Genomic DNA, 57,671 nt, shown 5'->3' on the forward strand with positions numbered 1-57,671 from the left:
TGTAAAATAGACATGGACATGAATACTCCTTTGTAATTGGTTTCGACGCCTTAATTATAATGATATGAGTAAGCTCATGTCTATTTTTATACAATAAAATCCCGGTATGCCGGGGTTATTTTGTTATATTCATCTTTCAACCTTTAGTAAAGTAATAAAAGCTAACTGCTGAACAATTTATTAAATCAAAAATGTAGTTAGTTTTTTTATTCAACGTTGACCTTGGGTCAATTTTGAATTAATATATTCGTAAATTAACCGACGGTCAATATTGAAATGGGGAATTATTAAATGGTAAATATTTATTCACAAAACCAAAAGGATGCTAAGCGGCAATCAATTATGGATGCTGCAATTCAACTTTTTAAAAATCAAAGTTTTTCTAACATAACTATGAAAAAAATTGCCGATACAGCTGGCATTTCAAAAGGAACCATCTTTCACTATTTTCAAACTAAGGAAGACCTTTTTATGAGCGTTCTGCTGGAAAACTACTACCAGTTCTTTTCGAATATGATGCTCGAATTAAATGAATATCATCGGATCACCAAAGATGAGTACATAAAAATAATGGTAAATCAAACTTCCACCTTGATCACAAAACATGATGTACTAGTTCGTCTTAACACTATCCGGGGACCTATTTTAGAGGGAAAAGCTAATATGGACGAAACGGTTAAAAAACGTAACCAGCTATATTCTATTAGTAAGAAACTAGGACAATTATTATCTGATAAAACTAGCGGTTTATTAACTCAACAACAATTTAGTCACATTTTAATTATTCAAAGCGGTATTATCAGTGGCTTAATGAACATGGCTTCACTTACTAGATTCAATCACACTGATTTAGGCATCGATTACCCCGACTTTGAAATCAATTTGGAATCTGAAGCTAAACAACAAATGCGTTTTTATTTAACAAAATATTTAGAGGAAATTAAAGATAATGGATAATAAATACATTCGAAACTTTGCAATAATTGCTCACATTGATCACGGCAAGTCTACATTAGCGTATAGAATTATGGAATTGACCGAGACAGTTAGCAAACGAAATTCCCAAGCACAATTATTGGATGACATGACAGTCGAAAAAGATCACGATGTAACTGTAAAAGCGAAGACAGTTCAAAATTATTTTATTTCTAACGACGGTTCAAAGTATGAATACAATTTAATAGATACACCTGGACATGTAGATTTTAACTATGAAGTCTCCAAAAGCCTTGCAGCGTGTGAAGGTGCAATCTTACTAGTCGATGCCACCCAAGGGGTCCAGGCACAAACGGTAGCCAACTATCGAATTGCTAAAAAAAATAATTTGAAAATCATACCAGTAATTAACAAAATAGATATCGCCTCAGCTGATATCGAAAGCACCCAATCACAATTAAATCATTTGGATAAATCATTCAATACTAACAACACTTATTTGATTTCAGCAAAATCCGGGGAAGGCGTAGCCGAATTATTAGAAGCCATCAAAACAGACATCCCTGCTCCACAAGGAAGCAATAATAAACCACTGAAGGCACTCATATTTGATTCTATATATGATAGTTATCAAGGAATAATTGCTTATGTTCGATTAATCGATGGTCATTTACAAAAAGACCAAGATTTGCTTTTAATGCAATCCAACAAATCATTCAAATCAAAAAACATTGGAATTTTTGACCCAAATATGGACGATAAAGACAATCTAAATGCCGGTGAGGTTGGCTTTATAGTCACTGGTCTTAAGGATCCTAAAGCTATCAGAGTTGGCGACACAGTGACCTCTAAACAATCTCCGACTAAAAAAACCGTTAGTGGTTATAGTCTGGCACATCAAATGGTATTTGCTGGTATTTTCCCCAAGAACGACGACTATTCCGTATTAAAGGATGCAATCTTAAAACTCAGTCTGAACGATACTTCTTTTACATTTGTTGAAGAAAATTCTGATGCCTTAGGAATGGGTTATCGTTGTGGCTTTTTAGGCGCCTTCCATCTTCAAATCATTCGTGAACGGCTTAAAGATGAATTTGGTTTGGATGTATTAACTACAGCGCCAAATGTACACTATCAAGTTCACCTAAAAAACGGATCATGGATCAATGTTGATAATCCCATACAATTTCCAGATTTTGGATTAATACAAGAAGTAAAAGAACCATTTATGAAAGGCGAAATCACTGTCCCAAATGATAATCTAAACGACGTCCTAAAATTGATCAATGAACACAAAGGACAGCTGATCGACCTAGGAAATAATGAAGATCTGATTACTATCAATATCAAAATTCCTCTGTCAGAAATCATTTATAATTTTTTCTCAGAATTAAAATCAGTTTCACATGGCTATGCAAACTTGAATGTTACATTTTTAGATTTCGAAGTCAGCGACATTGTCAAAGTTGAAGTAGACATGAACTATAGTCCGGTGGATGCCCTGTCATTCATCGTCCATCGAAGCGATATCAGTGAGATGACACAAAACTTAGTCCACAAATTAAAGTACGTAGTTCCCCGGGAGCTATATCCAATACCCGTCCAAGCTATCGTAGAGGGAAAGTCAGTAGCAAGAGTCGATGTTCCACCACTCAGGAAAAACGTAGCCGTGAACGGAGAAAATCGTAGTACTTCAAAAAAAGCTGCTTTACTTAGACGACAAAGTTTGAATAAGAGAAGATCAGCTAAAAATCAAATAAAACTACCACAAAATGTTTTTAATGCGATTCTAGAGTTGTAATCTACAGACGAATCTATAACTTCATAGTACAAAAAAATCGTTTTGTTGGATGAATATTAAACGAGGTTATTTAAAAGTTATTGTTTCGATAGGTAATGAATCGAACATTAATCGCATAGTCCCTTTATCTTATTTCAATGATGACCATTGATTAGTTGCGACAAAAATTATGAACGCGATAATTGCACTAATTCAAAAAGATTTAGGGTCAAGCTTACTGTTTGAAAGTACCGTTTTTTTTAAGAACGCTTCGAATGTTATAGTTAGATGTATATAACATCAAGTATTCCGAACGCTTGGAATTGTAAACTCTAAGAAGAATTAATTATCTCCAGTAGCAAAAAATTTTTATAAAATATGCTTTAAATTTTAAAAATCAATTAATCAGGAGAAAAAAACAATGAAATTAACACGTAATGAAATTATTCCTAAAAACATTCAATTAGCAGTGACTAAAATAAGCTTTAAAAATAGTGCTAAAAATCAAGCCATGTGGGACAAACTGCTCGACCCACTGAATGAACAAATCAGTACTAACGATACTTTGGAAGACATCCGTAATTCTGAACAGATCAAGGCAACTAAAGCTAGCTATAAAGAATTGGGCAAAGACCCTTCCCGTTTCCGTCCTTCTTCGGATGCGCTTTGGAGACGCGTTGTGAAAGGTAAAGGCTTGTATCAGATCAATGCTTTAGTGGATTTGAACAATTACTTGTCGTTGAAGTATAAGATGCCTTTTGGGAGTTATGATTTAAACAAAGTCAGTGGCGATATTAATTTGACTAAAGGTGAAAGTGGTGCTTCTTATGCTGGGATCGGTAAGTCGGATATTAATATTGAGAATTTGTTGGTGTTGGCTGATGATGATGGGCCTTTTGGCAGTCCTACTTCTGATTCGACTCGCGCTATGATTTCTGATGATACTGTTTCGGGTTTGGTTGTTGGTTATTTGTTTGGGGTTTCTTTGGATGATGCTGCTGAGCTGCAGAAGGGTGTTGTTGATGTTGTTGGGCGGTTTTTGGATGATGCGGTTGTTTTGGAGCAGGATTTGATTTAGGAGGTTTTGGTGTTTGATGTTTGTTGCGGAAGGATGATGGTCGGAGGTTGGTTCCCGGTTCTGGTGAGGTTCCGGGAATTGCGCTGTGGCTTCCTTAGTCGTTCGGTGGCGTAGCCACCACCAAGAACCAGTTGCGCAAGTGCGTTAGCACTTACGTTCCTTTATTTCACACCTGACAGCGAATTCCCTCCACCCCACCAGAACCTAAGTTGGAGCAAAATCCACTTTTTTGTGTGGGTACGGTACTTAGTTTTATAGTGGAAAAATGTTTTAATTAGTTTGGATTTTTCCCCATTCTTATGATTCTTCCTTCGGGTTCTATCTTGTTGATCCCTTTTTGAGGTTATCATCGGTTGCTATTTAAATATATTAAAAAACAGTCACTTGCCTTGTGTTGCACACTTTGGCAAGTGACTGTTTTTTGTTGTTTTTTATTGAAGATTGGAACGTTCTTACTTTAGAATCCAAGCGTTTTTATTTTTTGTACCAAACGGGTTTTGTTTTGTTGCCAAACGTTGCCCGTTTTATAGTGGAAACGAGTTCCGAGACGCAGCGGCCTCCGGTTAACACAGGTGGTCGCGGCACGGCTTTGCCGCGCCTCTGTGCGACCACCTGCGTTAATCCTCAGCAGCTGACCGCGTCTCTCCACTCTCTTTTTTTTATTGATCCATGGACTGTAGTTGATACAACTCATAATACATGCCTTTGTTCTTTATTAGTTCTTCGTGGTTTCCACGTTCTACTATTTTTCCTTTGTTTAAGACTAGGATTTGGTCGGCGTCTTGTATTGTTGATAGTCTGTGGGCTATTGCTATTGTTGTTCGGTCGCTTCTCATTTTGGTTAGGCCTTTTGTTATGGTTTGTTCTGTTTGTGGGTCTATGTTGGCTGTGGCTTCGTCTAGTATTAGTACTTTGGGGTCTTTTACTATGGTTCTGGCGAAGGAGATTAGTTGTCTTTGGCCGGTTGAGAAGCTGCTTCCTCTTTCTACTACTTTGGCGTGGTATTTGCCTGGTAGTTGTTGGAGGAAGTTGTCGGCGTCTACGAATTTGGCTGCTTGTTCTACTCTTTCGTCACTGATCGAGTCGTCGTACATTCTGATGTTTTTGGCGATGTCTCCGTAGAATAAGTATGGTTCTTGCACTACTAGGCCTAATTTTTGCCTTAATTCTTTCATTGAGAAGTCGCGAATGTCTTGGTCGTCGATCAAAATTCTTCCTTCTCCGAATTCGTAAAAACGTAGTAAGACGTTGATGATCGAGCTTTTTCCGCTTCCGGTGTGTCCTACTAAAGCTACTGTTTCGCCTGGTTGGACTACAAAGGAGATGTCTTTTAGGATCGGTTGTCCGGGGACGTAGCTGAAGGTTACGTGTTGAAACTCGATTTTTCCGGCGGTCACTTGGGCCTGAGCACCCGGATGTTGTCTTGGTGCCAAGGTTTGGTCGTCGAACAACTTCATGATCCGATGTCCGGCAACTAGGCCGTCTTGGAAGTAAGACATGTAGTTCATCACATCAGACAAGGGGTTAAAAAAGTTTTGTTGGTAGGAAATGAAAGCATAGATGACACCGGCAGCGACGACGGTGTTCATGCTTTGGATCCCAAAACCGCTCAAGGATACTAGTTCAGCTAAGGTGAACATTAATGAGATCGTTGGATAAAGTAAAAACGAATTCACGTTGATCATCTTGTTGCGCATCCCAAAGTAAGCGCGATTTTTTTCTTCGAACTCGTTGATCATCCGCTTTTGTTGACCAAATTGTTGAATGATACTAATGCCCATCAAGGATTCGTTCAACTTGGTGTTGATCTGACTCAGGTATTCACGCAATCTTTGGTAGATCTTGGAGCTCAAGTGTTGATACAGCCAAACGACGAAATACAGTGCAAATATGAAGGCTGCTGTTGCTAAAGCAAGGACCTTGCTGACGGAGAACATGGCGATAAATGCCGATACCATGGCAAAGGCTGCTACTAAAATGGTCAGGAATAAATTCCAAAAATCGTACAAAGTTTTCGTATCATTAGTCACTCGTGACACGATCGAACCTGCTGGAGTCTTGTCGAAGTAGTCCATCCCCAGCGTGTGCAACTTGTGGAACAAGCTACTGCGGATTTTTTCCAACGTCCGTTCTGCTCCCATCGAGAAGGCAAAATTTTGGACGAAATTGGACGATAGCCTTAATGATCGTTCCGATGAAGTAAACTGTCGCAAAAATCAGCACAATCCTGACACCAGTACTTTGGTGGACGAGAAAATGGTCCATGTAGTATTGCAGCATCCGGGGTAACAATACGTTAATGATACTCAATAAAATCGCGAAAACGATGGCTGTAAAAAATTGCACCTTAAAAAATTTTGCATAGTGGAATAATCTTTTTAAAATCGTCACTTGTTGTTTACGAGTCAGCGACTGAACTTCGGTTTCTTTAGATTTTTCTTTAGCCACGGTCATTCAGCCTCCCCTCGATCTCAGCACTCTTAGCTTGCAAGTTGAAAGTATCTGCATACCAGCCGTGTTGAGCTAATAATTGTTGATGAGTCCCGTGCTCAATGATCGTCCCATTATCAACGACAATGATCTGATCAGCATGTTCCACCGAACTCAAACGACTAGCAGCGATAATAGTCGTCCCATTGCAGCGCTTTTGGGCAATCCGCTGTTCAATATTTCGTTCCGTCTTCGCATCAACGGCCGACAATGAATCGTCCAAGATCAAAAGTTTCGGATCACTCAAAATAGCCCGAGCGATCGCCACCCGTTGCTTTTGACCACCAGAAAGCGAGACACCTAATTCGCCAACTTCAGTGTCATATTTTTCCGGCATATTTTGAATATCAGAAGCTAGATCAGCAATCTCACTAGCTTCCTCCACTTGCGTTTGTGAAGCATCGATATTAGCGAAGCGGATATTGTCACGAATATTAGTCGAGAATAAAAAGTTAGTCTGTTGGACATAGCCAATCTTATCCAAATAAGCATGCAAGTCATATTTACGAACATCGTTATTCCCGACCATAATTTGACCACTATAATGATCAAAATCACGCATCAGCAAACTAATGATCGTCGACTTACCGCCACCAGTAGGACCAACGATCCCCAAAGTCTGCCCTTCCAAAAGCTTAAAATGCACACCGACCAAGGCTTTCGATTCATCATCGGGATAGTGGAAGCCAGAAATATTAAAATCGATATTCCCATCCGGAATTTTTTTCAAAGCATTCGGAGTTTGCACCAAAGAAGATTTTTCATCCAAAAGCTCCATGATCCGATCATAACTAGCAGCACCACGCTCCAAAATATTAAAGAGACTACAAATAGCAAACATCGGCCAAGTAAGCTCTGCCAAGTAAGTAATAAACGAAACTAACTGCCCAATAGTCATCGACTGCCGAACAACCGCGAGACCACCAAAAATAATCGTAACCACATAAGAAAGCCCCATGATCAAAGTAGTCAAAGGATTAAACAAAGCATCAAGGCGATAAGACCGCTTATTAGCAGCAATATTATCATCAACATAAGAATCAAAATCAGCCTCATCCTCATCTTCTTGCCCCAAAGCCTTCAAAACCTTAATACCAACAACACTCTCCTGAGTCTTGTTATTGATATTAGAAAACTCCCCTTGCGACCGCAAAAAAGCATCATGAATCTTATTCCCCAAAACATTAGCCATAACAGCCAACAAAAGCAAAGGAATAACCGCAATCAAAGTAAGCTTCCAACTAACAAACATCCCCATAGCAACAATCATTGACAACCCAGTAATCAAAGAATCAGCCAAAGTCAAAACACCTTGACCAGCAACTTCTCGCACAGCATCAATATCATTAGTAGCATGAGCCATCAAATCCCCAGTCCGCCACTTCTTATAAAAAGTAGTATCCATCTTCATAAAACGAACAAACAACCGACTACGAAGCTCGCGCTCCAAAACAAAAGAACTACCAAAAATCATCTTCTGCCAAGCAAAGCGCAACAAATAACCAGCAATAGCCACAAACAGCAAAACCAGCATATTAGAAAGCAAAAAAGCACCGGAAACCGACTTCTGATTAACAGCATCAACCACATTACCAACAATCTTAGGTGGCACAATATTGCAAATAGCAACCAAAAGCAACGCAAAAACACCCGACAAATACTGGCGCCAGCGTCTCCGGAAAAACCAACTCAAACGCGTAAAAATACCAATAAGCATTCACCCATATAAAAAATTTCATACAGAATAATCTACACCTTCCAGTAGAGTCTAAGTCAAGTAAGGAAGCCCAATAAAAGCACAAAATAAGACAAAAAAACAAAAATCCCCCGCGAAAATGCGAGGGAACCGAGCAAATAAGCAAAAAAAATCAAGGCGAGAGTGCGAGGAACAAGCACGCGAGCCAAGAAAGAGCTTGAAGAAAGAAACCAAAGAAGAGTCTTAAAGAAAGTACATAGCGAAGGGGTTCAAAGAAAGGGATTAAAGGAAGGGATTAAAGGAGAGGGTTTAAAGGGAGGGTTTAAAGGGAGGGTTTAAAGGGAGGGTTTAAAGGGAGGGTTTAAAGGGAGGGTTTAAAGGGAGGGTTTAAAGGGAGGGTTTGAACTTGCTTTTAATCTTACAAACCAAGGTAGAAACTGAGATAGACCGCAAAAACTAGGACGCACAAAAAGTGCCAACTTGATCAAAAAAAATCGGTCCTAATAAAAAAAAGGGGGTGTGTTGCACTATCTAGACGGAGGGGCCCGGGGATACAGATCTCAGCACCTAAATTATTCTTAGCGATTTATCGCTTAGAATAAGACCGAGTTTTGAGATGCCCGAGTGGTCTCCTCGGGTAGCTCAAAATCGTGTCAGGTGCGTTCCAGCGTCTGTATCCCCGGGCCCCGGAGTCGGCAGTGAACCACCAACCAAACTACCACCCCCATCCCCCACAAACCAAACAACCATCAACACACCTAAAATCACAAACACCACCACAAACAAAACGCTTCTCGTCCGCCAAAAACTCTCTCACCTCAAGAAAAAAAGCCTTGCCGCAAACAAGCAGCAAAGCCATCAAACAAACTATAATAAACGCTTCTCGCCTTCCAAATCTCGAATATGCTGCACATCCTGAGTAACCTCAAGACAGCCAAGATACTCACCATCATCATCACGCAAAGCATAATACCGAATATAAACATACTTCTCACCATGCAAATTAATCCAAAACTCGTTCGAATCCGAAGTCCCATCATGAAACTCCTTCAAAATCTCAAGAACCTTATCAACACTCTTAGGAGGATGACAGTTAACCACAGCCCGGCCAATCACAGCCTTAGTCCGCGGAAAAACCCGATCCGGCGAGTTAGAAAACCACTTAACATGGTCAGTAGCATCAACAAAAGTAAGATCAACCGGCAAAACCTTAAAAATAGCCGTCAACTCATCCAAGTTCAATCTCCCAGAATCGAAACGGACATTGATCTCGTCAGTAGGCATCTCCAAGCCAGTCTTCTCATGTTGTGAACGACGTCTGATCCGTTCATGAGCCGACATCTTCTTCTCCGAAGAATCAGCCGCATCAGAATCAGCGACTGGTTCATCATCTTCATGCAAGGAAGGCGTAACGTCAACGATCGGAATATGTTTCTTTGAACTCTTCTTCTTCGTATCCTTAGCCTTCAATCCTTCAGAATCAGCCAATCCTTGAGCCATCTTGTTCAACTCATTAGCGATCTCAGGATTTTTCTTCTTCTTGCCTTCGGCAATCTCTTTATTGGTCGGTTTCCAAGGAAGTGGATCTGGGATCAAAGTGTATCCCATATCTTTTTCATCTTGTTCGACCATGTACCAGTCTTCTGGTGTAGCCACTTCATCAAGCATTGGGATCATGATCTCTTCTTCTTTAAAGATCATTTCCATCGTTTCTTTACAAGCTTTTTCAATGGCTGCTTCGACTTCATACTTATCAGGAACAGGATCAGCCATGACCATATCATAGGCATCCTTGATCCAGCCTCTGATCTCGTCATCAACGCCCCACATCACCTTCGGTGGAGCAGTGATGCCATACTTGTCCATCAATGGGAAGATGCTGTTTTCCTTACGAGTGTAATGCTTGTCGATCGTCATTAGATCTTTCAAAGCTTTTTGCATTCGTGCTAAATATTGGTCGTTGTCACCATCTTGTTGCCATTTTTTCAGGCAAGGTAGTAATTCATCGTTTATCAATGAAGAAAGGACGACATTTTCCAATTTCATCGTCGCTACTGGATGTCCGGGCTTTTCAAAAGCTGGCGTACTTTCGTTTCCAGTGATCGAGCCCTTAAAAACGGCAGCGTGGACATTACATAAGTTTTGAATCTCCATTGGGTTCAACCCGCTGGCGATCAGTTCACGTTCAGCTGAAGTGATCTCCGAAACGTCGACGCTTGAAAATGAGTCATCAAACATCTTCTTAGCTTCGTCGAAGTCTCCACCCTCGTGTAAAAAATTTAAAATCTCAACGATCTTCTTTTGTCGTTGGACACTACTCAAAGTTTTATTTGTCATAATTTTTCAGCTCATAGCCCCTTTCTTCAAAGGCCTGGGCAATCTTATCTAGTGGTATTCCCATGGCTTTTGATCCTTTTTTCAAATTAATGATCTTCCCGACTGTATTGATCATTCCGGGAACTTTGATTTTTGTAAAGCCAATCGAATACATAATATCTACAAAATCTGGATATTGACTTGCCAATGTGTGAATTGGCACTTCAAAATCAATCACTTTTTCACTCATAAGCAAATCTCCTCGTTAAAAATTATCCATGGATGCCTAAGGCAATCTTGGCAAAACGACTCATTTTAGTCATGTCCCAAATTGGATACCAAACTAAGTTGATGTCGCAGCTTTCAACACCGTCGACTGACTCAACAGCTTGATGAATATCGTTGTTGATCATGTCACTTAGTGGACAACCCATTGTAGTTAGAGTCATCGTGACCGTACACTTAGTTCCCTCGATGTCGATACCATAGATCAAGCCTAAATTAACGATGTCGATCCCTAGTTCAGGGTCGATCACGGCTTCAAGAGCATTAGTGATTTCGTCAACTTTTTGTTTCTTTGTTTCTTCATCCATAGTTTTCCCTCTTTCTACTTCACGATCTTGTGTTCGCCAGAAATGTATTCTTTTTGAAGAAGAACTAAACAGATCAAGGCAACAACAGCGATCAAGTAAATTCCGATTTCATAACCACCGGTTGATTGTTTAATGATGCCCAAAACGATTGGTGGGAAGTAACCACCTAAACCACCCATAGCACCAACAAATCCGGTAACGGCACCGGTATTTCCTGATGAAACGAATGGAACCATTTTGAAAATAATACCATTTCCCATACCGACGAGAATAGCAATCAGCACAACGATAGTTGAGAAAATTCCTTGTGTCTTCAAGAAAATTCCTAAGACGATGGCAATTACGATCAAGGCAATAAAGTCATATTTCAATAATGTCATTGGACGGATCTTATCTGATAAGTATCCACCAACAGGACGCAATAACGTACCGATAACAGCGAAGATAGCGGCCCAAATACCGGCATCAACTAATGATTGTGAGAATAACTTCGTCATAAATGTAGGCAACAAGTTACTCATTGACATGAACATACCGAAAGTTAAGAAATAGAACAAGGCCAAGAACCAAGTATCTTTTTCCTTAGCAACTGACAAGGATTTGCCGATCGTAGCTTCCTTGTTCGTCTTTGATTCGGGACAGAACAACATCAAGACGGTAAAAATAATTAATAATGCTACTAACAAGTAGAAAATACCATTCAAATTCATAGTTTTAACTAATCTTGGTAAGAAAAAGGCTGAAAAAGCCGTACCAATGTTACCGACACCAACAATACCTAATACTAGACCTTGTTTTTCGGGTGCGAAAAATCCGGTAACGTAAGAAACACCAATGGCAAATGAAGTACCTGCCATTCCTAATAGTAATGCTGTGAAGATCAACATTCCGTATGAATGCACTCTAGGCATCATTAAGACAGGAATGATCAAGAAAATCATTAAGACGATGTAAGACTTTTTACCGCCCCATCTATCTGTCAAGATACCCATTGGGATTCTCATGATCGATCCTAATAAAATTGGTGTAGCTAATAAGAATGAACGTTGAAACTCGGAAACTTGGACTCCTGCGTTATTCAAAATAACATCAACTAATGGTGCTAAACATAGCCATACCATGAAACAAACCATCATTGACAATGTTCCCATTGTCAAAGCAAGATACGATTTACCTTTGCTTTGCATACTTACATACCCCCATTATTTATTAACACGAAAATAAAATTCTAGCCCCCACTGACAGGTGGGATAATTGCGATTTCGTCGACCGATTCCAGCTTGATGCTTTCATCGTTGGTATATTCTTCGTTGACCGCAACTAATGATTGGTCCAAAACATTGGCATAATCCGGATGTAGCTCTTTGATCTGATCCAATACGTCTTGAGCAACAAATTGATCAGGCAAGTTCAAATCGATCGTCGGACCGATTTTTTCAGCGAGTACCGAAAATAATTTAACTTTCATTCTCCTAGACCTCCCCAGCGAATTTTATCTTTATCGTATTCCTTTTTCCAAATTGGCACAGTCTTCTTCAAGGTGTCAATCAACATTTGACAATTTTCAAATGCTTCGGCACGGTGAGGTGCGGCTACACCAATAAAGACGGCAACTTCTCCAAGTGCTAGCTCACCAACGCGATGGACCATGACTACGTCCATCCCTTTGGCTAATACAATGTCGGCTAACTTGTGCATTTCTTTTTCAGCCATTTTCTTATAAGTCGTGTACTCGATCTTCTCAGTTTCGACTTCATCAGTGAATTGACGGATTGTTCCGATAAAAGTATCGATCCCTCCGTATTCATCGTGCATCAAACTTTCGGTCAGGCCCGCAACGTCAATTGGCTCTTCAACGATCTTGACTATGCTCATTTAATGACCTCCCCATTTAAGATCTTGTGGACCTCTTTCGTTGAAAACTTATGATTGAAAAATCCTTGATAGAAATTCTTGACCTTATTAGTCATGTTAACGTCTTTCATTTCTTCGGGATGGATCTTGCTAGCAGCCCACCACAATTGAAGTGATTCCTCGGCTGAATAGCGATCCCATTGGAAAATCCCGGTCGGATTACCATAAACTTTCTTGTTCTTAACAGCTTTGAGTGATTTAAAACGAGAATCCTTCTTCAAGGCTTTCAAAGCTTTTTTGCTAGTAGTATTACCAACGATGATAATATCGGGATTAGCCTTGATGATCTCTTCAGCAGAAACGTCGATCATATTACCCTTAGCTTTGATGGCATTCTTTCCACCGGCTGTGGTGATCCATTCATTAACGATCGTCTTGCGACCGTCGACTTTCGTGAGATCAGTCTTATTGACGATGTGCAAGACACTCGGTGTTCCGGCTTTGGCAGTTCTGCGTTTTACTTCACGAATGTCGTCGTTGAGCTTTTCATTGTAGGCAGCAGCATTCTTTTTAGCTTTGCCACCTAATATTTTACCAGTTAATGTAACCGTTTTCTTCATTCCTTTAAAATCTTGAAACATTGAGTTGACAGCAGGAATGCCGGCCTTACGGATCGTCTCGATCTGAGCCTTGTCAGCACTGATGACGACATCAGGCTTTTGGGCGATCAATTCTTCCGTATTAACACTTTGGCCATTGAAAGGAACGGCCTGCTTCTTGACCTCAGGATACAAGCGGGTCAAGAGCTTATTATCACGAGTCAATTGCGTCGTGGCAACTAAGTCATCTTCGCCACCAAGCATCAGTAAGATCGGATTGTTGGCGTGCCACAAGTCCGCAACTCGCTTGACTTTCTTCGGTATCTTCACTTTTTTGCCACTGTTATCTTTGACAACGCGCGTGTCCGAAGCAGCTTGTGAACTGCCGAATGAACCTCCAAAAGCTACCAGCAATAATATCGCCAAAAAAGCGACTATTAGAGTCTTTTTCTTTTTCATATTAATCCATCCTCGTCCCAAAAATATTTCGTTGTAGCTCCGTATTAAACGTTGAAACTATTGGTGTTTTGTACAAGTCCGACAAGTAGTCTTCCGTCAAGATCTCCTCGGTTTGACCTTGAATGTAAGTTTGATTGTCGATCAATAATCCCACCATGTCTCCGACCATCATTGCTTGGTTCGGGTCATGTGTACTTATTATAATAGAAATATTTTTATCTGAAAGGGCTTTTATTAATTTTAAAACTAAAATTTGATTTTTATAATCGAGTGCTGAAGTCGGTTCATCCATGATCAACAAGTGTGGCTCTTGGACTAAAGCCCGACCGATCTGGGCTAATTGTTTCTGTCCTCCGGATAGATCTTGAACACTAGCCTCGGCGAAATCTTTGAGTCCAATCAAGTCTAAAACCTCTACGACTTTTTGTTGGTCACTTGCATCTGGTTGAGCAAATAGTCCGTGAAAGGCACTGCGTCCGAGCAATAAGTAGTCGTACAAACTCAAACTACTCTTAATATTGACTCCTTGACTGACTAACGCTAAGCGATGCGACAGTTCCCGACTAGAAATATTTTTTAATTCGCGGTCTTCTAATTTGATAGCTCCACGATAAGTCTTGTGTAGCCCACTCAGACAAGACAGCAAAGTACTTTTGCCGATACCGTTAGGTCCTAAGATGACCAAAACTTGACCGTCATCGAGCGACAAGTCGACGTTTCCAATGATCTCTTGACTGTCATAGGCGAAACTTAATTTTTCAGTATAAATTTCAGACAACGGTAGTTTTTCTCCTTATTAAAATAAATACAAAGATCGGTACCCCGATAAAGCCGGTCACGATACTCAAAGGAATATCGTTGACCGAAATGCTCCGAGCTAAGGTATCAGCAACTAGTAGCAAGATCGATCCGACGACACCGGTCAATGGCAATGAGATCCGGTTGTCGCTCCCAACGATGCTACGACTAATGTGGGGTACGACTAGACCGACCCAGCCGATTACTCCACAAAGACAAACTGCAGCTGACGTTAATAATGTCGCCACGACTATCATTAAATTACGATTTAAAACCGGATTTATCCCGATCGTTTTGACAGATGCTTCATCGAGCGACAAAACATTCAAGCGCCAACGGGCAAAAAACAAAAAGAGGATACCGACTAATAAGACTGGTCCAACTGACGCCAGCGAACTGAGATCGACTTTCATGAAGCTCCCTAGTTCCCAATAGACGATACTTTGGAGTTGGTCTTCTGGATCGGCGATGTATTTGATCGAACCTAAGATCGACTGCATCAAACCAGCGATGATGATCCCGGCTAGGATCAAGGTCATCCCCGAATTGTTGCGTAGAAAATGGTTGATGATCAAAGTTAAAAACATCGTTAAAATACCCATAACAAAGGCACTTAATTCGACCATATAGATCGGCATCCCTGACAAAATAGCAAAGGCGGCACCGACACTCGATCCCGTCGCTACACCTAAAATATTGGGTGAAGCCAATCCATTATTGAAGATAGATTGAAAAGTGGCGCCGGCCATGGATAGACCCGCGCCAACTAATATAACCGCCAATATTCTAGTAAATCTCAATTTGAGTATTAACTTCGTTGAACTCGTGGCTCGATTGAAGAAATAGCTCATCACATCATTAAAAGACAAGTTGTACCGGCCGATCATCATCGACATGACGATCAAAACGACCAGTAAGATAACTGCCAAAATCATTACGATTTTATTCTTGTGATTTTTAGCCACGATATTGTTCCCCTCTTAAATTCTTGGTTTACGACGATATACTTCAGGACTTCTGAAGAGATATTGCCATGGTAACGTTAAAGCGTGTACCAATCTAGTGTAAGGGAAGAATCCAAAGATTAAAAGCCCACAAACAACATGGAACTTAAAGGTCAATGGAACTTGTTGCATCAAATGGAAGTCTGGTCTGAAGTAGAACAACTGTCTAGCCCAAACTGAAAGGTTCAACCGATAGTTGAATTCGGGATGGAAGAAAATTCCATCTCCCAGTGATGCTGCCAAACCTAAAACAATTACAATCAAAAATGAAAGGTCTACGACTAAGTCACTGAATGAACTAGTCTTGAAGACACGATCATCATTGAAACGTCTGAAACTCAAGATCAACATTCCGGCTAAAGCTAGGAAACCAGCAAGGCCTCCCATTACTAAAGCGCCGATGTGGTAGATCTCGTTAGGGATCCCTAGCCAGTCAGTAAACGACTTAGGTATCAAGACACCAACGACATGTCCGAAGAATACTAAGATAATTCCCACGTGGAAGAGAATACTTCCGATCATCAAATTTTTCTTTTCAAGTAACTCACTTGATTTGGCTGTGATCGTTGATCTAAACCAAGTGAAGCGAATGATGGTCCCGAAGATAAACGAACCGAGTGCGACGTATGGGAACACGCACCATAATAAGAAATCACCGATATCTTTCATCTCTATTCTCCCCCTGTTTTCGTCATGTCTGGCTGTTTGATATCTGGCTGTTCAACACATGATCTGAGCTCTGATCTAACAATACCGATAGTTCTGAAATATAAATCGTCCGATTGTTCTTGTGACTTTTCAAGCAGATTGAAAGTTCCATCTTCGATCACAGAGAACAAAAGTTTTAAATCTTGTTGACGATAATCGTCTTTCCAGTCGCTGTATGTTAAAAATTCTAACATTAGTGGCAAGTAGTCAGACAATTCCGTTCCTTCGATCTGGACGCCAAACATCTCATAAAGCATCTTGAGTTTGGCTAAAACTTGTCCACGTTCTCGAGAATCCGTCATTTTATAATACGTCATGTATAAAGTGTAACGGTTGTTCAATTCAAAAAGTGAAACATAGTGAGTTTTAATATCTTCAAGTGAATAGACTTGCATCGCAGAAATGATCTCGATCAATTCTTCTTTATGCGGAGTTTCTGGATAGTCCCGTTTAAACTCGTCTAAAAACTTTGGCTCTAATACTTCTTGAGTTGGGTAGTCGATCATTCTTGATAAGTAAATGAAACCACCTTTTAAGCTATTGAGCTTCTCAATATTAATCACGCCAAATTCCTCCATAGAAACTTTCTGCATAAATATCTTTGGATGACATTCCAGCTTTAGCTTTACGTAACATGCTGCCGTGAGCAGGTGCTAAGGCACAGCCGTTACATTCTTCATAACCTAAGCCACCTTGATCATCTTCAACGTGTTCGATTTTTTCTTTCTTAGCCTTAGGAATCACGAATCTGTCGTCATATTTAGCAATTGCCAGTAGACGGTAGAGTGATGTAGCTGATTCTTCAGTCAAATCAACACGGTCAAGTTTTTCAGTATCAAAGTCTTTTCCACTTGTTTTTGCACGCATATACAATCTCATCATTGCTAATTTGTAGAGAGCATTCTTGATTACTTCAGTGTTACCACCGGCAAGAAGATTTGCTAAGTATTCAACCGGAATACGCATTTCTTCGATAGCTGGGAAGATGAGTTCAGGATACTTGATCGAGTTCTTACCTTCGAAGTAATTCATGATTGGTGATAGAGGTGGTACGTACCAAACCATTGGCATTGTACGGTATTCAGGGTGCAATGGGAAGGCGATCTTTTGTTCAACAGCCATCTTGTAAATAGGTGAACGTTGAGCACATTTGATTGTTTCCATGTCAACGCCGTCTGCCAATGCTTGTTCGATAACTTCTGGATCATTAGGGTCTAAGAACAATCCTAATTGTGCTTCATAAAGCTTTGTGTCATCAGGTTCTTCACAAGCTTCTTGAACACGGTCAGCATCGTAAAGGATAACTCCGATGTAACGGATACGACCAACACAAGTTTCTGAACAAACTGTTGGTAATCCTTCTTCGATTCTTGGGTAACAGAAAGTACATTTTTCAGCTTTGTTAGTCTTCCAGTTGAAGTAAACCTTCTTGTATGGGCATCCTGTCATACAGAATCTCCATCCACGGCAACGTTCTTGGTCAACTAAGACGATTCCGTCTTCGTCACGTTTGTACATGGCACCACTAGGACATGAGGCAACACAAGCTGCGTTCAAGCAGTGTTCACATAAACGAGGCAAGTACATCATGAAAGTTTTTTCAAAGTTACCTTTGATGTCGGCTTCGATGTTTTGCATGTTAGGATCTTCGCCGAAACTACGATCTGAACCAGCCAAATCGTCATCCCAGTTAGGACCGTTGTTTAATTTCATATATTTACCAGTGATCTGTGACTTAGCACGAGCAACTGGTTGGTGTTTTGATTCCTTGCCAAACAATGTTTGGTAATCGTAAGTCCATGGTTCGTAGTAGTCGTCCATGTTAGGCATGTCAGGATTGTAAAAAATCTTAGCTAGAGAAACTTTGTTAAGTTTGCTTCCGGCACGTAGTTCCAACTTGCCTTTACGATTTAATTTCCAGCCACCTTTGTAGTGACTTTCGTCTTCCCATTTCTTGGGATAGCCGACACCGGGTCTAGTTTCAACGTTGTTAAACCACATGTATTCTGCACCGGGACGGTTAGTCCAAGTTTGCTTACATGTTACGGAACAAGTGTGACATCCGATACATTTATCTAGGTTTAAAACCATAGAAATTTGCGCTTTAACCTTCATTATTCCACTTGACCTCCTTTAATTTTCTAACGTTTACGTATAAGTCTCTTTGGTTACCGATTGGTCCATAGTAGTTGAAGCCGTAACTTAGTTGTCCATAGCCTCCGACCATTTGGGTTGGTTTGACGTGGATCTGAGTTGGGGCGTTGTGTGAACCACCACGGTTACCCGTAATCGTTGATAATGGTTCTTCAATTTCCATATCTTGAGCGTGGTACATGTACATTGTGCCATCAGGCATTCTTTGACTGACAACGGCTCTGGCTGTTACTACACCGTTCTTATTGTATAGTTCAACCCAGTCGTTATCTTCAACGTCGATCTTCTTAGCATCATCCAAACTCAACCAAACTGTTGGGCCACCTCTAAAGAGTGTCAACATGTAAAGGTTGTCTTGGTAAGTAGTATGGATGTTCCACTTCCCGTGAGGTGTTAAGTAACGTAATGTGACCTCTTTGTCGGCTTTTTCAACCTTGGTATCAGTTGGTGCCATGACAAATGGTGGAAGTGTTGGTTTGTATGTAGCTAATTCTTCACCGTATTCTTGGAAAATTTCGTGATCCAAGTAATATGATTGTCTACCAGTGATAGTTCTGAATGGAACGTTTCTTTCGATGTTGACAGAGAATGGTGAATATCTGTCGCCGTCGTGTTTAGCACTGGAGAAGATCGGTGTTGGGATACCTTCGCGAGGTTGCACGGTAATGTTTTGGAAGGTCATTTGTTTCTCTTCTTGACCGGCTGAGATATCTGTTAGCTTTTTACCAGTGATCTCTTCGGCATCTTCCCAAGCTTTCTTAGCAACGTGGCCGTTTGAGGCACTTGATAGATGCAAGATAGCTTCGGCAACATTACGGTCTTGATCGAGTTTAGGACATCCCTTCTCGATTCCTTCGTTGTAAGTTCCTAAAATATCTTTCAATTCATCGTATTCAGTGGAAACATCGTAGCTATATCCGTTTGAACCGACTTTTCCACGAGCGTTAGGTCCTAAGGAAATGAACTTGTCGTAGATCTTCGTGTAGTCACGTTCAACTAAGGAAAGACTTGGCATTGTCTTACCAGGGATAGCTTCGATCTCACCCTTCTTCCAGTCTTTGATCTCACCTAATGGTTGGGAGATCTCACCTTTAGAATCATGCCCGAGTGGTTGAGTCTTCAAGTCATATTTAACGCCTGAGAAGTACTTCTTAGCCATGCCAGAAAATTCTTTGGCGATGTCTTTAAAGGCTTGCCAGTCACTCTTTGATTCCCAAAGTGGATCGACTGCTTTGTTGAATGGGTGAATGAATGGGTGCATATCAGTACTTGAAAGGTCTTCCTTTTCGTACCAAGTTGCAGCTGGTAACACGATATCTGAGTAAAGTGGTGTCGTTACCATCCGGAAATCGAATGTTGTAACTAAGTCCAATTTACCGTCGATCGAGTGTTCGTCCCATTCCATGTCTTCCGGTTTGAAATTGCCGTTAGTCTTAGCTAACAAGCCATTTTCAGCACCGAGCATGTGACGCATGAAGTATTCTTGTCCTTTACCAGATGATGCGAACAAGTTTGAACGCCAGATGAACATACCTTTAGGTTGGTTTTCATCGGCATCAGGAGCTTCAGCAGCGAATTTCAAACTTCCGTCAACTAATTCTTTAACGACTTTCTTAGCTACTTCTTCTTTGTCAGTAGTCTGATATTGATCTGTGAAAGTCAAACTGTTGCGGTTAAATTGTGGATATGATGGCATCCAACCTAATCTAATAGCCATTTGGTTGTAGTCAGCTGGATGTTTGTAGCCGTGTTTGATGTGTTTAGTTGGTGATTTTTGAGCGGCATTGTCTAACTCATCATACTTCCATTGGTCACTAGCAAAGTAGAAGAATGAAGTACCTTGTTGTTGACGAGCGCCACCTGGAGTCCAGTCGTTAGCAAATGCGATATTAGCCCAACCTTCGGCCGGACGTAATTTTTCTTGGCCAACGTAGTGAGCCCAGCCACCACCTTGAACACCAACACAACCACAAAGAAGTAGCATGTTGATGGCTGAACGATAAGTCATATCTGAGTTGAACCAGTGGTTAACACCGGCACCGATGATGATCATTGACTTACCTTTAGTTTCGGCTGCATTCTTGGCAAATTCATTAGCAACTTGAACGATCAAATCTTTTTTAACGCCAGTGATCTTCTCTGACCAAGCAGGTGTGAAGAGACTGTCGAGGTCATCGTAGCCTTTAGCAGCATATGGATCAGCTTCAACACGGTTGATACCATATTGAGCCATTACCAAGTCAAAGACTGTAGCGACTTTTTGCTTCTTGCCGTTGGCTAAAGTGATCTCACGATATGGGATCGTTCTTTGATAGATCGAGTTACCAGAAGCATCAAAACTAGGCATGTCGATCGTTTGTGTCTTGCCGCTTTCGATGAATGACAATCTTGGATCGATCTGGTGACCGTCTGCAGCAGTTAGATCAAGGTTCCACTTCTTGCCAGCTTCCCATCTTTGACCCATAGTTCCGTTTGGAACGACTACTTGGTCGTTAGTTTCATCAACGAGAACTGGTTTCCATTCACCGTTTTCGACTTCTTTGTCAGTCAAGTCCGAGATTCTGAGGAAACGTCCAGAAACGACGTGTTCTGGGTTAGTTTCACTTTCATCAAGCATGATCATGAATGGTAGATCAGTGAATCTCTTCGAGTAATCGATGAAATATGGTACTTGTTTCTTATTATAAAATTCATTCAAGATAACGTGCGTGAAGCCTTGGGCTAAAGCAGCGTCAGATCCAGGATGTGGAGCTAACCAGTTATCAGCGAACTTAACGTTTTCAGCATAGTCTGGTGAGATCGAAACGACCTTTGTACCTTTATAACGAGCTTCTACCATGAAGTGAGCATCAGGTGTTCTAGTTAATGGAACGTTTGAACCCCACATCATCAAGTATTGACTGTTATACCAGTCAGCTGATTCAGGTACATCAGTTTGTTCACCCCAAACTTGTGGTGATGCTGGTGGTAGATCGGCATACCAATCGTAGAAACTAAGCATTTCTCCACCAAGCATAGAAAGAAATCTAGCACCAGAAGCGTAACTGAGCATTGACATAGCTGGGATCGGTGAGAATCCAGCAATACGGTCAGGTCCGTACTTCTTGATGGTGTAGATCAACATGGCTGAGATCAATTCAGTAGCGTCTGACCACTTAACACGGATCAAGCCACCGTGACCACGAGCTGATTTATATTCTTTGGTCTTTTCGGGGTCAGTAACAATGCTTTCCCAAGCATCAACGGGACTATCATTTTGCTTCTTAGCTTCATCCCACATTCTCCACAAACGTTCACGAATGTATGGGTATTTAATACGCAAAGGACTGTATTCATACCATGAGAAACTAGCACCACGAGGACAGCCACGTGGCTCGTATTCAGGCATGTTAGGTCCACAAGAAGGATAGTCAGTTGACTGATGCTCCCAAGTTACGACACCTTGTTTGACATAAACGTTCCAACTACAAGAACCGGTACAGTTAACACCGTGAGTAGTCCGAACTACTTTGTCATGTGCCCAACGTTCTTTGTATAATTTCTCCCAACGACGTGAGTTTTCTTCGAGTTGGGTGAAATTACCATTAAATTTTTCGACTTTTTTAAAGAATTTTGATCCTAGCATAAGCAATTCCCCTATCAATATCGTTATTTATCGATACTAATTCTACATATTAAATTTAGCACGTATCCTAATTGACTTCGATTAGGAATTTCCCTAACCTTTTGAGTAAACGTATATTTGGAGGGAATGAAAATGGTTACGAGCAGATATGATCGACAGTTAAAAATCGAACAAATTGGTGAAGTTGGCCAAGCGAATTTGGAAAAAGCTAACGTCTTAGTTATCGGTGTCGGGGGACTCGGTAGTTATGTTTCGTCAGAATTAGTTAAGGCTGGGGTCGGTTCGATAACTTTAGTCGACTTTGACCAAGTAGAGTTGACCAACTTGCACCGGCAAAATCTTTACACAGAGGCCGACGTTGAAAATGGTCTAGGCAAACTAGAAGCCATGCAAGAACATTTACAGGCAGCCAACAGCAACGTTAAAATAAATACTATAGAACAAAAATATTCATCAGAACTAATCAATGACCAATATCAACTAGTCATCGACTGTACCGACAATTTCCCAGTCAAATATCAGATCAATCATGACTGTTTCGAAAAAAACGTCCCACATATTTTTGCCACTTGTGCCGGCAATCAAGGTCAGGCTATGTTCATCAGATCGACTGACGACGCTTGTTTAGAATGTCTCTACCCCAAACAAGACATCGCTAAACTTGGCCTTTCAGCAAACATCGGAACGAATCCAATGATCGTGGCCATCACTGGTAGTTTGGAAGCTTCAATGGCGTTGAAGTTTTTGACCCGTCCTGAAAAAGTCGTGCCCGGAAAATTAATGGTCGTCGATAATTGGAACTTCGACTTCCGTAAGATCAGGGTCCACGTTAGTTCGAAATGTCCACTTCATGGAGGTAATAATTAATGATAGATTTTTCAATCATCACCGTCAGTGATACGCGAACCGAGGAAACTGACAAGTCAGGACAATATTTGCAGGAAAAATTAACTAATGAAGGTTATAATTTATTCCAAAAATATATCGTTAAAGATGACTCCAAAGAAATAATTCAGGCGTACAATAAACTAGTACAGACCGATTCAAAGTTGATCCTCGTAAATGGTGGAACGGGTATCGCCGTCCGTGATGTGACGATCGATACGTTAGAACCCGAATTTATCAAACTGATCCCTGGTTTTGGTGAATATTTTAGAAGGATCAGTGTCGACGAGATCGGTATTAGAGCCTTAGCTTCCGGAGCTGCCGCTGGGATAACCGCCAGTGAACAGCTTTGTTACTTACTGCCAGGATCGACTAACGCTTGCAAGACCGCTTTAGAAGAAGTCATCTTGCCTGATTTACCACACTTAATAAAGGAGATAACTAAATAATGTATACACCAGTTGATAAAAGAAACGCCATTTCCATTGATGCTGCCCGCGACGTCATTAAAAAAAGCGTTGCTGCATTAACTACTAAGACAGAAATGATCAAGGCTAGTGAGGCTAATCATCGGGTCATTGCTGAAGACGTTACTGCACCAAATGATCTCCCGACTTTTCGTAGATCGGGTTATGACGGCTTTGCATTGATCAAATCCGACTTGAAGAGTTTCCCGACTCAGTTGAAAGTCGTTGGCGACATCCCTGCTGGAGCCGACTTCGATCGACCAATCGTTTCCGGTGAAGCTGTCAGGATCATGACTGGTGGTTACGTTCCTGACGGAGCAGACTTAGTCGTCATGTTGGAAACTACGAAGATGGTCGACAAAGACACGGTTGAGATCTCCGAAATCCAACGAAAAGACAACATCACCCAGATCGGTGACTACTTCAAACAAGGCGACACCTTGCTAGCTAAAGATACCGAGATCAACCCCGGAGGAATCAGCTTATTAGCAGCTTTTGACGTCCAAGAGATCAAGGTCTATCAACAACCGAAAGTCGGCATCATCACTACTGGTTCAGAATTGTTACACCCTGGTGAACCAGTCAAAAACGGTAAGATCTATAACAGTAACGGTCCTTTGATCAAGAATCTTTGCTTAGAAAATGGCGCCCAAGTCGTTAGCTACACGCAGATCAAAGACGACCCCGAATTATTGAAAAAAGCCATCACTGACCTTCAAGGAAAGTGCGATGTCATCATTACTGACGGTGGAGTTTCTGTTGGTGACTTCGACATCATTGCCGATTTAGCCAAGTCAGCCGACCAACTACTCTTCAACAAACTCGAAATGCGTCCTGGTTCAGTAACGACGGCTTTCGTCGACAAAGGTACCCTTTACTTTGGATTATCAGGAAATCCTGGTGCTTGTTATACCGGTTTCTACCTATATGTAGAATACGCCCTACGTTTGATGCAAAAACAAGCTAGTCGTTGTATCGAATGCTTCGGAACATTGAACGCTGAATATACGAAGACAAACATGTACGACCGGATCTTACGTGGAAAATATCACTTCGAAAAAGATCACATCGAAATCGGCCGTGTTGGTGGCGACGCTTCAGGAAATTTGAATAATTTGCAACGTGCTACTTGTATGTTCGAGATCCCTCGTGGCGACTCGATCACACCAAAAGGAAGCGTCTTGAGAACATGGTTGTTACCTTTCAAATAGTCGGTCATAAGAAAAGCGGCAAGACCACTTTAACGAACGACTTTTTAAAAGTAGCTCCAACACTCAACTATCAAATTTCTGTCGTCAAACACACTCACGGACCAGTCGATATACCTAGCAACACCGACACTGGCAAGTTTTATGAAAACTCCAACGACGTATTGTTACTAAACGATACCCAAACGATCCACTATCAACGAAACCTCGAATTGACCGCTGAAGCACAGATCAGGCAAATGCAGCAAACTACTTCAGCCGATTTTTTGATCATCGAAGGTCTCAAGGAACTCGACTATCCTAAAATAGTCCTCTTAAAAAAAGACGAATCACCGGCTGACTTTGGGGAAGTCACTAATATCCGGTCTTTCGCCAGCATTCAAAAAACTACCACCAGCCAAGATTTTGTTTCACTGACTGACTTTAACAAAAGGGATTTTATTACAAAGTTTTTGAGGGAATTAAAATGACAGACGGACTTATTCTCGCAGGCGGAAAATCTACTCGCTACCAAAGTGACAAGGCACTCGCCCACTTCAACACTCGTGTTTTGACAAATGTTGAATATACGGCCAACAAGCTCTTGCCTTTCGTAGACAACTGCTACGTTTCAACTAATCAAAACAACAATCACGCCATTAGACGGCTTTTTTACGATGTCAAAAACATCGAAGTCATCGAAGACCAAGCACCATTGATCGACCGTGGACCGATCTCGGCTCTATGGTCTTACTTTCAAGCGACTGGTAACGAACGGGCAGATTTACTCGTCCTAGCGACTGATTACAAAAATATCAATCAAACTATGCTAAAATTGATAAAAAATCAAAGCGCTTACATAAACTGTGGCGGTGAACCACAATATACTTTTTGCCACATCGATTTAACTTTTCGTCAGTTCAAAAATCAGCTGCACAACCGTCGCTTCAGATGGCAAGACGTTTTACAAACTGCAAACTGTGACACCGTATTTTTGGCAAATTATCAAATTAAGAACATCAACTATCAGGAGGATCTACTATGAAAAACAAGTCCGATATGACCGAAGGCGACTTCCAAAAACTGATCCGTATTTGTATGAACGACCTTTCGATCCAACGAACACTTTTAGAAAATGAAATGCAGGCGCAACGAGACGACTTAAGAACCCTAGAACAAGATGAAGCAATCGATAATCTCGAGCGGAGGATCATGTTGATCAAGAAAGACTACGACCACTACGCCGACTATATCGACCCTGCCTATTCCGAAGAAAAAATAGAATATTAGTAGAGATGATAAACCATGAAAAATAGCGATACCCTTTGGATTCAAAAGAATTTTTTGGACTCACCCGACGCTACTTTGATCGTCAAAGGTGACAAAGTTGTAATTGTAAATAATGCTGCTCAAGAATTGATCAACGGAGTCGACTTGGATGTGAACTACATCATCCAACTCGTCCAAACTGACATGGCGGAGAACCGATCAAAGACTAATAATTGCGTCAACTGTATCGTCAAGGAAACGATGCACCACAATTCCGTTCCTTTAGACTTTACCGATAAGAAGCAATTAAAAGATCTGTCATTTTCGCTCGACTATTATTTGATCGACGAAAGTGAAGGCGTTTATTCGATCGTCATTCGCAACAATGCCGCTAAAGATCGGCTCAAGAAGATCGAAGACAACCACGATATCGTCAGAAAGATCAACCGGACCCAAGAAAATGAACGGAAACGGATCTCGGAAGACTTGCACGACAGTGTTGCCCAATCAGTTTATTCATCGATCATGACTTTGAGCCACTTAAAGACCGGTGATCTGGAGCACGACCAACTAATCTCCCAAGTACAAGATCAGCTTCGAGGGACGCTGACCGACATTAAGAGTTTAGCCGTCGATGTTCGTCCAGCTGTCTTGGACAACTTCGGCTTGATCGCCGCGATCCACGCATTAGTTAAGAGGATGCAACCTAGTACTTCGATCGAATTAGATTTCATCGACCGTAGTAACGACTTATCAGTCTTATCCGATGACATTCAAACTACCTTGTATCGGATCGTCCAAGAAGCCGTCACGAATGCTATCAAGCATTCAAAAGCTGATACCATCGTCATCATGCTCGTTTCACACAAGAACAAGATCTCACTTGAGGTCATTGATGACGGCGTTGGCTTCAACATGTATACCAAGAAATCTTACAATGGATCTTCACTAGGAATGATCAACATGAATGAGCGCGTTAAGTCACTCAATGGTTATTTCCTAGTCGATTCACAGATCAATGATGGAACCACGATCACAGCGGAATTTCCATACGAAGGTAGTACGGAGCCGACAAAAAACGAGGAATGAGTAAAACATGAAAAACGTACTAATTGCCGACGATTTCAAGATTTTACGTAAGGGTCTGGCCTATACCATTAATTCCACCAACAAATTCAAAGTAACAGCCGAGGCGCAAGATGGTAACGAGGCTTACTCCATAATCGAAAACCAAGACATCGACATCGCCATCGTCGATATTTCCATGCCGCCGGGGGAGAGCGGACTGGTGACGATCAAACGGATCCACGATTATCACCCTGAAGTAAAACAAATCGTCTTATCAATGCACGAAGAACCGGAATATATCAACAGTGCCATTGCTAATGGCGCCCTTTCATACGTCCTAAAAAGTTCCGACGAAAAAGAACTCTTAAACGCTTTAAATCATGCCGATGTCGATCAATCCTACATCGATAAAAACATCGTCATGACCGAAAATGACTACAACATCATCAAAGAAAAACAAGAAGAAGACCAAGATCTAGACGAAAAAAATCTGGACAAGTTAAACTTTGTTAACTTGTCCAGACGTGAACGTGAGGTCTTACCTCTTATTTGTTTAGGTTTTTCCAACCAAGAAATAGCGGAAAAATTATTCGTTACTAGAAAAACGATCGAAGCTCATAAAACTAACATCATGAAAAAACTCGGCTTCAACTCGCGTCGTGAATTACTGCATTTTGCTATGCAGCATCACCTGATCGACTTTTAGTCATCGTTACGATCGTTGTTGAAATGATCAACAACAAAGCACCGATAATGATGTTAGCAGTAATATCGATCGGGAAGAAGAAGTACGAGTAGACAATTACGACTAATGGTCCTAATGCCCGAACGATATTAGCTTTACCAGCCGTGATAAACTTCAAACTCGTGTAGAACAACAAGAGTGATAGGAAGCCATTGAAAAAGGCACCGAAGAAGTTAAATGTCACAGCTTGAGCCTTGATACCGGCAAAAGTACCAGGGATCAAAACTCCAGTGATCAACAATAATCCGGCAGACACTAAGTGGTTGTAAAACAACACATTGCCAGGGTTATTATCTTTAACTAAGTATTTCGCAATAATATTATTGGCAGCGTACATGAATGGATAGACGAAGGCACAAACAATGCCCCAGAAGCTATCGATCTGAACACGGCCAGATGAAACGAAGATCGAACCTAAGATACAAAGGATAACTGCTAAGTAATCCCAACGAGTCAATCTTTCTTTCAAGAAAATGTACGATAACACAAAGACATAAACTAAATAGATCCGGGCTATCAAAGTAACTGTAACTGGGCTTAGAAGCGATAAAGCTACATACTGTAAGATAACACCCACACCGTTCGTAAGTCCTAAGAAGATGACCCATTTGTCTTTGATCACCGAGAAATCATGATACATGAAGTAAATTAAAATCAAATTGAAGATGGCGGCGAACACACTAGTGAACAACGCTCCTAAAATCGGATTTAAACTTACCAAAGAAAACTTGTTTAATACTGGACTGATGCTGCTAAAAAGCAATGAAATTAAATTAAGCTCAACTCCGAGGCGTTGAGCTTTTTTAGTATTACTGTTATCCATTAATCGAGTTCCTCGATCTTAAATGGAGTACTGCTTAATGCTTGGCGAACTACATCGATATCGGCATTACCGATCACTGTAGCTGTCATATTGTCCATATTCTTTTCGATACGGTCAACGCCTTCTACATCACTGAGTTTTTGAGCAATGTGGACCGGACATTTATCGCATTTTAATCCTTCGATCAAAATTTTCTTTGCCATAATAAAATCCCCCTCAAAATTTGTTAAATCCATTCTAGCAGACATCTTTTTAATTTTAACTTAGGCAAATTACTAATTTCAAATGATAGGTAAAGAATATAAAATATAATTAACGAATATGGAGGATAATATATTATGGCTAATAATATTTCATTAGATGAATCAGTTTATCAACTCTTAAAAGACGTTGATCGTAAGTATTTCACTTCCAATCGACAAGTAAATCGCAATTCAATGCTCTACCAAACGATCGATTCCGTTAAAGATTCAGGTTGGTTCCAAGACCTTGAACTCGAGGAGATCGAAAACTATCCGTTAGCCACTGCCACTTTAAAAAAGGCTACTTTGACTGATGCCGGTAGAAAACACCTTGCCGAGATCAAACCTCAATTCGAAACTAAGGAGTAATTTCATGGACATTAACGACTTAAAAAAACAGATCAATGATCGCTTCGAAAACGCGCCCATCCAATCATCGGCTTTTTACGCTGATCCTGAGGACCATCTCGATAACCAAAAGAAACTACGGATCACTTTGAAGTCCTTCATCGAAACGCAAAAACCCGACACTCCTTTTGCTCTCCAAGTCTTAGCAACTCATTCAGAGATCACGATCATGCCATTAGGTTTGCTCGACTTGAACGAATTAAAAGAATGGGAAAACAAACAACGTGCTGCCAGTGGTAAAACTTACGCCACCGGTGAAGAAAAGACCGGTACTCCGATCGTCGTCCAATTTGAATCGCACGTAAAAGACTTCAAGTCGGAAAAAGACATTCTCGACATTTACACTGACGACTTGTTCGACCACTTCAACGACACTTTCAACGACAAGCTATGGCCTGCCATCATGAAGTATTTGAACGAGAACCAAACTATTTTACGTGACGTTGAAAAGAAATTAGTTGCCGAAAGTGAAGAAGTAAAGGCTACTAACATGCAACAACTTCGACACATGCAAGCTGACCAACTCAAGGAAAAAGTCGGCTTCGATCTGAAAGAAGATCAATTCGAGCACTATGCCACGTACATAGCTGATCTCTCACAAGTCAACGCCATCCTAGTTTCATCCGCCGGCTTCGTCAAAGATCAGATCTTAAAAGACATGCCCTTCGGTCAAATGATGAACTTGCCAGAAATGCGCAACACTTTCTTCTGGGTCTTGGACAACACTTTCAACGAAATCATCTACTTCTATATCCAAGCTTTCGGTAGCACCAACCCGAACTTGAAAAAACACCTCAACACTATCCGCAAGAACTTAGCTACCTTAATGCGGACTGATGCTTGGAAGAAATGTAACGACATTATCGAAAAAGGCGAGAAATTCAATACGCAAAAATTCTTCACTGACGTTTTCATGCCAATTGCTGAGAACCTCGAAGTTGAAGTCGATAAATTTAAATAGGGGAAAATTATGACAGCTGTATCACCTTTTGAACAATTTCAAAAATTAAATGTCCAGCTAGTAGGACTCGAAGACTACATGCGTCACCTACTAGAATTACACAATGACGATATCATTAGTGAAGCTGGTCGATACTTGCACTCGGAAAGATTTTTGCATGCCGCCTTCTTCTTTTTATTCTCTGAATTTGGCGATGCTAACGCGGAAGACTTACGCGACAACTCATTGCAATCAGCCGCTGCTGCCATGCAAATGTTTTACATCCGCAACGAAATGATGCGTAAACATCAATCCGATCCCGACTCGATCAAACTAAATTTCATGGTCGAATATTTTTCCGACTTGATCGACGTCGAATTTCGGAAATGTTCCGCTGATGACGACGATCTTCAAGGCAAGATCGATGCCGTTCAAGAGATCACGACTAACCAACTGTTGGCCGATGAAGAAATGGTCAAACCAGTCAGCGATGTCGGCGAATACATCAAACGGATCGAAGCAAGATCAGCTGTAATGTTCGAATTTGCCTGTCGCTTCGGAGCCCAAGCAACTCACGCCAACGACGTCTTGATCGACTCCGCAGGCCAGATCGGTCGCACCATTGGCCTAGCTTACCAGATCAAAAGCGAGATCCTCGACCTGATCGGCATCAACACAACTGAAGACCAATTCGGTCCACTCTACATGCTCCAAAGTGGCGAATTCACTCTACCAACCATCTTCGCCGTAGCTAAAGCTGGCCCCGACTTCTTAAACAACATCGCGGAAGCCGGCAGAACCGGTGACAAAGCCTTAGCAGAAACAGCCGAATATATCATCGACAACGGAGTAGACGCCGCTCAAGTAATGGTCAAAGAATACAAAGACCAAGCCGTCTTCGACATCGACATGTTGCCAAACATTCAGGCTAAGAAAGATCTAAAAACACTCGTAAACATGTTATTGTAAACAAAAAATCGACCTAGATCCGGTCGATTTTTTTATTGTCTTAAATTACGGACAAAATGTCCTTTTTGATTATTAGTTGTATACCCAACCTGAAGAACGGTGTGTTGGACCAGCCAATTGAGCGAATGGAGCAACATCTCCGTCAGGAGTAACTTCATCACCATTAAAAGTGATCAATGTTGAAATTCCATGGTACGTCAACTCATAACCATCATCAGTTTCAACGGCTTCAACATCACTTTTCAAAGATGGATCAACAGCCATAGCATGAATAAATAAGCTTTTTGCCATATCAGCACTCTTGATTCGACGATTATTGGTATTGTCATCAGTATTATTTTTGCTTAAATCAGCCGATGATGTTCCCTGAGTTTGACTATCAACAGCTTTATCATTGTCGCTACTATCATCATGCGACTGCAAACCACTAGGCTTAATATCCTTGAGCTTGTTTTGGCTGTTCAAATAAACTACTTTACCATCAATACCAACCAAAGCTTGTTCAGGAACGTTTTCAAACAACTGGTTAACGACCTTAGTCTTTCCTGGCTTGACCGTCAAAGTCCCCGTTTGATCTGAGTTGATCTTGTAAGTCTTGTCGTGGATAAAAATAAATTTAGATTTATCAAACTTAATAGTTTTATCCGACTTATTTTTGACTGTCATTGACATGACGAAGACTGGATCAGCGTAATCTTCAGCTGTTTCATCGCGGTCTTGCTTGAACGAGAAGGTTACCTTTTTCTTATCAGCATTGCTGAGATTTTGGTAGTATTTTGTTTCTGATTTAGTCTGCGAAGACTTTGACTGACTGTCTTTTGAAGATTGTGTCTGGCTAGAATAGTACTGCATCCCCCGAGTACTAGCAAAGCTAACGCGGACACGATTAACCCCGTTTTTTTCATAATTTCCCCCTATTATTAAGTAACATTTTAATTATAAAGGATTTACAAACAAAACATAATTACTTCAGATTAAAAAAGCCGGCAAAACTAGCAATTATATTATCGACGATATTGAGCGATTGCAAAAATGAGACACATTTGGAACTAAAATCTCCGATAACGGGAAGTTGTTTGAAGGTATCAGACCAGTTAGTTTGGAGATCTTGCATTTCACGACCAATAGTAGTTTTAGTAGGATCGAAAAACGAAGTCGCACCCGAAATAAAGTTGCTGATGACCGGTAATTCACAAATATTTTGGACGACTTTAGAGAAAGTGCTAGCATCGCTATTATTTTCTCGAGGTGTGTCTTTGGCTACCCGCCAACCAGATGCATGGTCGCTGTAATTGGAATTACTGTTATTTGAGTTGTTGTTTCCACTCATTCCGGAGATGGCAGCTTGAATGTCGGCTTCAGAAATATCACTAGTAGCCTGATCATTCGGCGACAAAACTTGCTCACTCGACTGGTCAGTTTTATCACTTGGTCGTTTTGAGTTCGCTGGCTTTTCAGTTTGTTGAGGTTTATCAGCATCAGAATTTATTTGCGTATCGTCAGCTGTTTGATTACTTTGCTCAGAAGAATCGCTCGGATCAGAATTACCACTAGCAGATTCTGAACCCGTGTTTTCTGAATCACCTGTTGAATCGGTGTTGGAATCAGAATTATTACCAGAACTAGAATTACCTGAAGAACCAGTGTTTTCTTCATTATTAGAATCTGTTCCTGTTTCACCTGATCCAGAATTGATATCACCGTTCTCGTTTTGATCACCGGAATCAGGTTCCGTAGTATTTTGATCAGTTTGCTGACCGGAAGCAGAATTTTGGTCAGACTGAGACTGTTCTGAACTATCAGCAAATGTCCCAGTCTCATTTGACTGACTACTTTCATCTGAGCCCGATTCAGAATTATTTGTTTGATCCGTTGGTAAACTCGAACTATTGTTATCCGAATTGTTCGTCGAACCCGTATTTGTTGTTTGATGATCGGAAATTACATACGCTTGAGCCTCTTGTGGGTTCGTCGTAGACACTGCCGCAATAGTTAGCAATAATGACGATGACAATAATACTCGCTTGTATTTCATAAAATCCCCTTTTCCTCATATCGTTTACATAACAGGTTATCATAGATTATTAACATTTCCATTACCAGAATATTAAAATTTCACAAACGTAATATTACTTCAATTATGATCAGATTCAGATGGCGAGTTCGATTTTTTACTACAAAACACTACAAAACAAAACGATCCCCAGCAGAAAAAAGCTTCTACTGAGAATCGATTTTTTTAATATTGTGAATAATTTGAATCTTTATAAATAAAGCCTTCCGGAGCGGCTGCCGTTGGTCCAGCTAACGTTGAAAAAGTAGCGATAACATTGCCATTAGCATCCAATTCGTCACCAGAATTGTTAAAGTAACTGACGGTATTTTGCAAAGCGTCATCAGTGACCTTGTAACCATAAGAAGTAGGCACAGCATAAACACCTTCACCCCGAGCAGAAGTAAAGCCCATCGAGTGCAAGTACAAAGCCTTAGCCATCGAGGCACTAGTCAAGATCTTAGCAGGAGCCGAAGGATCAGCAGTAGAACTAGCAGCCCCAGAACTAGCAACAGATCCAGACGAATTTCCAGCAGATTGCGAACCACTAGAGCCAGAAAAAGCCGCCTTAGGAGCATCAACATTAGTAGTAACATGATTATCGTTAGAAGCAGTCAACTGATTAGCTTCCTTAGTAGCCTTCCCCGAAGCGATCCGGAAAGTAAATTTACTCAACTTGTAATGTTGGTCGATATAAACAAAGTAATTAGTAGGATCATTCAAAGTAGACTTATTGATCCCAGTAAAAAGCCGTCTAACCTCGCAAACCTCGTGATGTTTAACCACCAAAGAATCATGGCGATCAGACTTAATATCCCGATCAATAGCCGAATAAATCTTAAATTCAGCAAAATCAAAACGAACAGGCCGAGCAGCCTCATTCTTGATCTTCACAGTAATATCATAATCGGACCGAGAAGAAACAGCACGAAAATCAAACTTAACCTTCCGCTTATCAGACTTAGACAACTTCTGATAATCCACAGCAGAACGATCAGAAACAGCAGACCCAGAATCAGAACTAGCCTTCTGACCAGAACCACCAAAAGCACTGCACCCGCCCAACAAAAGCAAGCTCAGTAAACCAAAAAGAACTACACCTTTTTTCATAATAGTCTCCCAAGAAACAATCAAATCCCAGAAAACAAAATCCAAATCAAAATCAAATCAGACTAACCTTAGTTAAATTCTACAACCAAGAAAGGAAGAAACCCTAGAAGAACGCTTAAAAATAAAGTGGTAGAAAAAACAAAGTAAATGATAAATGCATAAATAGATAAAAAGATAAAAAGATAAAAAGATAAAAAATAATAGCCGAATAAAATTAAAAAAGGAAGGTTCGCGGAAGCGATTTTCAAGGCGACAAAGGAGCCGAAGAAAGAGCCAGAAAAAGCAGAAACAAAAAAAGAACCGATGAAAACCACCAAACAAAATAAACAAGATAGATCAACAAAAGCAAAATTCTAGAAACGAACCAAAACTAGAAACCGCAACCCAAACCAAAACAGTCTAAGCAAAAAAAGATAAGTACAGTACCCCCACCAAAAAATGGAGGTTTATGCAAACCTAGGTTCTGCGTGAGGGTGGAGGGAATTCGCTGTCAGGTGTGAAATTCTTCTTAGCGACGGAGGAGCTTAGAAGAAGACTCGTATTTGAGATCGTCGAAGCGGTCTCCTTCGATGAGCTCAAATCGAGTCCACACCGTTCCACAGCGCAATTCCCGGAACCCTCACGCAGAACCGGCAGTGAACCTCCAAAAAAATCCAACCACAAAAAAAAATCCCAACCTCCAAAAAGGAAATCAGGAAATCAAAAGCTAAAACTTCATTAAAAACCTAAAGCTTGAAATCATAGCTGCCTAGCTTATGTTCCGAGTTAGAATAAATAATACAATCATCCTTACTCTTCAAAGTACCAGCAGAAACACCAGTGAACAACTTCTTCACATTGCAAGTACCCTTAGGCTTAACAGTAACCGTATTAGTCTTCGCAGATTTAATCTTCGAGCCATTCTTGTTATAAATGCAAATATCGCCTAAATTAAATTTAACCGTCTTTGCTGATTTATTCTCAATCTTGGCGTTCACATCATATTTGCTACCAACTTTGGTAGTTGAATAAGAAACAGCGACCTTCTTTTGGTCTGCCTTATCCAACTTTTGATAATATTTGCAAACTGTGCCTTTGGTAGCAGCAGCTTTTGCATCATTTGAGCAGGCAGCTTGGGCAACGCTAGTTGTAGAAGCTCCTGTTAAAAGTAGAGCACAAACCAAACCTACGTAAACCAAATTCTTTTTCATCACTAAAAATCTCCTTAGATTCCAGACGACAATTTAATACTAATACCTACGATCTATTTCACAATCATGAGATTTTCATCTCGAATATTATTTTAACGTCATGACCTGTATCAAACGACCAATATTATTAATTATTTTTTGTATATTCTGGTCAGAATTATTGATAGCTGTTTCAAGGTCGACTACACCAGGCACGCAACTAAAAATCGCGTCAATTCCTAAGGGATATAATTCTTCAATTTTTTCACCGACAGAACCGGCAATGGCGATCACTTTAATATTAGGATCCACCTCTTTAGCCGCCTTAGCTACACCGATCGGTGTTTTCCCATATTTAGTTTGAAAGTCGATCTGGCCTTCACCCGTAAAAACAAAATCAGCATCGGCAATTTGCTTTTTAAAGTCGGTATATTTTAAAACGATCTCCACTCCCGGCTGGATCTCAGCGTTTGTGAAAGCTAACAATCCAGCACCGAGTCCACCGGCAGCTCCGGCACCGGCAACTTCTTCAACTTCTTTTCCTAGGTCATTTTTGATGACTTGGGCATAATTTCTCAAAGCTTTGTCTAAAACTTTGACCATTCTCGGTGTAGCACCTTTTTGCGGACCGAAAACAGCCGAAGCTCCATCTTTACCAGTTAGTGGATTTGTCACGTCTGAAGCAATGATGATTTTGACATCGTTCAGTTCTTTGGCCATATCACTGATATCGATCCGAGCGAGATTTTTCAATTCAGCACCACCAAAACTCAATTCGTTGCCGTGTTTGTCTAACAAGTTGGCACCCAAAGCTTGGGCCATCCCAGCACCACCGTCATTTGTGGCTGAGCCACCGAGTCCGATGATGACCGTTTTCGCCCCTTTGTTGATTGCAGCATTGATCAATTGCCCGGTACCGTAAGTCGTTGCAATGTAAGGATTACTAGTTTTTTTATTAATAAATTGGATCCCACTAGCTTCAGCCATTTCGATGACAGCAACTTTACCATCGTCGATCATGCCATAATGAGCTGTCACTAAATTTCCCAAGGGATCGAGAACTTTTTCAGACAGCAGCTCGCCTTTTTTCGCATCTACCAGCGATTGCACCGTACCTTCGCCGCCGTCTGCCATCGGGATCTGCAAATAGTTGGCATCCGGTAAGACTTTTTCCAGTCCACGTTGCATCGACAGCGCCACTTGTTTAGCGGTCATGGAACCCTTGAATGAATCTGGAGCTAAGACAATTTTCATAATTACACCTCAACTAGTCTCTGATAGCTCTATTTTAATCCAAATCCATGAGTAAAAATTTGGAATAAAACAAATAAAATGATACTTTTAAAATATAATTCCAATTGGAGGTAACATTTTGAAGACAATCACATTCAATCATCGAGAAAGTTCCATCATCGGCATGGGAACTTGGCGTTACGGCGAAGGCGACTTACTCAAGACTCAACGAGAGATTGAGATCTTGAAACAAGGCCTCAATCACGGCATCAACGTCATCGATACGGCAGAAATGTACGGAAATGGTAAAGCTGAAAAAGTCGTCGGCCAAGCCATCAAAAATTTTGATCGCGACAAATTCCAAATCATTTCGAAATTTTACCCATATCATGCCACACTGGAATTGATCAAAGAGAGCCTCGAAAAAAGCTTAAAACGGCTCAACACCGACTATTTAGACGTCTATTTATTACACTGGCGTGGTCAAACACCTTTAGCAGAAACAGTTGAGGGCTTAGAAGCAGTCAAAAAAGCCGGCTTGATCAAAAGTTGGGGAGTCTCCAACTTCAGTACTGATGATATGAAAGAATTAGCCAGCGTTCCAAACGGCGAAAATTGCCAAGTAAACGAAGACTTGTACAACTTAACGAGCCGTGGCGTAGAATACTCACTCTTGCCATATCAAAAAGAACGCAACATTGACTTCATCGGCTATTCCCCATTTGGCTCAGACAACAACGCCTTCTTAAACTTAAAAGGAGAAGTAGGCGAAGTAGCAGCCTCAAAAGGAGTCTCCATCTTCCAATTACTACTAGCCTGGTGCATCCGCAGCGGCAACGTATTAAGCATCCCAAAAGCCAGCTCAATAGAACACTTCGCCGCCAACCTCGAAGCAGCCGACATCACATTTACAAATGATGAAATCGAAGCACTAGATAAAATTTACCCTGCTCCAACTCATGAAACGCCGCTAGATAGTATCTAAACGCAGAGAGTGGAGAGACGCGGTCAGCTGCTGAGGATTAAAACACAGAGAGCGGAAGGCGACGGTCAGCTGCTGAGGATTTAGGGACTGTCGGCACCCAAGGTGCGGCGAAGCCTTGCCTGCCAACAGTTTCTAAACCGGAGGCCGCTGTCGCCTGGAGCTCGTTTTCGCATCTTTGAGAATAAAAGATTAAAATACCTATCCAAACCGCTGCAATTTTAACCAGCTAAAATTGAATAGCTCTATCTTTATGCTACAAACTTAGCAAACAAAAAGTGAATAACACTATTTGATACCTACAAAGCAGTACACAACTACCCACATTAACCGAAGGCCACAGTCGCCTGAAGCTCGTTTTGACATCCTTGACGATAAAAATAAAAAGCACTATCCAAAACCACTGCAAGTTTAACCAGCAGAAAATTGGATAGTGCTATTTTTATCCCCAAACCTAATAACATTCAATCCACCAATAATTCCACTATCCCAATATTTTCCACAACAACCACCCCAACATTCTAAAATTTCTTTCTATATTATAGCTACATCATCAATCCCAATAAAAAAAGCCCTAAGGCATTTGCACTATAGGACTAGAACTAGTCTGATCAGCGGGATCATTTATCTTCGGATCGCCAATACTATCAGATTTGACAGTAACTAACTCTTCTTTGATTTTTTGTTTAATTTTATTCTTACGTTTGATTTCGGTGATAGTTTCCACCTTATCCTCAGCTGGCGACGCATCCAAAATATGCACCCCGGCCGACACTATAACGATCAATATCCCGCAGACCAATAACATCGTTAAATTAAGCTGATTTCTCATAAACTTTCCCCTGCGAATTTTGCTGGGTTAAATATAGCACGTGATTTCCCAAAATGATACGACGTTTATTTTATGGATTTCTATAATTCATCTTTTGAAAACCTAGTATAATTTATATATATCTTTCGTTGAAAGGATCATTTATGAAAAAATTATCTATTACTGCGTCTGTTATCGCGCTAATTTTATTTCTTGGCACGATCATATTGCGTTTATCGCACGTTCAATCTTATATCACCACTATCACACTGATCTGTGCCGTGATATTCCTGGCTTTAGGGACGATTACTTATATGAGGCAAAAATAACCTGTTTCCTTCTAAACTCGAAGGAGATGGGTTATTTTAAAATACATCTGTTCTCAAAATGTGAACACTTGGCATTCTTTTTTATCATAATTTATTGTCAAAAGTTTTAAAAATAAGCTTTTTGATGCGTTTTCTTGAGAAAATTTATAAATTTGAATTGCTATTTTTTTTGAGAAGTGTAAGATATACCCCAAATTAATAAACATGTGTTTACGAATTGTGAACACTTTGGGGAGAATTATCATGGAACAAGAAACACTTAACCGTAGTTTGTCTTCTAGACAGATGCAAATGATTGCTCTAGGGGGAACTATCGGTGTTGGTCTATTCATGGGATCAGCTTCTACGATCAAGTGGACAGGACCTTCTGTTTTACTTGCTTATGGCCTTACGGGATTAATTTTATACATGGTTATGAGAGCTTTGGGAGAAATGCTCTACGTTGATCCTTCAACTGGATCATTTGCTAAATACGCGACCGAATACATTCACCCGGTGGTCGGTTACTTAACTGCTTGGAGTAACGTTTTCCAGTACTTAGTCGTTGGTATTAGTGAAGTTATCGCCGTCGGAACTTATTTAGCTTTTTGGTGGCCCAACTTGCCACAATGGATCGCCGGAGTGGTTGTTGTCGTGACCCTTTGTATCGCCAACTTAACTTCTGTTAAAGCTTACGGTGAACTAGAATTCTGGTTTGCCTTGATCAAAGTTGTGACAATCATCTTGATGATCGTCTTAGGACTCTTAGTCATCGTCTTCGGAGTCGGAAATCACGGACATCCCGTCGGCATCAGCAACCTTTGGGTCAACGGTGGTTTCTTCACTGGTGGTCTAAAAGGCTTCATCTTCGCCCTTTCCATCGTTGTCGCATCTTATCAAGGGATCGAAGTTATCGGTATTACAGCCGGTGAAGCTGAAGACCCACAAAACAACATTGTTAAAGCCATTCGCTCGATCGTTGGTAGAATTTTAATTTTTTACATTGGCGCTATCTTCGTTATCGTTTCGATTTACCCTTGGAACAAACTAGGCACGATCGGTTCGCCATTCGTTGAGACTTTCGCCAAAGTCGGGATCACAACTGCTGCCATGATCATCAACTTCGTCATGCTAACAGCAGCCATGTCCGGCTGTAACTCAGGAATTTTCAGTTCAAGTAGAATGCTCTACACCCTGGGTCTAGAAAAGCATTTGCCAAAAATCTTTACTAAAGTATCTCGCCACAAAGTACCATACGTACCAGTAATCGCCATTTCGGCCGGTATTTTGATCGGACTACTATTAAATTACGCATTACCAGTACTGTTACACACATCAAGCAACATCTTCGTAATCGTCTACAGTTCCAGTGTTCTACCAGGAATGGTCCCATGGTTCGTTATTCTGATCAGTCAGTTAAGATTCAGAAAGCAAAATAAGCACTTATTAGAAAACCACCCATTCACCATGCCTTGGTACCCAATCAGTAACTACTTATCAATCGCTGCTTTGTTAGTGATTTTAGTGTTTATGTTTTTAAACCCTGAGACAACGGCTTCGTTGTTGGTTGGTGTTGTTTTCTTGATTGTTATGACTGCTATTTATTTCATTAGAGAGAGAAAGCATAATAATGCTGAAGTTGGAGAGAGTGAAACTGAAGTAGAAGAAGATTAAATAGAAGAAAATCAGATATTCTGGTTTTCTTCTTTTTTTGAGGTTCACTGCCGGTTCTGGGAGGGTTCCGAGAATTGCGCTGTGGAACGCCATGGACGCCACTTTGAACCAATCGAGCACAGACTGCTCGCTTGTTTCAAAGCTGGGTCTTTCACTAAGCGGTAAACCGCTAAGTGAAATTTCATGGCTGACAGCGAATTCTCTCCACCCTCCCAGAACCTAGGGTAGTTAATCACTAACTTTTTGGTGGGTGGGGACGGTACTTACCTTTGTTAGTTTTGATTGCAGCATTAGAATTTTCGTACTTAGGTTTTCCCGTTCTTACGATTTAGGTTTTGGATTTCTATCTATTAAACATTTATAGTAGTGAGCTTCCCCTAGCACTTGGAGTTTTTTTTTGATTTTTGAATAGCAAAAAACAAAAAATGTACAAAGAACAACCCGCTATTATGATGTATACACCCCGATTTTAGTCATCGGAAATAATTGCTAAACAGAGTAACAACGACAACCCCAGACCAGCAAATAATTTTAATTCCACCAAAACAACAGAACTTTTCACCCACAACCACAATAATTTTGTGAAAACCTAGGTTCTGCGGAGGGTGGAGGGAATTCGCCGTCAGCCGCGAAATTTTCGTTTGCACGGCAAAGGCCGTGCTTACGAAAAGGTCAAGCTTTGAGATGTCCAAGGGCGGGTTTCCCTTGGATAGCTCAAAGTTGGCCCGCAGCGTTCCACGGCGCAATTCCCGGAACCCTCCGCAGAACCGGCAGTGAACCCCCACCAAATATCCAATCACCACAATAATGTTACATTATTAACAAAATTATTGTATAAACATTTTGTTTTCGATACAATTTATATTGTATTCGCAAAGGGGGATATAAGGGGAATGAAAGCGATTAAGAAAATCGGTCTTTTAGCCGTCTTCCTTATGGCATTACTCGTCGTAACAGCCTGTGGAAACTCCGACTCAAAAGACAGCAACAAAAGCAATGACACCAAGAGTTCACAACAGTTCAAAGGTCAAACTATGAACGTAGTTGCAACTTCTGATGCTTATCAACCACTATTCGATAAATTTAGCAAGAAAACCGGCGCTAAAGTTAAAGTTTTATCAATGTCTAGTGGTGAAGTTTTGGCTCGTATGAAAGCCGACAAGAGTAAGCCTATGGCTGATCTTTGGTTCGGTGGTGGCCTTGATGCCTTCATGCAAGCTAAAACTGACGGACAACTTGAAAAGTATCAATCAAGTTCCGTTAAGAAAATCGACTCACAATACCGTGATAAAGACGGATACTGGTTATCAAAGGGTCTTACTGTTGGTGGCTTTGTCGTTAACAAAAAGGTCTTGAAAGAAAAGAACTTACCAGTTCCAAAGACTTGGGCTGACCTTGCTGACAGCAAGTACAAAGGTGAGATCATCATGAGTGATCCTGCCGTTTCTGGAACAATGTATGCCATCGTCAAAGGTATTATCGACCAAAAAGGGGAAAAAGCTGGTTGGGAATACTGGAACAAAGTTAATGACAATATTAGTTTCTACGGTAAACGTGGTAAAGATCCACAAGAAAAAACAGCTTCAGGCGAATTCGGCATCGGAATCATCCCAGTCGATAAAATGGCCTTCGATTCAGCAAAACAAAACAACTTAACAGTCGTTTATCCTAAAGATGGTATTCCATGGGTACCAGAAGGTGTTGCCGTCTTCAAGAATGCTCCTGGTAAAAAAATTGCCGAAGCCTTCATCGACTTCATGCTTGAACCAAAGAACATGAAAGAACTCGCTAAATTAGACGGTAAAGATACAGACCAAATTATCATGCCTGGTGTTAAAGGTCTTGATCTCGGTCTAAACAAGAAAGATCTGATCAAAGAAAATCTATCTACATTTGGTTCTGACCGTAAGGCAGTATTGAACAAATGGTCTGACATGGTTGGAGACAAATAATTACATTATCAATCACTAAACCGAGATATTTCTTCACAGATGTCTCGGTTTTTTTAATCAGAGGGGGAAACGATGGTAAAAAAGCATTTCGGCAGTAAAACCATCAACTGGATCGTCTTCACCATTCTGTCATTAAGTATTTTAATTTTTATTTTATATCCGTATTTAAGTATCTTTATTGAATCATTCAATGAACCAGGGCAAACTTTTTTCGACTTCTTCGTTAACAATCTCGATCTAACGAAAAATTCGCTTTTTATCGCTATTACGACCATGATCTTGTCGACTATTCTGTCAGTTGCCGTGACCTTGATCTTCGTCTTCATTTCTAAAAAATGGCAACAGATCTTACGACTGATCTTGTTGATCACCATGGTCTCGCCACCGTTCGTAACTTCACTGGCTTACATTACCTTATTCGGTCGGCGTGGCATGATCACTCACGACTTATTGCAGTTGACCATCAACCCTTACGGACCACAAGGGATCATCTTGATGGAAGCTTTGAGTTTCACTTCTTTGAACGCGCTCGTTTTGATCGGCTTGATCAATCAATTAGAACCTAGTCTGATCAATAGTGCCCGTTCACTCGGTGCCAAGGTCGACTCGATCATCAAAGACATCATCATCCCACTCCTTAGACCCGGTTTGATCGTGGTCGCCTTGATCAGTTTCATCCGTAGTCTAGCTGACTTTCAAACGCCAACTATTATCGGTGGTAGTTACAAAGTATTGGCGAGTGAAGGATATTTGGCCGTCATCAGCATGGGAGACATCCATCAAGCAGCTCTGATCAACATCACTTTAGCGATCCCCGCCCTGATCGGTTTTTTCCTTTATATCAAATACGACCGGATCGTCACCACCCAAGGACACGGAAATTCTGGTGGGCAATCACCTTTCCCACTACCTAAAAAAGGCGTCTTCTTCTGGGTAGCTTCGATCTTGTCGATACTTTTTTACATCGCCTTGATCCTGCAATACGGTTCGATCGTCTTGAACGCCGTTTCGGAAAAAATCATGGGTAAATTCCACTTCTCGTTACAGCCTCTATTGCAAACTGGACCATATTTGAATGACACGATCTTGCGGACGGTATCCTACAGTATTATTGCCGGATTACTGGGTAGCTTGATCAGCTTTTTCATTATCTACTACAGCCAAGTCAAAAAAAATAAATGGATGCAGTTCATCGAAATGGTCGGGACATTCCCTTATATTTTACCAGGAACATTTTTTGGACTAGGTTACTTATACGCCTTTTCCAAACCACCTTTGCAGATCACCGGAACAGCCATCATCGTTGTCATCAACGTGATCTTCAAACAAGTAGCGTTCGCAACTAAAGCTGCCAAGGCGGCGACTAACCAGATCGAACCGACCTACTTCAAGACGGTCCACGATTTAGGTGGGACGGTCGTCAATGAATGGAACGACGTCTTCTTCCCTATGACGAAACACGGCTTTGCCTTGACCTTCTTAAACGGTTTCATCAGTACGATGACAACTATCGGCTCGATCATCTTCTTAGTTCACCCTGGTCAAAATATGATGACCTTAGTGATGTTTGACGTAGTTCAACAAGGACAATATCAAGTCGCCTCAGTCATCGCTTGTCTGATTATTTTAATCTGTTTAATAGCTGCTGGAATCGTCTTCGGTATCATAAATCTAAGCGAAAGGGATTGGTCACATGTTTTTAGAAGTCAAAGATCTAACCAAGAAGTACAACCATAAGACAGTCCTGCACTCGCTGTCGTTTCAAGTACAACAAAATGAGATCCTCGTCGTTCTTGGACCTAGCGGTTGTGGAAAAAGTACGCTCTTATCTTGTCTGAACGGCTTTACCACCACTGACGGCGGGGTCGTCACCTTACTCGATCAAGATATTACCAACCTAGACCCAGAAAGTCGTGACATCACGACCGTCTTCCAGTCATACAGCTTGTTCCCACACATGAACGTCATCAAAAATTTGACGTATGGCTTAAAGTTTCAAAAACTATCGCGCCAAGAAAAAAACGAAAAAGCTAAAAAAATGTTGCATCTCTTACAACTAGACGATTACGCTAATAGTAAGATCCAAGACCTAAGTGGTGGACAACAACAACGTGTTGCCCTAGGTCGAAGTTTGATCGTCGAACCACAACTACTACTTTTAGATGAGCCTTTTTCTAACTTAGACGAAAAATTACGACTCAAGATGCGCCAAGAACTGCGTCGTCTGCAAAAAGAACTCAACATCACCATGATCTTCGTCACACATGACCAACAAGAAGCTTTCGCCATCGGTGACCGCATCCTAGTCATGGACCAAGGTCGGATCCAGCAAATATCCAACGGCGAGGAACTTTATTCGCATCCTAAAAACGACTTCGTTCTCAAATTCATCGGCGATTCCAATCAAATTACCGACGATGAGTACATTCGTCCAGAAAAAATCGAACTAACTAAAAATGAAACAGGTGACGGCACCATCACCAACGTAATTTTTCAAGGTGCCACAATCGACTACGAACTCGCTTACCACGACAAAAATTATCAAGTCACGAGTTTGAATCGCGGACAAGAATTTAAAATCGGTGACCACGTGAATGTGGCCTATAGTACCGACAAGATGGAGGGATAATTATATGAGAATATTACACGTTCAAGCTCAACTGCCGGCTAAAACTGGTAGTGGTGTTTATTTTTCAAATGTGATCAAGGGCTTTAAGTATAAGTACGAACAAGCTTGTGTTTTTGGCTACTTTGGTGACTTCGAATACACAACACTTCCGAAAGATCATCAGTACCCATTGAAATTTCCTAATGAAAAATGTGATTTCCCACTACCAGGAATGAGCGACGTTATGCCTTATAAGAGCACTGTCTATGGAGAAATGACTCCGGAGATGATCGATTCTTGGCAAAGTGCTTTTAAAGAAACTTTGCAAAAAGCCGTAACTGAATTCAAGCCTGATGTTATCTTATGCCATCACCTCTGGTTTTTAACATCATTGGTCTGCCAAGAATATCCTGACATCCCTACTTACGTCTTCTGTCATGGGACCGACTTACGTCAGGCAAAACAGCATCCAGATCTCAAGCAAAAATACGTTACCGATTTGGACAAATTGAACCAAGTCTTTGCCCTAAGTCATCAAGAGATCCAGCAACTCCACGACACCTTTGGCATCCCCAAAGAAAAAATCACCGTCATCGGCGGTGGTTTCGACCCTAATATTTTTTACCCGGCACACAAGGAGAAAAAAGATACTATTGATCTAGTCTATGCCGGCAAACTTTCCAAACCTAAAGGTACTGTTGCCTTACTTAAAGTGTTCGACCGTATCAGTAAAAAATATCCTAACGTCGACTTGCACTTGATCGGGGCCGTTTCCGATAAAAACGAAAACATCTTGGATCCATACTTATCCAATCCTCAGATCAAATTTTATAATGTCCTCGACCAACAAGAACTAGCTGACAAATACCGTCGATTCGACATCTTCATCCTCCCTTCTTATTATGAAGGATTAGGTTTAGGTGCCATCGAAGCCTTAGCTTGCGACTTAAGAGTAGTCGTCACTAATATCACTAATCTGAAAGAGCAACTAGGCAGCAAAGTCAACGACAGCGGCTACATCAGTTACGTCGATCTACCAAGATTGATCAACCAAGATGAACCGATCGAAGAAGACTTACCAGCCTTTTACGATCGATTGCAACTCGCCATCGAAGATCAGATCCTAGGTGTCCAAGAAAAGCCTGAATTCACCGAAGAAGTTCAACAGGCCATCCTCAACAGCAGTTGGCCACAATTGATTGAAACTGTTGATGATATCATTACTAAAGAAACAGTTGAATAATCTAAAAAAAGCAGCCTATCTTTTTTGATAGACTGTTTTTTAATAAAAATTATTCCAAATATAAAACACAGCATAACTACACCAATTGCCCCAACGCTTCTTCAGCTGGAGCATTTTTTCTTTGCTGGGTTTTTGATCGCTTTTCTCGAGTGTCTTGATACCATTCAACAACCCAACGTCATTCATCGGAAAAGCATCCCCTTGCTTGATACAGCGCATCAAAATACAATTAGCCGTCCAAGGCCCGATCCCTCGAATTTTCGTCATATCCTTTTCAGCATCTTCAAAATTATCAAATTGGCAGTAATGTTCCTTAGTCATTTCCCCACGAGCCAGCTTTTGCGAAATATCCAACAAATATTCAGCCTTGTGATTAGTCAGCTTCAAACCAAGTAAAGTTTCTTTGTCCGCTTGAGCAACCGTTTCAGGATCAGGAAAGATCCAATAAGTCTTATCTTGGTACTGGATCGTCTGACCAAATTTTTGAATAAAACTATTTTTCAGCGACAAAGCAAAATTGACCGTAATCTCTTGCCCAACGATCTCCCAAACCAAAGCTTCGAACAAATCAGGAATCCCAACCAAGCGCAACCCAGCCTGCTTTTTAACGACCGAATGCAAAATAGGATCAGTCTGAGCCATCTCATAAAAAGTCGACAGATCCTGATCGAGATCGAACCAGTCAGAAATAAAATCAGTCAACTGAGCCCGAATAGAATCAGAACAGACCACATTATTCAAAATAGCCACCGACAAATTTTTCAGCCGAGGATGATAAGTAATCTCACAAAGCACCTTAACCCCATCAATCAGAAAACCCCGCCGAATCCGCCGCTTCTCAACACGATAAGCAATCTCATGAGGATCCCGCATCAAATACTTCAAAATCTTAGACCAACTAAAAATAGAAGGAACAGCCAAAAAAAATCCAGAACGCAAAATAAAACCTCCTTTTACCCCAACTATAGTAAGTTTCCAAAAAGAAGGTTAGAAAAAAGCAAAAAAAACGACCGAATCAAAAAGATCCAGTCGCAAAAATTGTAAGTATAGACGGTATTTGGTATTCATTCGAAGGGAAGTAAAAATAATTTGGTATTCATTCAAAAGGTATACAAAAGGCGGTAAAGAAAATATAGAACTAAAGCTTGCAATGTGAAAAAAATCGGAACCGATGATATCCAAAACAAATATCAAAGAGATAGGTAAAAGGATCAAAATCGTAGGAATCAATCAAAACTAAGTACGTAAAACCAATTCCAAGCAAGTTTGAGATACAAAAATAAGTACCGTACCCCCACCAACAAAGGAGTTGATGCCTACCCTAGGTTCTGCGGTGGATGGAGGAAATTCGCTGTCAGGTGTGAAATTTTACTTGGCAATTTATTGCCTAGTAAAAGGCCGAGTTTTGAGATGTCCGGGTGAACTTCCCGGATAGCTCAAAATCGTGCCCACACCGTTCCACAGCGAAATTTCCGGAATCCCCCGCAGAACCGGCAGTGAACCACCACCAACCAAATCTAAACTCTATCTAATCCCTGCTTCAAATCAGCAATAATATCATCAACATTCTCAATCCCAATCGACAACCGAATCAAATCCGGCGTAATCCCGCTGGCCTTCAGCTCAGCCTCATTCAACTGAGCGTGAGTAGTAGAAGCAGGATGGATAATAAGCGACTTAGCATCACCAACATTAGCCAGCAACGAGAACACATCAAGGTTTTGGATCAATTGCTTACCGGCTTCTTCACCGCCAGTCAAACCAATAGTAAAGATCGAACCGACACCCTTCTTAAAGTCACGGTCAGCCAGTTTTTTATAAGGGCTGTCTGGCAATTCAGGATATTTGATCCAAGCCACTTTAGGTGAATTGTTTAAAAATTCGATTACCTTACGAGTATTTTCCACATGTCTTTCCACACGGAGTGACAAGGTTTCGAGTCCTTGCAATAGTAAGAATGAGTTGAAGGGACTCAAGGCACCACCGGTATCACGAAGGACTTCGGCTCTGACCTTTGTCGTGAAGGCTCCACCCTCAAGGTCGGCGAAGACTAAGCCGTTGTATTGTGGATCTGGTGTGGTGAATTCTGGATAACGTCCGGAAGCACGGTAGTCGAACTTGCCGTTTTCGGCGATAGTTCCACCCATGGTCGTTCCGTGACCACCGATGAATTTCGTGGCTGATTCGACAACGATGTCAGCACCCAGGTCTAGTGGTCGATACAAGTATGGTGTAGCAAAAGTATTATCGACGATCAACAAGATCCCGTGCTTATGAGCAATTTCAGCGATTGCTGGAACGTCAGCCAAGTTGATGTCAGGATTTCCGATACTTTCCAAGTACAAGGCTTTCGTGTGGTCGTTGATCTCTTTTTCAAAATTCTCAGGGTCGTCAGAATTGACGAAGTGAGTCTTGATACCTAATTTAGGCAAGGTCACGTTGAACAAGTTAAATGTTCCACCGTAAAGTGTTGATGCTGAGACGATTTCGTCTCCTTCACCGGCAATATTTTGGATAGCGGCGTTAATAGCAGCAGCTCCGGTTGCTAAGGCGACACCAGCAGTTCCGCCTTCTAGTTCGGCAACTCTTTGTTCCAAAACGGCAGTTGTTGGGTTCGTCAATCTAGTGTAAATATTACCGGGATCTTTTAAAGCAAAACGGTCGGCTGCTTGTTGTGGGTCTTTGAAGACGTATGAAGTCGTTTGATAAATTGGTTCAGCACGTGCTCCTGTTTCGTCAACCGTTTGTCCTGCGTGTAATTGTAAAGTTTCAAATTTGTAATTGTCTTTGGTCATGATTATCTTTCTCCTTTTGTATTTGATCTAACCAGCTTTGATATAAGTCCAAACTACTGTTGTGCCAACAAATGTAACTTTGCAGTGGATTCTCAAGTGAAATATTGACTGGCTTTTGGATCGGTTGATCTTTTTTAAGATCGCGGTGGTATTCGTCGATCAAGGTGTTAGCGGTGTACTCAGGGTGTCCCATAATGTACAAGCTGTTTCTATCGGTCGCTTGCATGAAAAATGGTCCCGTTTGTACGTTGTCAGCTAAAATTTCCAGCTGTGGTATAGCTTCAATGATCGGTGTTTCAACTTTGCTGTAGCGAGATTGAGGCATTAAGAAATTCCTCGGTAAATGAGTGGTATGGATCTGATTCTTATAAACGCCGAAGATTTTTTTCTGGACGTTGACCTTCGGTACTTCAAAGTCGGCGAACAAGGCTGCTTGGGCGCCCCAACACGTAAAAAGCTGATAACTCGTATGAGTATGAGCCCAATCTCTGATCTCGAGAAATTCATCCCAATAATCAACTTCGGTGAATTTGATTTTTTCAACGGGTGCTCCGGTGACGATAAATCCGTCATAATATTTGTTGCGAATGTCTGCCAGAGTAGCATAATGAAAGGCTAGTTCAGCTTGATCGCCATGCTTCCAAATGTGCGATTTGGGATACATAAAAGTCACGGATACCGGTGTTTTCACTTCGGCAAAAAGCCGACTGATCTGCTGTTCTGTTTGTGCTTTATTAGGCATTAAATTTAAGACCAGGATAGATAGTTGTGGTTTGATCTGATAATTTTGCAAATCATTTTTGGTCAATCCGTTTAATTTGATTACAGTCATGTATGCTACTCCTCCTTATTTTTTGGACAAAAAAAAGTCCCCATGTCAGCATTATGCCAACATGGGGACGATGTGGTCGTGGTACCACCCCAATTCGTAGACTAGGTCTACCTCAACGATTCCTTAAGAAATCCGGGATGATATCGCATCCTTGCGTAATTTCAGCTTACACCGAAAGTTAAGACTCAGAGCTCATGTTCGAAAGGTTTTCTCTGTCCGCCTTCTCACCATCAGCGGTCACTTTGTCAGATACTCGACGATCTACTCTTCTCTTCAACGTCTAAATTAAAATTTATTTAATTAAATTACTGTTTAGTTTAAAACGATTTTAAAAAAAGTCAAGGCTTATTTTTGAAAATCTTGGATACCTTTTTGTAAACGACTTAGTCCATCCCTGACATTATCGGTCGGACAAGCAATGTTCATTCTTAAAAATTTATTTCCATCGCCACGATAAACATTTCCGGCATTAAGGTACAATCCGGTGTCTTCTCTAATGAATTTTTGGAGTTCTCCTGAATCGTCGGTGATATTTTGGCAGTCGATCCAAAGTAAGTAAGTTGCTTCAGATTTGATCACTTTGACTTCGGGAATATTTTCCTTCACGAAGTCTTCGACTAATTCGCGGTTGCTAGTCAATTTTTCTTTGAGTTCTGCTAGCCATTTATGACCTTGTGTATAGGCAGCAATCGATGCTGGGATAGCAAAACTATTGGGTTCACCGAGTTCATCCGAATTGATGCCACGGTCGACGATATTGCGTAAATTTTCGTTAGGCACAATGACTGTCGCAGCGTGAATGGCAGCCACGTTGAAAGTCTTACTTGGCGAGACGCTGACAACGACATTTTGGATCAAGTCCTCTGGTAATGAGACCATCGTTGTATAGCCGTATTCAGTAAAGGTAATGTCACCGTGGATCTCATCGCTAATAATGATCACGTGATGTTTTTTAGCTAGTTCAGCGATCTTCGTTAATTCGTCTTTTGACCAGATCTTGCCAACTGGATTATGAGGATTACACAAAATCATCAAAGTCGTTAAAGGTTGCTCCATCTTTTCTTCAAGGTCTTTGAAGTCGATCCGGTAGCCTTCGCCATCAAATTTGAGGTCATTTGATAATACGTGACGTCCATTATTGACGATCGAGTTGTAAAAAACATTATAGACTGGCGCTTGAACGAGCACGTTGTCGCCAACATTACTCAAGCGTCTGACCATGGATGAAATTGAAGGAACTACTCCTGTACAAAATAGCATCCATTCTGTCTTAGGACGGAAATGATGTTCCGTTTCGTACCAATCAGCTACGGCATTGAAATAGTCCTCATGTGGTTGTTCATAGCCAAATACTTTCTGGTCGGCTTTTTGCTTGATCGCATCAACGATCTCTGGGGCCACTTGAAAGTCCATGTCAGCAACCCACATTGGTAGTTCATTTTCCTTGATATCCCATTTGATGGAATCAGTTTTGCGGCGGTCGATAGTCTTTTCAAAATCGTACATTAGATTGATTTCTCCTTCTCATCTGCAAGAGTTATTTCAGTCTTTGTTGAATCGATGTCGTCATCATCAAAAATAATTTGGCCAATTGATTGAGCATGGATCTTACCATTGATCGGATTTTTGACGTTCATGATGTCAGAATTGATCTCGGCATCAATGTTTGAACAGTATTCAAAAGCGAGGTCAGTCCGCAACAACTTGCAGTTTTCCATTTTGAGATCATCGATATAACAAAGTCCCTGATCACTTTCAATTGTACAATTTACGAAGCGAATATTCTTGGTATTCCAAGCTAAATATTCACCATTAATGACAGAATCGTAGATTGTCACATTCTCACAGTTCCAAAAAGCATCTTTGGAGACAAAAGTTGAGTTGTGAACTTCAATGTTTTTCGCACCATCGAAGATGTAATTGCCAACAAAACTAGAGTTGTCGATGCGGATATTTTCACTGTTCATACCGAAGTAATCGCCGTGTGCTTGAACATTGTCTAGCTTGATATTTTTACAAGTCCAGAGCGTTTCTTCAGCATCAGCGAAGTGAACATTTTGTAGGTCAACGTCATTACATCTTCTAAATAATTTTGGAGCTTGTAATGTGCTGTCTTTAATTGAGATATCGTCGGTATACCAAATACCTGAACGAGACATCGTTTCAAAAATCGTGTTCGTTACTTTTACGTGTTTGCTGTACCAAAGTGGATATTTCCAGGTAAAAATGCTGCCGTCTAGGTTGATGTTGTGGCTTTCTTTTAGGGGTGATTCACCGGTTCCGAAGGTTGTGTTGATGATGTTGGTATCTTTTGCTTGGAAAAGGGGGCGCTTGCCATCGTAGTAGTCGTTTTTATATTCTTTCATTTGTTTGTCTTCCTCCTGCTTTCATATTTGATTAAACACCTTAAAGTGGGGTGGAAGGCAAGGGTTTGTGGTGATATTTTTGTTGGAGGTTGAGAGGCCGGCTCCGGGGGTCGGGGATACAGCCGCTGGAACGCTGGCTCACGACATCGATTTGAGCTCCTCGAAGTAGACCACTTCGACGATCTCAAATACGAGTCTTCTTGTAGGCGATAAAATCGCCAACAAGAATTTGGCGGCTGAGGGCTGTATCCCCGACCCCCTCCGCCTAGGTTTTTCGACAAACTGTTTTTTTGTTAAGTTTTAGGTAGTGCTTCCTAGTTTTTTCTTTGAGACTTGCTATGTTTGATTACCGATTTCTTTTGGTGGTTAGCATTGCTTCGCTATGCTAAATGGTTCACATGCTCTTTTTCCTGCTGCTTTTTCCTGATCCCCAAATATCTCAATTCTTATTTCTTCTTCTGTTTCCATCTCTGGACTTCGCTTCGCTGGTCCTTGTCCTACAATTAATAATCTTCACTTCTTTTGGCTCTTTGCTTTTCATCCCAGTCTTTATTTGCTCTTCTTAATTGAAAACAAAAAACATTCCCACCTTTTATTTTTTAGGTTAGGAATGCTTTTTCTCGAACTTTGGTTTGTTTCTTTTGTTTGGAAGTTAGGCACTTAGTCCTCTTAGTTTGATGAATAGGTCTTCGTAGAAGGTTTGGACTTTTTGGGCGTTTTTCTTGTCTCTGTTTTTGGTTACGTCTAGGCCTACGAAGTCGTTGTGATCCCAGCCTTGGACTGGGTCATTGTATTGCCAGACTCCTTTGACGGCTTTGTCTGTGTTTGAGTATTCGAATGGGCCGTTTTCGGTTGTTTGGTCTGGTTGAGCTGCTTGGCCTATTGGGGCTTTGGCTGAGATTACTGGTACACAGCCGTCGCTTGGCCACCAGTTTGGGTCGTTGCCTTGGTTGCCGATGTAGGCTGCTCCGATGCTGAAGTATGGGGCGATGCCTTTGATTGGTTCGGCTCTGCCGGTTAGGCTTTGTTTTGTGGCATTTCCGGCATAGGTGAAGTAGTACTCGTTTGGTGATAGGTCAGTTCTTTGAGTTATCTGGTTGGCTCCGTTGATTGATAGGTCGTAGATGGAGTTGTCGTGTGATGTCCAAGCTTTGCTGTTGATTACTCTTTGGTTGAACTTGGCTAAGCTTTCTCCTTGTTTTCTGACTAGTCCCCATTGATCTAGTTTGTAATCTGTTGCTTGTGGTTTTAAGGTTGTGGAATCTCTTGGCAAGGATACTCCTAACAAGTTTCCGGTGTTGATGACGTCTCTGACTACTTCGTTGATTGGTGAATTAGTTAGTGGTGTTCCGTTGTGGACTCCGGCAATAGATGTAACTGATTGTAACCAGTTGTGACCACCGGCAAAAAGCGGACTGACTTGCTCGCCATTATTTTGGCTGGCAGCAATTTCTTCTTGGTTACCATTTCTGAGCATGGAATCGAAGTCACGGATCGTTTGGCCACCCATGGAATGTCCGATGATGTGCACTTTGTTCGTGTCGTCTAATTGTGGATAGATCCCAGGATAAGTCCGGCCATATCTTGCGTGACCGTATTTTTGTGAATGGGCGATCCCGTAGTCAACAGTGCCTCCTTTTAAGTAGGCATAAAGTTCACACATTCTGTCCCAGTCACTACCGTAAGGGCTGACGACTGCTTCATAGGCCGTACCGTCCCCATATTCTTGGTTCAGCAACTGAACGATATTGTTGGAGCGTCCTCCCCAGTATGGGAAGCTGGGGATCTCTTTTTCGCCATAGCCATTTAAGCCATGGACGAAAACTACTGGGTAAGCGTTGGCTGCATCGGCTTGTTCATTGAAACCGAAGAGTGTAATTACACCAGTGAATAAAAACAGTATAAAGGCAAAACTAAATTTTTTCATGGTTCCCCTCCTATAACGCAAAATGTTGAATGGTTTTATCTTAGCAAATAAATCGGTCTTGTGTAAACGCTTACAGAGAAATAATATTATGTAGCGTCGTTATGTCACCCTAAAAAGCCTGAATTTGGGGTATTTTGCCTATTAAACTTTTTTTTAATGGAAATTAAGTTGAATATTTTGACATCCATTTTTTGATAAATATCTTTAAATTATTTTACTAAATAATCATTATATTTAAGTTTTATGATATATTTATCAAATATCCAATTACGATAAACGGGTGAAAAATTTCTCCTTTTTTGAAAATAGAATGATATTATATATTTTGTAAACGTTTTAATTATTTTCTAATAAAAGGTGAAATTAGAAGATTTGGGACGTTTTTTATAGTATGATTGTTTCGAGTATCACAACACATGTTTAGCTTTTTTGAACAAATGGAGTTATGAAAGGCGGTACATTCTTGGAAGATAAATCTTTAAATAGAAGTTTATCAGCTCGTCAAATGCAGATGATTGCCCTTGGTGGGACAATCGGTGTTGGTTTATTCATGGGGTCAGCCTCTACTATTAAGTGGACTGGGCCTTCAGTTTTGATTGCTTATGCAATTGCTGGTCTTATTCTATACATGGTTATGCGGGCTCTCGGAGAGATGATCTATACGGATCCTTCGACAGGCTCATTTGCTAAATTTGGTTCTGAATACATTCATCCGGTTGTCGGATATATTACTGCTTGGAGTAACGTTTTCCAGTGGTTAGTTGTTGGTATTAGTGAGGTTATCGCCGTTGGAACTTACTTGGAATTTTGGTGGCCTGATCTTCCTAAATGGGTCGTCGGAGTGGTCGTTGTTTTGACGCTCTGTTTAGCTAATCTAACTTCAGTTAAGGCCTACGGTGAAATGGAATTTTGGTTCTCCATGATCAAAGTTCTTACTATTATCTTCATGATCATCATGGGACTGCTCGTTATCTTATTCGGTGTTGGTAATAACGGACACCCTGTAGGCATTAGTAATCTTTGGACTAACGGCGGCTTTTTCACCGGAGGTATTAAAGGATTTATTTTCGCCTTATCGATCGTAGTGGCCTCGTATCAAGGTATCGAAGTTATTGGTATCACTGCGGGTGAGGCTGAAAATCCTCAAAGTAGTATTGTTCACGCGATCAGAACGATCGTTGGTAGAATTTTGATTTTTTATATTGGTGCTATTTTTGTTATCGTTTCGATTTATCCTTGGAACAAGCTAGGTACGATGGGTTCACCATTTACCGAGACTTTTGCCAAGGTCGGGATCACCTTTGCGGCTGAAATCATTAACTTCGTTGTTTTGACAGCCGCATTGTCCGGATGTAATTCCGGTATGTTTAGTGCCAGTCGAATGCTCTATACACTCGGACTGCAAAACAACTTGCCTAAGTCATTCAAGAAGATCTCTAAACACGGTGTTCCATACATCGCTGTTATTACGATCTCATTAGGTATTTTGATTGGTTTGATCATCAACTTCTTATTACCAGTCTTGTTCCACACACCTAGTGACGTCTTCGTGGTCGTCTACAGTTCCAGTGTCCTACCTGGTATGGTGCCTTGGTTCGTTATCCTATTCAGTGAGCTACACTTTAGAAGGCTCAACAAAGATAAGATGAAGAACCATCCGTTCAAAATGCCTTTATATCCATTAAGTAACTACTTATCGATTGCGGCATTACTAGTCATCTTGATTTTCATGTTCTTGAATCCAGAAACGACCATCTCACTAATGATCGGTGTGGTCTTCTTAGTCTTCATGACCTGTTTCTACTTCATCCGTGAAAAATTTCAAGCCCGTAAAGCAAAATAATTAACTGATCTTCGGCTTTTTAAGTCGGAGATTTTTCTTTCGTTTATTTTTTGGAAAAAACATTTTTAAAGTCGCCAAATGCGTTGTCATTTCAAGCTTCCGCCAATATTTTGACTGATCCGTGAAATTTCGCATCGTTTCGTTTATTCAATCCCCTTCCATCGTTAACTTTAAATGTTACAATAAGAATATAAATATTTTTATAAAATATATAGGGGGATTTATATTTATGAAATTTTCAAAAATTTTAGCTGCCTCACTTGTCTCAGTATCAATGCTTACAGCAGGTATTGGCGCTGCTGCTCAATTTAGCGAGGCACAAAATGTTGAAGCTGCAAGTAATTTTGATATTCCTATTGGTACTGTTACTCCTGTTAATGGAAGCATTCGTGTAATTCAACACAGACATGGCCAAGTCGTTCGTCTATTCAACTTTGTCGGCGATGATCCTGTCATTTCAACTACACGTTCAGTCCAAAATGGTACTTGGTGGCATACAGATAAATACAAGACGGCTCCAAACGAAAACGGTGTAACTACTAAATACTACCGTGTATCCACTAACGAATGGGTCAGCGGTTGGGACGTCCGTGATAGTGAATTCCAAACAGGTCACTACTAAAATAAAATTAGTCAAAAGCAGATTCTGAAAAAGATTCCTTCTTGGAGTCTTTTTTTATTTTCCACCAATTCTACATTCATATTTTTTATTAGAAAATTATTAAAAAAGACTCCATTTAGATTTTGAAAAGCGTAACATAGGGACTATACAATTTTTGATAGGGAGTTTTTTTATGGGTGTTTTTGTCCAAAGTGTTCAAGGTATTCTGATCATCATTGGGCTGATCGCTGTTGGTTACTATTTAGCTAAACGGGGTTGGTTCTCAGATGAAGCTACTAGTTTGATTGCTAAGATCGTTACGCAAGTAGCTTTGCCTACTTATATGATCTATACGATCACGCATGATTTTACAGCAAAAAAATTAGTCAAACTGCTGCCAGATCTGGCCATTCCGGTGCTTTCAATGACCATTTTGATTGGGATCTCGTGGATCATGATCAAAGTGCTACATATCGAAAAAGGTAAACGAGGATTGTTCTCATCCATGTTCTTCAATTCCAATACCGTCTTCGTTGGATTGCCAGTTAACATGGCCTTATTTGGGACGAAGAGTTTGCCTTACGTGTTGGTCTACTACATGGCTAACACGACTTTCTTCTGGACTTTAGGTACTTACTTGATCCAAGCCGATGGTGAAAAAGCCGCTAAGTTCAGTCTGAAAAAAACTTTGGGGAAGGTTTTTTCACCACCACTACTTGGTTTCATTATTGGTCTAATTTTGGTAGTCATGAACATTAACCTACCAGGATTTTTAATGACCGATTTTGAATATCTCGGTAATTTGACCATCCCTCTATCAATGATCTTTATCGGTATTTCGATTGCCCACGCGGGACTTACCAACGTCAGTTTCCACAAGGACAACCTGGGTATTTTATTTGGACGTTTCATCATGGCTCCAGTTTTGATGTCGATCTTATTCATCTTCATCCCTGGCCCATCATTGATGAAACAAGTCTTCATCATCCAGTCAGCCATGCCAGTAATGACCAACGCCCCTGTTGTGGCCCGGTTATACGGTGCTGATTCTGATTACGCTGCTATCATGGT

General features: G+C 40.9%; 52 protein-coding genes and 1 pseudogene (1 of these 53 running past the window's edge). 23 read left to right on the top strand and 30 right to left on the bottom strand.

The window, feature by feature from the left end:
• Positions 1 to 291 precede the first annotated feature (291 nt).
• The 3 genes from EKM69_RS06380 (at position 292) to EKM69_RS06390 (ending at position 3,794) form a co-directional block, all read left to right on the top strand.
• Positions 292 to 957: a TetR/AcrR family transcriptional regulator gene (locus EKM69_RS06380; RefSeq protein WP_125709301.1), complete on the top strand. Its 666-nt coding sequence runs from the start codon at positions 292 to 294 to the stop codon at positions 955 to 957.
• Positions 950 to 2,737, top strand: a complete 1,788-nt coding sequence (lepA, locus tag EKM69_RS06385; protein ID WP_125709303.1) for a translation elongation factor 4 — start codon at positions 950 to 952, stop codon at positions 2,735 to 2,737. Before EKM69_RS06380 ends, lepA begins: the two co-directional genes overlap by 8 nt.
• A 400-nt stretch (positions 2,738 to 3,137) precedes the next feature.
• Entirely contained in the window at positions 3,138 to 3,794 is a 657-nt protein-coding gene (locus EKM69_RS06390) for a B3/B4 domain-containing protein (RefSeq protein ID WP_125709306.1), read from the top strand.
• Positions 3,795 to 4,453: 659 nt separating this feature from the next.
• Here the strand turns inward: EKM69_RS06390 and EKM69_RS06395 are convergent.
• From EKM69_RS06395 to EKM69_RS06465, 15 genes and pseudogenes are all read right to left on the bottom strand, one after another.
• Positions 4,454 to 6,242: pseudogene (locus EKM69_RS06395) on the bottom strand (ABC transporter ATP-binding protein).
• On the bottom strand, positions 6,235 to 7,995 hold the full coding sequence (locus EKM69_RS06400; RefSeq protein ID WP_125709420.1) for an ABC transporter ATP-binding protein: 1,761 nt from the start codon (positions 7,993 to 7,995) through the stop codon (positions 6,235 to 6,237). Before EKM69_RS06400 ends, EKM69_RS06395 begins: the two are co-directional and overlap by 8 nt.
• 852 nt (positions 7,996 to 8,847) lie before the next feature.
• A complete protein-coding gene (locus EKM69_RS06405; protein WP_125709308.1) occupies positions 8,848 to 10,317 on the bottom strand; it encodes a DUF438 domain-containing protein in 1,470 nt (489 codons plus the stop codon).
• Positions 10,307 to 10,546, bottom strand: a complete 240-nt coding sequence (locus tag EKM69_RS06410) for a DUF1858 domain-containing protein (protein ID WP_125709310.1) — start codon at positions 10,544 to 10,546, stop codon at positions 10,307 to 10,309. The genes EKM69_RS06405 and EKM69_RS06410 overlap by 11 nt, the downstream gene beginning before the upstream one ends.
• A gap of 22 nt (positions 10,547 to 10,568) precedes the next feature.
• A complete protein-coding gene (locus EKM69_RS06415) occupies positions 10,569 to 10,889 on the bottom strand; it encodes a metal-sulfur cluster assembly factor (protein ID WP_125709312.1) in 321 nt (106 codons plus the stop codon).
• A 14-nt stretch (positions 10,890 to 10,903) separates the two neighbouring features.
• On the bottom strand, positions 10,904 to 12,076 hold the full coding sequence (locus EKM69_RS06420) for a nitrate/nitrite transporter (protein WP_125709315.1): 1,173 nt from the start codon (positions 12,074 to 12,076) through the stop codon (positions 10,904 to 10,906).
• A 41-nt stretch (positions 12,077 to 12,117) separates the two neighbouring features.
• Positions 12,118 to 12,357: a MoaD/ThiS family protein gene (locus EKM69_RS06425; RefSeq protein ID WP_125709318.1), complete on the bottom strand. Its 240-nt coding sequence runs from the start codon at positions 12,355 to 12,357 to the stop codon at positions 12,118 to 12,120.
• Entirely contained in the window at positions 12,354 to 12,764 is a 411-nt protein-coding gene (locus EKM69_RS06430) for a molybdenum cofactor biosynthesis protein MoaE (protein WP_125709320.1), read from the bottom strand. Before EKM69_RS06430 ends, EKM69_RS06425 begins: the two co-directional genes overlap by 4 nt.
• Entirely contained in the window at positions 12,761 to 13,801 is a 1,041-nt protein-coding gene (locus EKM69_RS06435) for an ABC transporter substrate-binding protein (RefSeq protein WP_125709322.1), read from the bottom strand. The genes EKM69_RS06430 and EKM69_RS06435 overlap by 4 nt, the downstream gene beginning before the upstream one ends.
• Position 13,802: 1 nt before the next feature.
• The gene (locus EKM69_RS06440; protein ID WP_125709324.1) at positions 13,803 to 14,579 is read right to left on the bottom strand and encodes an ABC transporter ATP-binding protein; all 777 of its coding nucleotides are present in this window, start codon (positions 14,577 to 14,579) and stop codon (positions 13,803 to 13,805) included.
• A complete protein-coding gene (locus EKM69_RS06445; RefSeq protein ID WP_125709326.1) occupies positions 14,572 to 15,564 on the bottom strand; it encodes a FecCD family ABC transporter permease in 993 nt (330 codons plus the stop codon). Before EKM69_RS06445 ends, EKM69_RS06440 begins: the two co-directional genes overlap by 8 nt.
• A gap of 15 nt (positions 15,565 to 15,579) precedes the next feature.
• Positions 15,580 to 16,272, bottom strand: coding sequence for a respiratory nitrate reductase subunit gamma (gene narI / locus EKM69_RS06450; protein ID WP_125709328.1), 693 nt, complete (start codon positions 16,270 to 16,272; stop codon positions 15,580 to 15,582).
• 2 nt (positions 16,273 to 16,274) lie between these two features.
• Complete coding sequence (gene narJ / locus EKM69_RS06455) at positions 16,275 to 16,874, bottom strand: nitrate reductase molybdenum cofactor assembly chaperone (protein WP_125709330.1); 600 nt, start codon at positions 16,872 to 16,874, stop codon at positions 16,275 to 16,277.
• Positions 16,867 to 18,426: a nitrate reductase subunit beta gene (gene narH, locus EKM69_RS06460; protein ID WP_125709332.1), complete on the bottom strand. Its 1,560-nt coding sequence runs from the start codon at positions 18,424 to 18,426 to the stop codon at positions 16,867 to 16,869. Before narH ends, narJ begins: the two co-directional genes overlap by 8 nt.
• On the bottom strand, positions 18,416 to 22,090 hold the full coding sequence (locus EKM69_RS06465) for a nitrate reductase subunit alpha (RefSeq protein WP_125709334.1): 3,675 nt from the start codon (positions 22,088 to 22,090) through the stop codon (positions 18,416 to 18,418). The genes narH and EKM69_RS06465 overlap by 11 nt, the downstream gene beginning before the upstream one ends.
• A 132-nt stretch (positions 22,091 to 22,222) precedes the next feature.
• On the opposite strand from EKM69_RS06465, the gene EKM69_RS06470 reads away from it, so the two are divergent.
• The 8 genes from EKM69_RS06470 to EKM69_RS06505 are packed head-to-tail and all read left to right on the top strand — an operon-like array spanning position 22,223 to position 27,672.
• A complete protein-coding gene (locus EKM69_RS06470; protein WP_164505873.1) occupies positions 22,223 to 22,957 on the top strand; it encodes a HesA/MoeB/ThiF family protein in 735 nt (244 codons plus the stop codon).
• Positions 22,957 to 23,424: a MogA/MoaB family molybdenum cofactor biosynthesis protein gene (locus EKM69_RS06475; protein ID WP_125709338.1), complete on the top strand. Its 468-nt coding sequence runs from the start codon at positions 22,957 to 22,959 to the stop codon at positions 23,422 to 23,424. Before EKM69_RS06470 ends, EKM69_RS06475 begins: the two co-directional genes overlap by 1 nt.
• The gene (locus EKM69_RS06480) at positions 23,424 to 24,653 is read left to right on the top strand and encodes a molybdopterin molybdotransferase MoeA (RefSeq protein ID WP_125709340.1); all 1,230 of its coding nucleotides are present in this window, start codon (positions 23,424 to 23,426) and stop codon (positions 24,651 to 24,653) included. Before EKM69_RS06475 ends, EKM69_RS06480 begins: the two co-directional genes overlap by 1 nt.
• Positions 24,632 to 25,120, top strand: coding sequence for a molybdopterin-guanine dinucleotide biosynthesis protein B (gene mobB / locus EKM69_RS06485; protein ID WP_125709342.1), 489 nt, complete (start codon positions 24,632 to 24,634; stop codon positions 25,118 to 25,120). The genes EKM69_RS06480 and mobB overlap by 22 nt, the downstream gene beginning before the upstream one ends.
• On the top strand, positions 25,117 to 25,674 hold the full coding sequence (locus EKM69_RS06490) for an NTP transferase domain-containing protein (RefSeq protein ID WP_125709343.1): 558 nt from the start codon (positions 25,117 to 25,119) through the stop codon (positions 25,672 to 25,674). The genes mobB and EKM69_RS06490 overlap by 4 nt, the downstream gene beginning before the upstream one ends.
• Positions 25,671 to 25,919, top strand: a complete 249-nt coding sequence (locus tag EKM69_RS06495) for a hypothetical protein (protein WP_125709345.1) — start codon at positions 25,671 to 25,673, stop codon at positions 25,917 to 25,919. Before EKM69_RS06490 ends, EKM69_RS06495 begins: the two co-directional genes overlap by 4 nt.
• Positions 25,920 to 25,934: 15 nt before the next feature.
• Positions 25,935 to 26,987: a sensor histidine kinase gene (locus EKM69_RS06500; protein WP_125709347.1), complete on the top strand. Its 1,053-nt coding sequence runs from the start codon at positions 25,935 to 25,937 to the stop codon at positions 26,985 to 26,987.
• Between the two features lie 7 nt (positions 26,988 to 26,994).
• Positions 26,995 to 27,672 (top strand): response regulator, encoded by a 678-nt coding sequence (locus tag EKM69_RS06505; protein ID WP_125709349.1) that lies wholly within the window; start codon positions 26,995 to 26,997, stop codon positions 27,670 to 27,672.
• Here the strand turns inward: EKM69_RS06505 and EKM69_RS06510 are convergent.
• Entirely contained in the window at positions 27,644 to 28,534 is an 891-nt protein-coding gene (locus EKM69_RS06510; protein WP_125709351.1) for a DMT family transporter, read from the bottom strand. The two genes, EKM69_RS06505 and EKM69_RS06510, sit on opposite strands and share 29 nt — an antisense overlap.
• Complete coding sequence (locus EKM69_RS06515; protein ID WP_164505874.1) at positions 28,534 to 28,737, bottom strand: cation transporter; 204 nt, start codon at positions 28,735 to 28,737, stop codon at positions 28,534 to 28,536. The genes EKM69_RS06510 and EKM69_RS06515 overlap by 1 nt, the downstream gene beginning before the upstream one ends.
• Positions 28,738 to 28,872: 135 nt before the next feature.
• Between EKM69_RS06515 and EKM69_RS06520 the strand changes: the two genes are divergently transcribed.
• Genes EKM69_RS06520 through EKM69_RS06530 form a run of 3 tightly spaced genes read left to right on the top strand, consistent with a single transcriptional unit; the run spans position 28,873 to position 31,093 of the window.
• A complete protein-coding gene (locus EKM69_RS06520) occupies positions 28,873 to 29,145 on the top strand; it encodes a hypothetical protein (protein ID WP_125709354.1) in 273 nt (90 codons plus the stop codon).
• A 4-nt stretch (positions 29,146 to 29,149) separates the two neighbouring features.
• Positions 29,150 to 30,145, top strand: coding sequence for a hypothetical protein (locus tag EKM69_RS06525; RefSeq protein WP_125709356.1), 996 nt, complete (start codon positions 29,150 to 29,152; stop codon positions 30,143 to 30,145).
• A gap of 9 nt (positions 30,146 to 30,154) precedes the next feature.
• A complete protein-coding gene (locus tag EKM69_RS06530; protein ID WP_125709358.1) occupies positions 30,155 to 31,093 on the top strand; it encodes a polyprenyl synthetase family protein in 939 nt (312 codons plus the stop codon).
• 72 nt (positions 31,094 to 31,165) lie between these two features.
• On the opposite strand, the gene EKM69_RS06535 is transcribed toward EKM69_RS06530, so the two are convergent.
• From EKM69_RS06535 to EKM69_RS06555, 5 genes are all read right to left on the bottom strand, one after another.
• Positions 31,166 to 31,945, bottom strand: coding sequence for a hypothetical protein (locus tag EKM69_RS06535; RefSeq protein ID WP_125709360.1), 780 nt, complete (start codon positions 31,943 to 31,945; stop codon positions 31,166 to 31,168).
• 112 nt (positions 31,946 to 32,057) lie between these two features.
• Positions 32,058 to 33,128, bottom strand: a complete 1,071-nt coding sequence (locus EKM69_RS06540; RefSeq protein ID WP_125709362.1) for a hypothetical protein — start codon at positions 33,126 to 33,128, stop codon at positions 32,058 to 32,060.
• A gap of 204 nt (positions 33,129 to 33,332) precedes the next feature.
• Complete coding sequence (locus tag EKM69_RS06545; RefSeq protein ID WP_125709364.1) at positions 33,333 to 34,256, bottom strand: hypothetical protein; 924 nt, start codon at positions 34,254 to 34,256, stop codon at positions 33,333 to 33,335.
• 725 nt (positions 34,257 to 34,981) lie between these two features.
• Positions 34,982 to 35,446 carry a hypothetical protein gene (locus EKM69_RS06550; RefSeq protein ID WP_125709366.1) on the bottom strand — a complete coding sequence of 155 codons (465 nt, stop codon included), beginning with the start codon at positions 35,444 to 35,446 and terminating at the stop codon, positions 34,982 to 34,984.
• An 87-nt stretch (positions 35,447 to 35,533) separates the two neighbouring features.
• Positions 35,534 to 36,679, bottom strand: a complete 1,146-nt coding sequence (locus EKM69_RS06555) for a glycerate kinase family protein (protein WP_125709368.1) — start codon at positions 36,677 to 36,679, stop codon at positions 35,534 to 35,536.
• Positions 36,680 to 36,797: 118 nt separating this feature from the next.
• Between EKM69_RS06555 and EKM69_RS06560 the strand changes: the two genes are divergently transcribed.
• Positions 36,798 to 37,643: an aldo/keto reductase gene (locus tag EKM69_RS06560; protein ID WP_125709370.1), complete on the top strand. Its 846-nt coding sequence runs from the start codon at positions 36,798 to 36,800 to the stop codon at positions 37,641 to 37,643.
• A 323-nt stretch (positions 37,644 to 37,966) separates the two neighbouring features.
• Here the strand turns inward: EKM69_RS06560 and EKM69_RS12490 are convergent, their stop codons facing one another.
• Positions 37,967 to 38,104 carry a hypothetical protein gene (locus tag EKM69_RS12490; protein WP_225423853.1) on the bottom strand — a complete coding sequence of 46 codons (138 nt, stop codon included), beginning with the start codon at positions 38,102 to 38,104 and terminating at the stop codon, positions 37,967 to 37,969.
• 110 nt (positions 38,105 to 38,214) lie between these two features.
• Complete coding sequence (locus tag EKM69_RS06565) at positions 38,215 to 38,472, bottom strand: hypothetical protein (protein ID WP_125709372.1); 258 nt, start codon at positions 38,470 to 38,472, stop codon at positions 38,215 to 38,217.
• 551 nt (positions 38,473 to 39,023) lie between these two features.
• On the opposite strand from EKM69_RS06565, the gene EKM69_RS06570 reads away from it, so the two are divergent.
• From EKM69_RS06570 to EKM69_RS06590, 5 genes are all read left to right on the top strand, one after another.
• Positions 39,024 to 40,433: an amino acid permease gene (locus EKM69_RS06570; RefSeq protein WP_125709374.1), complete on the top strand. Its 1,410-nt coding sequence runs from the start codon at positions 39,024 to 39,026 to the stop codon at positions 40,431 to 40,433.
• 893 nt (positions 40,434 to 41,326) lie between these two features.
• A complete protein-coding gene (locus EKM69_RS06575) occupies positions 41,327 to 42,385 on the top strand; it encodes an ABC transporter substrate-binding protein (protein ID WP_125709376.1) in 1,059 nt (352 codons plus the stop codon).
• A gap of 72 nt (positions 42,386 to 42,457) precedes the next feature.
• On the top strand, positions 42,458 to 44,122 hold the full coding sequence (locus tag EKM69_RS06580; RefSeq protein ID WP_125709378.1) for an ABC transporter permease: 1,665 nt from the start codon (positions 42,458 to 42,460) through the stop codon (positions 44,120 to 44,122).
• Positions 44,079 to 45,014: an ABC transporter ATP-binding protein gene (locus EKM69_RS06585; protein ID WP_125709380.1), complete on the top strand. Its 936-nt coding sequence runs from the start codon at positions 44,079 to 44,081 to the stop codon at positions 45,012 to 45,014. Before EKM69_RS06580 ends, EKM69_RS06585 begins: the two co-directional genes overlap by 44 nt.
• Before the next feature lie 4 nt (positions 45,015 to 45,018).
• On the top strand, positions 45,019 to 46,236 hold the full coding sequence (locus EKM69_RS06590; protein WP_125709382.1) for a glycosyltransferase family 4 protein: 1,218 nt from the start codon (positions 45,019 to 45,021) through the stop codon (positions 46,234 to 46,236).
• A gap of 39 nt (positions 46,237 to 46,275) precedes the next feature.
• On the opposite strand, the gene EKM69_RS06595 is transcribed toward EKM69_RS06590, so the two are convergent.
• From EKM69_RS06595 to EKM69_RS06620, 6 genes are all read right to left on the bottom strand, one after another.
• Positions 46,276 to 47,175, bottom strand: coding sequence for a DNA-3-methyladenine glycosylase 2 (locus EKM69_RS06595; RefSeq protein ID WP_125709384.1), 900 nt, complete (start codon positions 47,173 to 47,175; stop codon positions 46,276 to 46,278).
• A 578-nt stretch (positions 47,176 to 47,753) separates the two neighbouring features.
• Positions 47,754 to 49,031 (bottom strand): O-acetylhomoserine aminocarboxypropyltransferase/cysteine synthase family protein, encoded by a 1,278-nt coding sequence (locus EKM69_RS06600; protein ID WP_125709386.1) that lies wholly within the window; start codon positions 49,029 to 49,031, stop codon positions 47,754 to 47,756.
• Positions 49,006 to 49,863 (bottom strand): homoserine O-acetyltransferase/O-succinyltransferase family protein, encoded by an 858-nt coding sequence (locus EKM69_RS06605; protein WP_125709388.1) that lies wholly within the window; start codon positions 49,861 to 49,863, stop codon positions 49,006 to 49,008. Before EKM69_RS06605 ends, EKM69_RS06600 begins: the two co-directional genes overlap by 26 nt.
• Positions 49,864 to 50,208: 345 nt before the next feature.
• Complete coding sequence (locus EKM69_RS06610; protein WP_125709390.1) at positions 50,209 to 51,369, bottom strand: MalY/PatB family protein; 1,161 nt, start codon at positions 51,367 to 51,369, stop codon at positions 50,209 to 50,211.
• The gene (locus EKM69_RS06615; RefSeq protein ID WP_125709392.1) at positions 51,369 to 52,229 is read right to left on the bottom strand and encodes a DUF3737 family protein; all 861 of its coding nucleotides are present in this window, start codon (positions 52,227 to 52,229) and stop codon (positions 51,369 to 51,371) included. Before EKM69_RS06615 ends, EKM69_RS06610 begins: the two co-directional genes overlap by 1 nt.
• Before the next feature lie 652 nt (positions 52,230 to 52,881).
• Positions 52,882 to 54,156 carry an esterase/lipase family protein gene (locus EKM69_RS06620; RefSeq protein WP_125709394.1) on the bottom strand — a complete coding sequence of 425 codons (1,275 nt, stop codon included), beginning with the start codon at positions 54,154 to 54,156 and terminating at the stop codon, positions 52,882 to 52,884.
• A gap of 463 nt (positions 54,157 to 54,619) precedes the next feature.
• Here EKM69_RS06620 and EKM69_RS06625 point away from each other — a divergent pair, with 463 nt between their 5' ends.
• The 3 genes from EKM69_RS06625 to EKM69_RS06635 all read left to right on the top strand — a co-directional run.
• On the top strand, positions 54,620 to 55,999 hold the full coding sequence (locus EKM69_RS06625; RefSeq protein WP_125709396.1) for an amino acid permease: 1,380 nt from the start codon (positions 54,620 to 54,622) through the stop codon (positions 55,997 to 55,999).
• Positions 56,000 to 56,228: 229 nt separating this feature from the next.
• On the top strand, positions 56,229 to 56,621 hold the full coding sequence (locus EKM69_RS06630; RefSeq protein WP_125709398.1) for a hypothetical protein: 393 nt from the start codon (positions 56,229 to 56,231) through the stop codon (positions 56,619 to 56,621).
• Positions 56,622 to 56,793: 172 nt separating this feature from the next.
• On the top strand, positions 56,794 to 57,671 hold the 5' portion of the coding sequence (locus EKM69_RS06635; protein ID WP_125709400.1) for an AEC family transporter. The gene runs 61 nt beyond the window's last position; 878 of the gene's 939 nt are visible here — the first part of the coding sequence; its start codon is at positions 56,794 to 56,796; its stop codon lies beyond the right edge, outside the window.

Origin of the sequence: Companilactobacillus zhongbaensis (assembly GCF_003946515.1) — a bacterium.
GTDB lineage: Bacteria > Bacillota > Bacilli > Lactobacillales > Lactobacillaceae > Companilactobacillus > Companilactobacillus zhongbaensis.

Coding starts and splice junctions, on each gene's coding strand:
- EKM69_RS06380 (WP_125709301.1), top strand. CDS start 292: ATGGTAAATATTTATTCACAAAACCAAAAGGATGCTAAGCGGCAATCA.
- lepA (WP_125709303.1), top strand. CDS start 950: ATGGATAATAAATACATTCGAAACTTTGCAATAATTGCTCACATTGAT.
- EKM69_RS06390 (WP_125709306.1), top strand. CDS start 3,138: ATGAAATTAACACGTAATGAAATTATTCCTAAAAACATTCAATTAGCA.
- EKM69_RS06405 (WP_125709308.1), bottom strand. CDS start 10,317: ATGACAAATAAAACTTTGAGTAGTGTCCAACGACAAAAGAAGATCGTT.
- EKM69_RS06410 (WP_125709310.1), bottom strand. CDS start 10,546: ATGAGTGAAAAAGTGATTGATTTTGAAGTGCCAATTCACACATTGGCA.
- EKM69_RS06415 (WP_125709312.1), bottom strand. CDS start 10,889: ATGGATGAAGAAACAAAGAAACAAAAAGTTGACGAAATCACTAATGCT.
- EKM69_RS06420 (WP_125709315.1), bottom strand. CDS start 12,076: ATGCAAAGCAAAGGTAAATCGTATCTTGCTTTGACAATGGGAACATTG.
- EKM69_RS06425 (WP_125709318.1), bottom strand. CDS start 12,357: ATGAAAGTTAAATTATTTTCGGTACTCGCTGAAAAAATCGGTCCGACG.
- EKM69_RS06430 (WP_125709320.1), bottom strand. CDS start 12,764: ATGAGCATAGTCAAGATCGTTGAAGAGCCAATTGACGTTGCGGGCCTG.
- EKM69_RS06435 (WP_125709322.1), bottom strand. CDS start 13,801: ATGAAAAAGAAAAAGACTCTAATAGTCGCTTTTTTGGCGATATTATTG.
- narI (WP_125709328.1), bottom strand. CDS start 16,272: ATGAAAGATATCGGTGATTTCTTATTATGGTGCGTGTTCCCATACGTC.
- narH (WP_125709332.1), bottom strand. CDS start 18,426: ATGAAGGTTAAAGCGCAAATTTCTATGGTTTTAAACCTAGATAAATGT.
- EKM69_RS06465 (WP_125709334.1), bottom strand. CDS start 22,090: ATGCTAGGATCAAAATTCTTTAAAAAAGTCGAAAAATTTAATGGTAAT.
- EKM69_RS06470 (WP_164505873.1), top strand. CDS start 22,223: ATGGTTACGAGCAGATATGATCGACAGTTAAAAATCGAACAAATTGGT.
- EKM69_RS06475 (WP_125709338.1), top strand. CDS start 22,957: ATGATAGATTTTTCAATCATCACCGTCAGTGATACGCGAACCGAGGAA.
- EKM69_RS06480 (WP_125709340.1), top strand. CDS start 23,424: ATGTATACACCAGTTGATAAAAGAAACGCCATTTCCATTGATGCTGCC.
- mobB (WP_125709342.1), top strand. CDS start 24,632: ATGGTTGTTACCTTTCAAATAGTCGGTCATAAGAAAAGCGGCAAGACC.
- EKM69_RS06490 (WP_125709343.1), top strand. CDS start 25,117: ATGACAGACGGACTTATTCTCGCAGGCGGAAAATCTACTCGCTACCAA.
- EKM69_RS06495 (WP_125709345.1), top strand. CDS start 25,671: ATGAAAAACAAGTCCGATATGACCGAAGGCGACTTCCAAAAACTGATC.
- EKM69_RS06500 (WP_125709347.1), top strand. CDS start 25,935: ATGAAAAATAGCGATACCCTTTGGATTCAAAAGAATTTTTTGGACTCA.
- EKM69_RS06505 (WP_125709349.1), top strand. CDS start 26,995: ATGAAAAACGTACTAATTGCCGACGATTTCAAGATTTTACGTAAGGGT.
- EKM69_RS06510 (WP_125709351.1), bottom strand. CDS start 28,534: ATGGATAACAGTAATACTAAAAAAGCTCAACGCCTCGGAGTTGAGCTT.
- EKM69_RS06515 (WP_164505874.1), bottom strand. CDS start 28,737: ATGGCAAAGAAAATTTTGATCGAAGGATTAAAATGCGATAAATGTCCG.
- EKM69_RS06520 (WP_125709354.1), top strand. CDS start 28,873: ATGGCTAATAATATTTCATTAGATGAATCAGTTTATCAACTCTTAAAA.
- EKM69_RS06525 (WP_125709356.1), top strand. CDS start 29,150: ATGGACATTAACGACTTAAAAAAACAGATCAATGATCGCTTCGAAAAC.
- EKM69_RS06530 (WP_125709358.1), top strand. CDS start 30,155: ATGACAGCTGTATCACCTTTTGAACAATTTCAAAAATTAAATGTCCAG.
- EKM69_RS06535 (WP_125709360.1), bottom strand. CDS start 31,945: ATGCAGTACTATTCTAGCCAGACACAATCTTCAAAAGACAGTCAGTCA.
- EKM69_RS06540 (WP_125709362.1), bottom strand. CDS start 33,128: ATGAAATACAAGCGAGTATTATTGTCATCGTCATTATTGCTAACTATT.
- EKM69_RS06545 (WP_125709364.1), bottom strand. CDS start 34,256: ATGAAAAAAGGTGTAGTTCTTTTTGGTTTACTGAGCTTGCTTTTGTTG.
- EKM69_RS06550 (WP_125709366.1), bottom strand. CDS start 35,446: ATGAAAAAGAATTTGGTTTACGTAGGTTTGGTTTGTGCTCTACTTTTA.
- EKM69_RS06555 (WP_125709368.1), bottom strand. CDS start 36,679: ATGAAAATTGTCTTAGCTCCAGATTCATTCAAGGGTTCCATGACCGCT.
- EKM69_RS12490 (WP_225423853.1), bottom strand. CDS start 38,104: ATGTTATTAGGTTTGGGGATAAAAATAGCACTATCCAATTTTCTGCTG.
- EKM69_RS06565 (WP_125709372.1), bottom strand. CDS start 38,472: ATGAGAAATCAGCTTAATTTAACGATGTTATTGGTCTGCGGGATATTG.
- EKM69_RS06570 (WP_125709374.1), top strand. CDS start 39,024: ATGGAACAAGAAACACTTAACCGTAGTTTGTCTTCTAGACAGATGCAA.
- EKM69_RS06575 (WP_125709376.1), top strand. CDS start 41,327: ATGAAAGCGATTAAGAAAATCGGTCTTTTAGCCGTCTTCCTTATGGCA.
- EKM69_RS06580 (WP_125709378.1), top strand. CDS start 42,458: ATGGTAAAAAAGCATTTCGGCAGTAAAACCATCAACTGGATCGTCTTC.
- EKM69_RS06585 (WP_125709380.1), top strand. CDS start 44,079: ATGTTTTTAGAAGTCAAAGATCTAACCAAGAAGTACAACCATAAGACA.
- EKM69_RS06590 (WP_125709382.1), top strand. CDS start 45,019: ATGAGAATATTACACGTTCAAGCTCAACTGCCGGCTAAAACTGGTAGT.
- EKM69_RS06600 (WP_125709386.1), bottom strand. CDS start 49,031: ATGACCAAAGACAATTACAAATTTGAAACTTTACAATTACACGCAGGA.
- EKM69_RS06605 (WP_125709388.1), bottom strand. CDS start 49,863: ATGACTGTAATCAAATTAAACGGATTGACCAAAAATGATTTGCAAAAT.
- EKM69_RS06610 (WP_125709390.1), bottom strand. CDS start 51,369: ATGTACGATTTTGAAAAGACTATCGACCGCCGCAAAACTGATTCCATC.
- EKM69_RS06615 (WP_125709392.1), bottom strand. CDS start 52,229: ATGAAAGAATATAAAAACGACTACTACGATGGCAAGCGCCCCCTTTTC.
- EKM69_RS06620 (WP_125709394.1), bottom strand. CDS start 54,156: ATGAAAAAATTTAGTTTTGCCTTTATACTGTTTTTATTCACTGGTGTA.
- EKM69_RS06630 (WP_125709398.1), top strand. CDS start 56,229: ATGAAATTTTCAAAAATTTTAGCTGCCTCACTTGTCTCAGTATCAATG.